Source organism: Nocardiopsis sp. NPDC007018, assembly GCF_040635075.1.
Lineage (GTDB): Bacteria > Actinomycetota > Actinomycetes > Streptosporangiales > Streptosporangiaceae > Nocardiopsis.
Window position 1 is genome coordinate 1 of record NZ_JBEYHA010000018.1, and the last position, 55,969, is coordinate 55,969.

At 72.4% G+C, this 55,969-nt stretch carries 52 protein-coding genes and 1 pseudogene (1 of these 53 cut by a window edge); 20 read left to right on the forward strand and 33 right to left on the reverse strand.

Annotation, left to right across the window (positions count from 1 at the left end; genetic code table 11):
- Nucleotides 1-263 precede the first annotated feature (263 nt).
- Both ABZ635_RS12445 and metH read right to left on the reverse strand, forming a co-directional pair.
- Nucleotides 264-983, reverse strand: a complete 720-nt coding sequence (locus ABZ635_RS12445; RefSeq protein ID WP_357763170.1) for an HAD family phosphatase — start codon at nt 981-983, stop codon at nt 264-266.
- 84 nt (nt 984-1,067) lie between these two features.
- The gene (gene metH, locus ABZ635_RS12450; protein WP_357763172.1) at nt 1,068-4,541 is read right to left on the reverse strand and encodes a methionine synthase; all 3,474 of its coding nucleotides are present in this window, start codon (nt 4,539-4,541) and stop codon (nt 1,068-1,070) included.
- Nucleotides 4,542-4,845: 304 nt separating this feature from the next.
- Between metH and ABZ635_RS12455 the strand changes: the two genes are divergently transcribed.
- Entirely contained in the window at nt 4,846-5,685 is an 840-nt protein-coding gene (locus ABZ635_RS12455; protein WP_357763175.1) for a PAC2 family protein, read from the forward strand.
- 224 nt (nt 5,686-5,909) lie between these two features.
- The gene (locus tag ABZ635_RS12460) at nt 5,910-7,103 is read left to right on the forward strand and encodes a glycosyltransferase family 4 protein (RefSeq protein WP_357763178.1); all 1,194 of its coding nucleotides are present in this window, start codon (nt 5,910-5,912) and stop codon (nt 7,101-7,103) included.
- Between the two features lie 55 nt (nt 7,104-7,158).
- On the opposite strand, the gene ABZ635_RS12465 is transcribed toward ABZ635_RS12460, so the two are convergent.
- The gene (locus tag ABZ635_RS12465) at nt 7,159-7,584 is read right to left on the reverse strand and encodes an ABATE domain-containing protein (protein ID WP_357763181.1); all 426 of its coding nucleotides are present in this window, start codon (nt 7,582-7,584) and stop codon (nt 7,159-7,161) included.
- Between the two features lie 116 nt (nt 7,585-7,700).
- Nucleotides 7,701-8,927 (reverse strand): hypothetical protein, encoded by a 1,227-nt coding sequence (locus tag ABZ635_RS12470; RefSeq protein ID WP_357763184.1) that lies wholly within the window; start codon nt 8,925-8,927, stop codon nt 7,701-7,703.
- A 116-nt stretch (nt 8,928-9,043) separates the two neighbouring features.
- On the opposite strand from ABZ635_RS12470, the gene ABZ635_RS12475 reads away from it, so the two are divergent.
- Nucleotides 9,044-9,592: a nitroreductase family deazaflavin-dependent oxidoreductase gene (locus ABZ635_RS12475; RefSeq protein ID WP_357763187.1), complete on the forward strand. Its 549-nt coding sequence runs from the start codon at nt 9,044-9,046 to the stop codon at nt 9,590-9,592.
- A gap of 116 nt (nt 9,593-9,708) precedes the next feature.
- Here ABZ635_RS12475 and mshC read toward each other — a convergent pair whose 3' ends face one another.
- The 3 genes from mshC to ABZ635_RS12490 all read right to left on the reverse strand — a co-directional run bounded on the left by mshC (nt 9,709) and on the right by ABZ635_RS12490 (nt 11,722).
- Nucleotides 9,709-10,935, reverse strand: a complete 1,227-nt coding sequence (gene mshC, locus ABZ635_RS12480; RefSeq protein ID WP_357763190.1) for a cysteine--1-D-myo-inosityl 2-amino-2-deoxy-alpha-D-glucopyranoside ligase — start codon at nt 10,933-10,935, stop codon at nt 9,709-9,711.
- A gap of 95 nt (nt 10,936-11,030) precedes the next feature.
- The gene (locus tag ABZ635_RS12485) at nt 11,031-11,219 is read right to left on the reverse strand and encodes a hypothetical protein (RefSeq protein ID WP_357763193.1); all 189 of its coding nucleotides are present in this window, start codon (nt 11,217-11,219) and stop codon (nt 11,031-11,033) included.
- Nucleotides 11,220-11,419: 200 nt separating this feature from the next.
- Nucleotides 11,420-11,722, reverse strand: coding sequence for a hypothetical protein (locus ABZ635_RS12490; protein WP_357763196.1), 303 nt, complete (start codon nt 11,720-11,722; stop codon nt 11,420-11,422).
- Nucleotides 11,723-11,964: 242 nt separating this feature from the next.
- On the opposite strand from ABZ635_RS12490, the gene ABZ635_RS12495 reads away from it, so the two are divergent.
- Together ABZ635_RS12495 and ABZ635_RS12500 are read left to right on the forward strand one after the other, a co-directional pair.
- Nucleotides 11,965-12,780, forward strand: a complete 816-nt coding sequence (locus ABZ635_RS12495) for a glycoside hydrolase family 16 protein (RefSeq protein WP_357763199.1) — start codon at nt 11,965-11,967, stop codon at nt 12,778-12,780.
- Between the two features lie 42 nt (nt 12,781-12,822).
- A complete protein-coding gene (locus tag ABZ635_RS12500) occupies nt 12,823-12,960 on the forward strand; it encodes a hypothetical protein (protein ID WP_357763202.1) in 138 nt (45 codons plus the stop codon).
- Between the two features lie 98 nt (nt 12,961-13,058).
- Here ABZ635_RS12500 and ABZ635_RS12505 read toward each other — a convergent pair whose 3' ends face one another.
- A complete protein-coding gene (locus ABZ635_RS12505; protein WP_357763205.1) occupies nt 13,059-13,844 on the reverse strand; it encodes an NRDE family protein in 786 nt (261 codons plus the stop codon).
- 344 nt (nt 13,845-14,188) lie between these two features.
- On the opposite strand from ABZ635_RS12505, the gene ABZ635_RS12510 reads away from it, so the two are divergent.
- The 4 genes and pseudogenes from ABZ635_RS12510 to ABZ635_RS12525 all read left to right on the forward strand — a co-directional run.
- Nucleotides 14,189-16,567, forward strand: coding sequence for an HAD-IC family P-type ATPase (locus tag ABZ635_RS12510; protein ID WP_357763438.1), 2,379 nt, complete (start codon nt 14,189-14,191; stop codon nt 16,565-16,567).
- Nucleotides 16,568-16,695: 128 nt separating this feature from the next.
- Nucleotides 16,696-17,289, forward strand: a complete 594-nt coding sequence (locus tag ABZ635_RS12515; protein WP_357763208.1) for an NUDIX domain-containing protein — start codon at nt 16,696-16,698, stop codon at nt 17,287-17,289.
- Nucleotides 17,290-17,338: 49 nt separating this feature from the next.
- Nucleotides 17,339-17,710 carry a metalloregulator ArsR/SmtB family transcription factor gene (locus tag ABZ635_RS12520; protein WP_357763211.1) on the forward strand — a complete coding sequence of 124 codons (372 nt, stop codon included), beginning with the start codon at nt 17,339-17,341 and terminating at the stop codon, nt 17,708-17,710.
- Nucleotides 17,707-19,614, forward strand: a pseudogene (locus ABZ635_RS12525) (cation-translocating P-type ATPase); the annotation flags it as partial. The gene ABZ635_RS12520 and the pseudogene ABZ635_RS12525, both read left to right, overlap by 4 nt.
- 42 nt (nt 19,615-19,656) lie before the next feature.
- Here ABZ635_RS12525 and ABZ635_RS12530 read toward each other — a convergent pair.
- From ABZ635_RS12530 to ABZ635_RS12540, 3 genes are read right to left on the reverse strand one after another with little or no spacing between them, the layout of a single operon-like run.
- Nucleotides 19,657-19,896, reverse strand: a complete 240-nt coding sequence (locus ABZ635_RS12530) for an SMR family transporter (protein ID WP_357763440.1) — start codon at nt 19,894-19,896, stop codon at nt 19,657-19,659.
- The gene (locus ABZ635_RS12535; RefSeq protein WP_357763213.1) at nt 19,893-20,165 is read right to left on the reverse strand and encodes an SDR family oxidoreductase; all 273 of its coding nucleotides are present in this window, start codon (nt 20,163-20,165) and stop codon (nt 19,893-19,895) included. Before ABZ635_RS12535 ends, ABZ635_RS12530 begins: the two co-directional genes overlap by 4 nt.
- On the reverse strand, nt 20,162-20,353 hold the full coding sequence (locus tag ABZ635_RS12540; protein ID WP_357763216.1) for a hypothetical protein: 192 nt from the start codon (nt 20,351-20,353) through the stop codon (nt 20,162-20,164). Before ABZ635_RS12540 ends, ABZ635_RS12535 begins: the two co-directional genes overlap by 4 nt.
- A gap of 60 nt (nt 20,354-20,413) precedes the next feature.
- Here ABZ635_RS12540 and ABZ635_RS12545 point away from each other — a divergent pair, with 60 nt between their 5' ends.
- Entirely contained in the window at nt 20,414-20,767 is a 354-nt protein-coding gene (locus ABZ635_RS12545; RefSeq protein WP_357763219.1) for a hypothetical protein, read from the forward strand.
- Between the two features lie 101 nt (nt 20,768-20,868).
- Nucleotides 20,869-21,357 carry a nucleoside deaminase gene (locus tag ABZ635_RS12550; protein WP_357763222.1) on the forward strand — a complete coding sequence of 163 codons (489 nt, stop codon included), beginning with the start codon at nt 20,869-20,871 and terminating at the stop codon, nt 21,355-21,357.
- 156 nt (nt 21,358-21,513) lie between these two features.
- Here the strand turns inward: ABZ635_RS12550 and ABZ635_RS12555 are convergent, their stop codons facing one another.
- A complete protein-coding gene (locus ABZ635_RS12555) occupies nt 21,514-21,840 on the reverse strand; it encodes a nuclear transport factor 2 family protein (RefSeq protein ID WP_357763225.1) in 327 nt (108 codons plus the stop codon).
- A 204-nt stretch (nt 21,841-22,044) separates the two neighbouring features.
- On the opposite strand from ABZ635_RS12555, the gene ABZ635_RS12560 reads away from it, so the two are divergent.
- Nucleotides 22,045-22,767 carry a potassium channel family protein gene (locus ABZ635_RS12560; protein ID WP_357763228.1) on the forward strand — a complete coding sequence of 241 codons (723 nt, stop codon included), beginning with the start codon at nt 22,045-22,047 and terminating at the stop codon, nt 22,765-22,767.
- A gap of 29 nt (nt 22,768-22,796) precedes the next feature.
- Here the strand turns inward: ABZ635_RS12560 and ABZ635_RS12565 are convergent, their stop codons facing one another.
- Nucleotides 22,797-23,393, reverse strand: coding sequence for an FxsA family protein (locus tag ABZ635_RS12565; RefSeq protein ID WP_357763231.1), 597 nt, complete (start codon nt 23,391-23,393; stop codon nt 22,797-22,799).
- Nucleotides 23,394-23,514: 121 nt separating this feature from the next.
- A complete protein-coding gene (gene lnt, locus ABZ635_RS12570; protein WP_357763234.1) occupies nt 23,515-25,164 on the reverse strand; it encodes an apolipoprotein N-acyltransferase in 1,650 nt (549 codons plus the stop codon).
- Nucleotides 25,165-25,803: 639 nt separating this feature from the next.
- On the opposite strand from lnt, the gene ugpC reads away from it, so the two are divergent.
- Nucleotides 25,804-27,024, forward strand: a complete 1,221-nt coding sequence (gene ugpC, locus ABZ635_RS12575) for a sn-glycerol-3-phosphate ABC transporter ATP-binding protein UgpC (RefSeq protein WP_357763237.1) — start codon at nt 25,804-25,806, stop codon at nt 27,022-27,024.
- Between the two features lie 133 nt (nt 27,025-27,157).
- On the opposite strand, the gene ABZ635_RS12580 is transcribed toward ugpC, so the two are convergent.
- Nucleotides 27,158-27,655 (reverse strand): TspO/MBR family protein, encoded by a 498-nt coding sequence (locus ABZ635_RS12580; protein WP_357763239.1) that lies wholly within the window; start codon nt 27,653-27,655, stop codon nt 27,158-27,160.
- 194 nt (nt 27,656-27,849) lie between these two features.
- On the opposite strand from ABZ635_RS12580, the gene ABZ635_RS12585 reads away from it, so the two are divergent.
- Together ABZ635_RS12585 and ABZ635_RS12590 are read left to right on the forward strand one after the other, a co-directional pair.
- Complete coding sequence (locus ABZ635_RS12585) at nt 27,850-30,012, forward strand: prolyl oligopeptidase family serine peptidase (protein WP_357763242.1); 2,163 nt, start codon at nt 27,850-27,852, stop codon at nt 30,010-30,012.
- Nucleotides 30,013-30,321: 309 nt separating this feature from the next.
- On the forward strand, nt 30,322-31,536 hold the full coding sequence (locus ABZ635_RS12590) for a cupin domain-containing protein (RefSeq protein WP_357763245.1): 1,215 nt from the start codon (nt 30,322-30,324) through the stop codon (nt 31,534-31,536).
- Between the two features lie 73 nt (nt 31,537-31,609).
- Here the strand turns inward: ABZ635_RS12590 and ABZ635_RS12595 are convergent, their stop codons facing one another.
- Nucleotides 31,610-32,401, reverse strand: a complete 792-nt coding sequence (locus tag ABZ635_RS12595; protein ID WP_357763443.1) for a TetR/AcrR family transcriptional regulator — start codon at nt 32,399-32,401, stop codon at nt 31,610-31,612.
- A 129-nt stretch (nt 32,402-32,530) separates the two neighbouring features.
- Here ABZ635_RS12595 and ABZ635_RS12600 point away from each other — a divergent pair, with 129 nt between their 5' ends.
- The 3 genes from ABZ635_RS12600 to ABZ635_RS12610 all read left to right on the forward strand — a co-directional run bounded on the left by ABZ635_RS12600 (nt 32,531) and on the right by ABZ635_RS12610 (nt 35,411).
- Complete coding sequence (locus ABZ635_RS12600) at nt 32,531-33,514, forward strand: ATP-binding cassette domain-containing protein (RefSeq protein WP_357763247.1); 984 nt, start codon at nt 32,531-32,533, stop codon at nt 33,512-33,514.
- Nucleotides 33,511-34,371, forward strand: coding sequence for an ABC transporter permease (locus ABZ635_RS12605; RefSeq protein WP_357763250.1), 861 nt, complete (start codon nt 33,511-33,513; stop codon nt 34,369-34,371). Before ABZ635_RS12600 ends, ABZ635_RS12605 begins: the two co-directional genes overlap by 4 nt.
- A 179-nt stretch (nt 34,372-34,550) precedes the next feature.
- Nucleotides 34,551-35,411, forward strand: coding sequence for a (2Fe-2S)-binding protein (locus tag ABZ635_RS12610; RefSeq protein ID WP_357763253.1), 861 nt, complete (start codon nt 34,551-34,553; stop codon nt 35,409-35,411).
- Between the two features lie 25 nt (nt 35,412-35,436).
- On the opposite strand, the gene ABZ635_RS12615 is transcribed toward ABZ635_RS12610, so the two are convergent.
- From ABZ635_RS12615 to ABZ635_RS12665, 11 genes are all read right to left on the reverse strand, one after another.
- Nucleotides 35,437-36,534 carry a DUF4352 domain-containing protein gene (locus ABZ635_RS12615; protein ID WP_357763256.1) on the reverse strand — a complete coding sequence of 366 codons (1,098 nt, stop codon included), beginning with the start codon at nt 36,532-36,534 and terminating at the stop codon, nt 35,437-35,439.
- Between the two features lie 119 nt (nt 36,535-36,653).
- A complete protein-coding gene (locus ABZ635_RS12620) occupies nt 36,654-37,934 on the reverse strand; it encodes an MFS transporter (protein ID WP_357763259.1) in 1,281 nt (426 codons plus the stop codon).
- An 85-nt stretch (nt 37,935-38,019) separates the two neighbouring features.
- Nucleotides 38,020-38,271 (reverse strand): hypothetical protein, encoded by a 252-nt coding sequence (locus ABZ635_RS12625; protein ID WP_357763262.1) that lies wholly within the window; start codon nt 38,269-38,271, stop codon nt 38,020-38,022.
- 154 nt (nt 38,272-38,425) lie between these two features.
- A complete protein-coding gene (gene panD / locus ABZ635_RS12630) occupies nt 38,426-38,830 on the reverse strand; it encodes an aspartate 1-decarboxylase (RefSeq protein WP_357763263.1) in 405 nt (134 codons plus the stop codon).
- A 127-nt stretch (nt 38,831-38,957) separates the two neighbouring features.
- Nucleotides 38,958-41,795, reverse strand: coding sequence for a DEAD/DEAH box helicase (locus ABZ635_RS12635; protein ID WP_357763266.1), 2,838 nt, complete (start codon nt 41,793-41,795; stop codon nt 38,958-38,960).
- A gap of 12 nt (nt 41,796-41,807) precedes the next feature.
- The gene (locus ABZ635_RS12640; protein ID WP_357763269.1) at nt 41,808-42,704 is read right to left on the reverse strand and encodes a YegS/Rv2252/BmrU family lipid kinase; all 897 of its coding nucleotides are present in this window, start codon (nt 42,702-42,704) and stop codon (nt 41,808-41,810) included.
- Nucleotides 42,705-42,799: 95 nt separating this feature from the next.
- Complete coding sequence (locus ABZ635_RS12645) at nt 42,800-43,225, reverse strand: DUF397 domain-containing protein (RefSeq protein WP_357763273.1); 426 nt, start codon at nt 43,223-43,225, stop codon at nt 42,800-42,802.
- Nucleotides 43,226-43,372: 147 nt separating this feature from the next.
- Nucleotides 43,373-44,224 carry a twin-arginine translocase subunit TatC gene (tatC, locus tag ABZ635_RS12650; protein ID WP_357763445.1) on the reverse strand — a complete coding sequence of 284 codons (852 nt, stop codon included), beginning with the start codon at nt 44,222-44,224 and terminating at the stop codon, nt 43,373-43,375.
- Between the two features lie 149 nt (nt 44,225-44,373).
- Nucleotides 44,374-44,700: a Sec-independent protein translocase subunit TatA gene (gene tatA / locus ABZ635_RS12655; protein ID WP_357763275.1), complete on the reverse strand. Its 327-nt coding sequence runs from the start codon at nt 44,698-44,700 to the stop codon at nt 44,374-44,376.
- A gap of 66 nt (nt 44,701-44,766) precedes the next feature.
- The gene (locus ABZ635_RS12660; RefSeq protein ID WP_357763278.1) at nt 44,767-44,952 is read right to left on the reverse strand and encodes a hypothetical protein; all 186 of its coding nucleotides are present in this window, start codon (nt 44,950-44,952) and stop codon (nt 44,767-44,769) included.
- Nucleotides 44,953-45,012: 60 nt separating this feature from the next.
- Nucleotides 45,013-47,064, reverse strand: a complete 2,052-nt coding sequence (locus ABZ635_RS12665; protein ID WP_357763281.1) for a WYL domain-containing protein — start codon at nt 47,062-47,064, stop codon at nt 45,013-45,015.
- A 106-nt stretch (nt 47,065-47,170) separates the two neighbouring features.
- On the opposite strand from ABZ635_RS12665, the gene ABZ635_RS12670 reads away from it, so the two are divergent.
- Complete coding sequence (locus ABZ635_RS12670; protein WP_357763284.1) at nt 47,171-48,265, forward strand: DUF3866 family protein; 1,095 nt, start codon at nt 47,171-47,173, stop codon at nt 48,263-48,265.
- Here ABZ635_RS12670 and ABZ635_RS12675 read toward each other — a convergent pair.
- The 6 genes from ABZ635_RS12675 to ABZ635_RS12700 all read right to left on the reverse strand — a co-directional run bounded on the left by ABZ635_RS12675 (nt 48,252) and on the right by ABZ635_RS12700 (nt 54,306).
- Nucleotides 48,252-49,325: a formyltransferase family protein gene (locus ABZ635_RS12675; RefSeq protein ID WP_357763286.1), complete on the reverse strand. Its 1,074-nt coding sequence runs from the start codon at nt 49,323-49,325 to the stop codon at nt 48,252-48,254. The genes ABZ635_RS12670 and ABZ635_RS12675 overlap by 14 nt on opposite strands.
- Nucleotides 49,326-49,523: 198 nt before the next feature.
- A complete protein-coding gene (locus ABZ635_RS12680) occupies nt 49,524-50,627 on the reverse strand; it encodes an FKBP-type peptidyl-prolyl cis-trans isomerase (protein WP_357763289.1) in 1,104 nt (367 codons plus the stop codon).
- Between the two features lie 210 nt (nt 50,628-50,837).
- Nucleotides 50,838-52,196, reverse strand: coding sequence for a Pup--protein ligase (pafA, locus tag ABZ635_RS12685; RefSeq protein ID WP_357763292.1), 1,359 nt, complete (start codon nt 52,194-52,196; stop codon nt 50,838-50,840).
- A gap of 110 nt (nt 52,197-52,306) precedes the next feature.
- Nucleotides 52,307-53,032 carry a proteasome subunit alpha gene (prcA, locus tag ABZ635_RS12690; RefSeq protein ID WP_357763295.1) on the reverse strand — a complete coding sequence of 242 codons (726 nt, stop codon included), beginning with the start codon at nt 53,030-53,032 and terminating at the stop codon, nt 52,307-52,309.
- Between the two features lie 55 nt (nt 53,033-53,087).
- Entirely contained in the window at nt 53,088-53,939 is an 852-nt protein-coding gene (prcB, locus tag ABZ635_RS12695) for a proteasome subunit beta (RefSeq protein WP_357763298.1), read from the reverse strand.
- Nucleotides 53,940-54,105: 166 nt separating this feature from the next.
- Entirely contained in the window at nt 54,106-54,306 is a 201-nt protein-coding gene (locus ABZ635_RS12700) for a ubiquitin-like protein Pup (protein ID WP_357763301.1), read from the reverse strand.
- A gap of 676 nt (nt 54,307-54,982) precedes the next feature.
- Between ABZ635_RS12700 and ABZ635_RS12705 the strand changes: the two genes are divergently transcribed.
- A protein-coding gene (locus ABZ635_RS12705) for a S1 family peptidase (RefSeq protein ID WP_357763304.1) crosses the window boundary here: on the forward strand, nt 54,983-55,969 show its 5' portion. It continues 165 nt past the right edge of the window; the window shows 987 of its 1,152 coding nt (coding positions 1-987); the start codon lies at nt 54,983-54,985; the stop codon falls past the right edge of the window.

Consider the following 55,969-nt stretch of genomic DNA (forward strand, 5'->3'; position numbering starts at 1 on the left):
GACCGCCGTGGTCTGGCACAACGACCGCACCGGCCAGCCGGTCCTACGCTCATTGACCGCTTACGATCACTGACCCCTTGGAATCACTCATCTAGGGCGCGTGCCCGGGCCGAGCGCGCGCGAGGGGGGCCGACCCGTCCGTGTCTCCCACGCTACCCACGGGCGGGCGCGGCACCAAGGGACCGGCCCGCTGCGGCCCCGCCCCGGCGGGCGCGGCGTGGAGCGCGCGGTGGCGCGCCCGGCCCCGGCGCGCGGCCGCTCCCTCAGGCCCGGACGCGGGCCACCAGCGACTCCAGCCACTCCAGGTCCACCCCGACCAGGCTGTCGCGGAAGACCACGCCCTCGCGGGGCTCGATCTCCACGTGGTTGGGCACGGCGACCGTGACGCACCCGGCGTCGGCGGCCGAGGCCACTCCAACCGCCGAGTCCTCCACGGCCACGCAGCGCCCCGGGTCCACGCCCAGGCGACTCGCGGCCTTCAGGTACGGGTCGGGGTGGGGCTTGTTGGCGTCCACCTCGTCCCCGGCGACCGAGTCCACGAATCGCTCCAGACCGATGCCGCGGATGGCGGTCTCCACCAGGGAGCGTTCGGTGGAGGTGACCAGCACCGCCGGGACCCCTGCCTCGGCCAGCATCGTCACGAGCTCCTTGGCGCCTGGCCGTAGATCGGCGCCGCGCTCCAACTTGGCGTGGAAGCGCTCGTAGAGCGTGTCGGCCACCTGGCGCGGGGTGAGGTGAACGGCGCCGGTCCGCTCGATGATGTAGCGGCCCACCGGTTCGGCGGCGTTGCCCACGTTGGCCTCGTGGTCGGCCTCGGTCCACTCACCGCCCAGTTCGGCGACGAGTTCGGCCTCGGCCTCCCCCCACAGGTGCTCGCTCTCGATGAGGGTGCCGTCCATGTCCAGCAGCACCGCCTGGAGTCGGCGCTCCACCGCCACGGCGGACTCGGTCAGTTCGGTACTCACAGTGCTCAATTCGCTCATCTCGACTCGTGGCGCGGTGGCCGGTGGTGCCGACCCCCGGCGCGGGCCCCGCCGGTGTCCCGACGGGGCCCGCGTCCTGGCAGGTCAGACGTTGAAGTATGTCGCCTCCGGGTGATGGATGACGATCGCGTCGGTGGCCTGTTCGGGAACAAGCTGGAACTCCTCGGACAACGACACCCCCACCCGCTCGGGTTCCAGCAGCCGCATGATCTTGGCGCGGTCCTCCAGGTCCGGGCAGGCCCCGTACCCGAGTGAGAACCGGGCGCCCCGGTACCCGAGCTTGAAGAACGCGTCCAGCTCGGCGGGGTCCTCCCCCGCGAAGCCGAGCTCCGCGCGCACCCGGGTGTGCCAGTACTCGGCCAGGGCCTCGGTGAGCTGCACCGACAGGCCGTGCAGCTCCAGGTAGTCGCGGTAGGCGTTCTTCTCGAACAGGGCGGCGGTGGCCCGGCTGATCGCCGCGCCCACCGTCACCACCTGGAAGGTGACCACGTCCAGGTCCCCCGACTCCTTGGGACGGAAGAAGTCCGACAGGCACAGGTGGCGGTCGCGGCGCTGGCGCGGGAACGTGAAGCGGGTGCGCTCGGTCGTCCCGTCCTCGTCGAGCACGACCAGGTCGTCGCCCTCGCTGTAACAGGGGTAGTGGCCGTGCACCACGGCGGCCTCGAGCAGGCCCTCGGTCTGGATGCGGTCCAGCCACATCCGCATGCGCGGGCGGCCCTCGGTCTCCACCAGCTCCTCGTAGGAGGGCCCCTCACCGCCGCGCGAGGCCTTCAGCCCCCACTGCCCCATGAACGTCGCGCGCTCGTCGAGGAAGGCCGCGTAGTCCGCCAGCGGGATGCCCTTGCTGATGCGGTCGCCCCAGAAGGGCGGTACGGGCACCCGGTTGGTGGTGGAGACGTCGCTGCGGGCGGGCATCTCCTCCGGCTCGGTGACCTTCAGCGTGGCGCCGCGCCGTACCCGGCGCTGACGCAGTTCGGGGAGCTTGGCCCCCTCCTCACCGCGCTTGACCGCCATGAAGGTGTCCATCAGCCGCAGGCCCTCGAAGGCGTCCTTGGCGTAGCGCACCTCGCCGCCGAACATCTCGGCCAGGTCCTGTTCCACGTAGGAACGGGTGAGCGCGGCACCGCCCAGGAGCACCGGGAAGCGCTCGGAGAGCCCCCGGGAGTTCATCTCCTGCAGGTTCTCCTTCATGATCACCGTGGACTTGACGAGGAGGCCGGACATGCCGATCACGTCGGCCTTCCTCTCCTCGGCCGCCTCCAGGATCGCCGAGACCGGCTGCTTGATGCCGAGGTTGACCACCTCGTAGCCGTTGTTGGAGAGGATGATGTCCACGAGGTTCTTACCGATGTCGTGGACGTCGCCCTTGACGGTGGCGAGCACGATGCGGCCCTTGCCGTCGTCGTCGCTCTTCTCCATGTGCGGTTCGAGGTAGGCGACCGCGTTCTTCATGACCTCGGCGGACTTGAGGACGAAGGGCAGCTGCATCTGCCCGGAACCGAACAGCTCGCCGACGGTCTTCATGCCCTTGAGCAGGGTGTCGTTGACGATGGCCAGGGCGGGCCGTTCGGCCAGCGCCTCGTCGAGGTCGGCCTCGATACCGGCGAGTTCACCGTCGATGATCCGCCGTTCCAGGCGCTCCCACAGCGGCAGGGCGGCCAGTTCCTCCGCGCGCGAGGCCTTCATGGCCTTGGCGTCGACGCCCTGGAACATGTCGATGAACTCCGACAGCGGGTCGTAGTCGCCCTCGCGGCGGTCGTACACCAGGTCGAGCGCCACCCTGCGCTGGTCCTCGGGGATCTGGTTGATCGGCACGATCTTGGAGGCGTGCACGATGGCCGAGTCCAGGCCGGCCCGCACGGCCTCGTGCAGGAACACCGAGTTGAGCACGATGCGGGCGGCCGGGTTGACGCCGAAGGACAGGTTGGACAGCCCCAGCGTGGTCTGCACGTCGGGGTAGCGGTTCTTGAGTTCGCGGATGGCGTCGAGGGTCTCGATGCCGTCGCGACGCGTCTCCTCCTGCCCGGTGGTGATGGGGAAGGTGAGACAGTCGATGACGATGTCGCTGGTGCGCAGCCCCCAGTCCCCGGTGATCTCGTCGATCAGGCGGCTGGCCACCCGCACCTTCCACTCGGCGGTCCGGGCCTGGCCCTCCTCGTCGATGCACAGGCCGACCACGGCGGCTCCGTGCTCCTGGACCAGCCCCATGATGCGGGTGAACCGGGAGTCGGGGCCGTCGCCGTCCTCGTAGTTGACCGAGTTGACCACCGCGCGGCCGCCCAGGACCTCCAGCCCCGCCTCCAGGACGGCGGGCTCCGTGGAGTCGAGCATGAGGGGCAGGGTGGAGGCGGTGGCCAGCCGGGAGGCCAGGGCGTGCATGTCCCTGACGCCGTCGCGGCCCACGTAGTCGATGTTGAGGTCGAGTACGTGGGCGCCGTCGCGGATCTGGTCACGGGCGATCTCGACGCAGGCGTCCCAGTCCTCGGCCAGCATGGCCTCGCGGAACTTCTTGGAGCCGTTGGCGTTGGTGCGCTCGCCGACCGCGAGGTAACTGGAGTCCTGACGGAAGGGGACGCTCTGGTACAGGGAGGACGCGGCGGCCTCGACCAGCGGTTTGCGGTTCCTCAGCCCGCGGCCCTGGACCCGCTCGGCGACCTGGCGCAGGTGTTCGGGGGTGGTGCCGCAGCAGCCCCCCACCAGGTTCAGTCCGAACTCGGAGGTGAAGGCGTCGTGGGCGTCGGTCAGCTCCTCGGGGGAGAGGTTGTAGACGGCGCCGTGGGGGCCCAGTTCGGGCAGGCCCGCGTTGGGCATGCAGGAGATGGGGATGGGCGAGTGGTGCGACAGGTAGCGCAGGTGCTCGCTCATCTCGGCGGGGCCGGTGGAGCAGTTGAGGCCGATCACGTCGATGCCCAGCGGGGCCAGCGAGGTCAGGGCCGCGCCGATCTCCGAACCCATCAGCATGGTGCCGTTGGTCTCGATGCTCACCTGGGCGATGACGGGCACGTCCCGGCCCAGGGCCGCGCGGGCGCGCTTGGCGCCGACCACGGCGGCCTTGACCTGGAGCAGGTCCTGGCAGGTCTCGATCAGGATGGCGTCCGAGCCGCCGTCGATCAGGCCGCGCGCGGACTGCTCGTAGTAGTCGCGCAGGAACGTGTAGGGCGCGTGCCCCAGGGTCGGCAGGCGGGTGCCGGGCCCGACCGACCCGAGGACGTAGCGGGGCTGGTCGGGCGTGCTGTAGGCGTCGGCCGCCTCGCGGGCGATACGCGCACCGGCCTCGGCGATCTCGTAGGTGCGGTCCTCGATGCCGTATTCGTAGAGGCCTCCGTAGTTGGCGGAGAACGTGTTGGTCTCCACACAGTCGGAGCCCACCTCGAAGAAGGCGGCGTGGGTGTCCCGGACGATGTCGGGCCGGGTCAGGTTGAGGATGTCGTTGAGGCCCTCGTGGCCCTCGAACTGGTCGAGGTCGAGATCGTGCGCCTGCAACATGGTGCCCATCGCCCCGTCCGCGACGACTACTCGCTGGGACAGTGCTTCACGGAATGTCCGTCGATCTCTCATGTTCAGCAACTCTAGTCTCGGGGCGCGGCGGGGCCCAGCTCGGTCCCGGTGACACTGGGCACGGAGACGTGTGGCGCTGGGGCGACCCGCGGGCGCGGGCAGGAGCGGGGTCGGCGTTTCCGGGGACGGCGGTGTCCTTGGTCAGTCGCTGGTCGCGAGGCTACCCCATCGGCGTTTCGCCACGTGAGACAGGCGTCCCACTGTGGTGGACGGGGCGGGAGTCGGCGGTCCCGCGTCAACGGTTTCCCGCCCGCCGTGCCACCCCGTAGGGTGGTGTGCGTCCGCGTCCAGGAAGGGGCCGTCCATGATCCAGCTCGACCGCGAGCTCGTCGAGCCGGTGATGGTGGCGGCGTTCGAGGGGTGGAACGACGCGGGTGAGGCCGCGAGCCTCGCGGTGGCGCACCTGAACGAACAGTGGGACTCCACCGAACTGTGCGCGCTGGCACCGGACGACTACTACGACTTCCAGGTCACCCGGCCCAGGATGACGGTGACCGAGGGCCGACTGACCGAGATGGAGTGGCCCACCACCCGTGTCCGGGTGGTCCGCCCCCCGGGCTCGCGCCGCGACGTCGTCCTGGTCAGCGGCCCCGAGCCCAACATGCGCTGGCGCTCCTTCACGGCCGACCTGCTCGCCGTGGCGCGTGAGCTGGGTGTCAGGCGCGCCGTGATCCTGGGTTCGCTGCTGGCCGACGCCCCGCACACCAGGCCGATCCCGGTGACCGGGATGAGCTCCCCACCGGAGCTCGGGACCCGGCACGGGTTGGAGTTGGCCAACTACTCGGGGCCGACCGGGATCGTGGGGGCGGTGCACGAGGCGTTCAGCTCCGTGGGTGTGGAGACGGTGTCGCTCTGGGCGGCCATCCCGCACTACGTGGCGCAGCCGCCCTGCCCGAAGGCCGCCCTGGCCCTGCTCGGCTGGGTCCAGGACTTCGCGGAGACCGAGGTGCCGCTGGGAGCGCTGCCGGAGGAGTCGGTGTCCTGGGAGGCGGGTGTCAACGACCTCACCTCCGAGGACGAGGACATCGCCGCCTACGTGCGCGGGCTGGAGGAGGCCAAGGACACCGTGGAGCTTCCCGAGGCCACCGGTGACGCCATCGCCCAGGAGTTCGAGCGCTACCTGCGCCGCCGCGACGACGGGTGAAGTGACCCGGTCCGGTCCCGATGTTCCGGTTTTCCGTTACCTCGCCTTTAGGCCGATGTGGCTACGTTGCGATGGATGGCTCGCGGATCGGGGTGACACAGGGCCGGGGTCCGGGGCGCGCGGTACGGGGGTACGCGTGCTCCGGGGCCGGGTGGGGCCGCCGTCCTCCGATGCCTGGGACAAGTGCCCGTCCCGACCGCGCGGGACGGGATCTGGGGCTGCTTGTGAGGATCGCCTTCGTCATCGCCAACGGCTATGCCATGGGGGGCACGGTACGGACGGTGCACAACCTGGCGCGGGGCCTGTCGGAACGCCACGAGGTGGAGATCGTGAGCCTGGTGCGCAAGAGGCGCCAGCCGTTCTTCGTCCCCGCCGACAACGTGCGCCTGGTACCGCTGAGCGACGACACCGACGAATCGCGGGTCAGAGTCCCGAGAAAGCGGGTCATGGACCACTGGCACCGACGGGCGCGGCTGATCGTGCCCGAGGCCGAGCGGCGCCGCAACAAGAACTTCACCCCGGAGGCCGTCACCGGGTTGCGCGAGTACCTGCGCACCACCCGCGCCGACGTGGTGATCGGGACGCGCCCCGGGATCAACCTGCTCCTGGCCGCGTGGGCGCCGCGACGCGTACTGACCATCGGTCAGGAACACCTCAACCTGGACGAGCACAAGCCGGAGGTGCGCGCGGCCATCACGCGCGCGTACCCGAAACTGGGCGGTCTGGGCGTGCTCACTGAAACCGACCGGATCGCCTACGAGGGCCTTCTCGGCTCCCCCGAGGGGTGGCTGACGGCGCTGCCCAACGCGCTGGAGCCGGGCGAGCCTGCCCGGTCCACGCTGGACGAACCGGTGATCGCCGCCGCCGGGCGCTTCTCCCCGGTCAAGCAGTATCCGATGCTCGTGGAGGCGTTCTCGCACGTGGTGGCGGAGCACCCGGAATGGCGGCTGCACATCCACGGCGGCGGCGACCGGGACGAGGAGCTGCGTGCGACCGTGCGGCGCCTGGGCCTGGAGGACCACGTGGGCCTCATGGGCCGGACCACCGACATGCTCGGGGAGCTCTCCAAGGCCTCGTTGCTGGCGGTGAGTTCACGGGTGGAGGGATTCGGGATGACCATCATCGAGGCCTTCTCGGTGGGGGTCCCCGTGGTGAGCTTCGACTGCCCGCACGGCCCCAGGGAGATCATCGACCACGGCCGCAACGGGCTCCTGGTACCACCGCAGGACGTCGGGGCCCTGGGCGCCGCGCTCAACCGCCTGGTGGCGGACCGGGAGGAGCGCCACCGCATGGGCGCCGGGGCGCTGGACTCGGCCTCCGGCTACCGTCTGGAGGACGTCACCGCGCGGTGGGAGGGGTTCCTGGCGCGGCGTCAGGCCGAACGCCGCCGCGGGCCGCTGGCCGCGCTCCTTGGCTGAGCGCCCCGCGTGACGGGCCCGCGCGTGACCCAGGAGGGGCACGCGCGGGCGGGTGTCACAGGCGCAGGCGGCGCCACTCCCCCGTGGCCACGACGGCCGCCCAGGCTCCGGCGACGCGGGCGAGCCCACGACGGACCTCGTCGACGACGGCCGGGGCGAGCGGGGACTCGGCCTGCTCGGCCGGTTCGAGTCGCACGGTGACGCGCAGGCCGTCCAGGACCTTCTGGGCACGGGCCAGGGTCTCGGGGTCGGGGTCGGTGCCGCGGTCGAGCAGCGCGCGGATTCCGTCGCGCAGGGTGATGGCCTCGTCGAGGTCGGCCAGGGTGATGGGGATGGCGCCCTCGGTGACGAGTCGGTGCTCCCGCAGGAACCGGGCCAGGTCGGCTCGGTCGGTGAGGCGGCCGCCGGTCGAGACGAAGTCGGCGATGAGCTCCGCGGCGGCGCTGGGCCGGGTGGGGGTACTGGTCGTGGTCGTGGTCATGGGCGCCATCCCATCACGGGGCGCCCTCGGGTGGTGGCGATTCGGGGAGGTCGTGGCCACAGGTGGTCACCACGAAACCCAGCAAACCGGACATTGCTCGACAAGCGCACCATGGGTCACTTCGTGGCCAGTGACCGCAGCTCCTCGCGCTCCTGCGGCAGCCCCAGACTCGACAGGACGAAGGAGAGGTTGGCCACGCGCGAACCCCACAGCCGGTCGCCGTCGACGACCGCGCTCAGGTAGGCGCGCTGGACCTCGGTGGGGGCCACCACCCGGGGCGCGGGCCGCCCCGGCACCACTCCCAGGGCCAGGCCGAGGAGCCCGCGCAGATCCGCCTCCGCGGTGAACGGGCTGGCGGTCGCGGCGAGCGCTCGGAAGACGGGCAGGAGGTCGGCGGCGTCCCCGGGCTGGGAGCGCTCCACCAACGCGGCGACCAGCGAGAAGCGGACGTGACCGGGAAAGAAGCCCGGACGGTCCCGGAACCAGGCGTCGGCGGCGCAGGGGTCGGCCAGGGCGTCCCGCAGCGCGCCCGTGGCGACGGGGTCGCCCGCCAGGTCCCCCGAGAGCGCGGCGCAGGCGCGGATGGCCGGGTCGGGGTGGGAGAGGAACTCCGAGGTGTCACCACCGCCCTCCACCAGGGCCAGGACGATCGCGGCTCCCTCGTCCCGGTTCTCGGCGAGGTCGGCGGCTCCAGAGAGGTCCACCTCCGGTTCCCCGCCCAGGCGGCACAGTGCCCCGCTGGCCGCCACCGCGTGCTGGCGCACCCGCCCATCCGGGTGCGTGAGCAGCGGCCGGACGGCCTCCAGCAGAGCGGGCGCGGCCAGGTGCAGGTCGTACAGGGCCCGGCGGAAGACGGTGTCCAGGAGCGGGTCCTCCCAGATGTCCTCGGCCCCCTCGGCGTCGCTGTCGGCCATCCGGGACAGGAGCGCGTCGACCCCGTCGCGACGGTCCCCCGGGTCGGCCAGCAGCTCCAACCGTGTCATCGAACGGTCGGCCGTGAGTTCGGCGGCCGCACGGGCCACGTCGGCCAGGAAGTCGAGCAGGCGGAGGCGCAGCGGTGCGGCCGGCAGGTCCGGGGCCCCACCGAACGGGTCGCACACCGGGGCCTGGGCCCGGGGGTCCGTCAGCAGGCCCGCGACGAACAGCGCGACCGGCGGGGTGGCCGGGTAGATCGTGCCCTGGTGCAGGATCGCGCTGTTCAGGTAGCCCAGGGCCCGCTCCCGCTCCTCCTCCCGCTCGGACAGCAGCCCGGCGAGGAACTCCGGCGCCTCGGAGGCCGGGCCGTAGGCGTGGAAGGTCCGCGACCAGTCGGTCGAGTGGAGGATGTCAGCTCTGGTGTCCATGGCGGCATGATGGCAGCGGGCACCGACCGTTGGCGCGGTGTCGGGCGTGGCGTCCCCCGCACGGGCCCGGGTGCCTCACTACACTCGGGCGCTGGAACCCAGGTCAGGAGGCCCTCATGACGTTCGCCCAACCCCCGCGCGACCCGCTCGGGCGCGCTCTGTACCGCGCCCCGATCTGGATCTACCGGCTGGGGTTGGGTGCGCTGCTGGGCGGGCGCTTCGTCCTGCTCACCCACCGTGGCCGCACCACCGGAGAGGCACGGCAGGCGGTGCTGGAGGTGGTGGGCCGCAACCACGCCACCGGGGCGGTGCTCGTCGCCTCGGGGTACGGGGACCGGTCCCAGTGGTTCCGCAACATCCGCGCGGAGCCCCGAGTCCTGTTCCAGGAGGGCGGGGTGCGACGGCGGGCCGTGGCCGAACCACTGCCGCCCGGGGAGTCGGGGCGGGCGCTGGCCCACTACGCGCGACGGCACCCGGTGGCGGCGGCCGAGCTGATGCGGGGGCTGGGCCACGACGTGGAGGAGGGCCCCCGGGCCTACGAGCGGATCGGGGCCGATCCCGCCAACGGCGTCCCCGTCGTACGGCTCCTTCCGGACTCCGGGGCCACGACGTTTCCCGACTTCACTGCCCCGACCGGCCCCGGGGTGCCGCGCCCCCGGGGCTGAACCCCGGCGCCCGCGACCCGGGCGCGGCGACGCTCCGGGGGGTCCGGCATCGCCCCGGGGCGTCGTGGTGTCCGGACGCGGCGGACTAGGTGTACTGGCCTGAGAGGTCAGTACACCTAGAGCCTGACCCCGAGGAGGGTGTCCACGGTGGTGCGCACCAGGCCGGGGGCCGAGGTGTCGGACCCTCCGCTCCCGGTGAGGGCCGCGGTCGCCCAGGCGTCCACCGCGGCGAGCGCGGACGGGGAGTCCAGGTCCTCGGCGAGCGCGGCGCGCACGGCGGCCAGGACCGGGGCGGCGTCCGGTCCGGCGCCCAGTGCGGTCGCCGCGCGCCAGCGCTCGGCGCGCTCGGTCGCGGCGGGCAGTTCGGAGTCGGTCCACTCCCACGGGGTGCGGTAGTGGTGGGTGAGCATGGCCAGGCGGATGACGGCCGGGTCCACCCCCTGTTGGCGCAGCTTGGACACGAAGACCAGGTTGCCCAGCGACTTCGACATCTTCTCGCCGTTCAGACCGACCATGCCCACGTGCAGGTGCTGGTGGGCATTGGGGCGGCCGGTGGCGCAGCGGGTCTCGGCCGCGCCCATCTCGTGGTGCGGGAAGATGAGGTCGCTGCCGCCGCCGTTGATGTCGAACGAGGGACCGAGCCGGTCCAAGGCGATGGCGCTGCACTCGATGTGCCAGCCGGGGCGCCCCCGACCCAGGGGGCTGTCCCAGGCGGGTTCGCCGGGGCGCTCGGCGCGCCACAGCAACCAGTCGAGGGGGTCCTTCTTGCCCGCGCGCGAGGGGTCCCCGCCCCGCTGGCCGAAGAGCTCCAGCATCTGCGCACGGCCGAGGTTGCTGATCTCGCCGAACTCCGGGGCGGACGCGACGGAGAAGTAGAGGTCGCCGTCGACCTCGTAGGCGGCACCGGTCTCGCGGATGCGCACGGCGAGTTCGCTGATGAGGTCGACGGACTCCACGACGCCCACGTACGAGGCGGGCGGGATGATCGCCAGGGCGGCCATGTCGTCGCGGAAGACGTCGATCTCCCGGTGGGCGAGGTCGCGCCAGTCGACGCCCGTGGCCTCGGCCCGCTCCAGCAGGGGGTCGTCGATGTCGGTGGTGTTCTGGACGTAGTCGACGTCGTGCCCGGCGTCCCGCCACACCCGGTTGACCAGGTCGAAGGTCAGGTAGGTGAAGGCGTGCCCCAGATGGGCGGCGTCGTAGGGGGTGATGCCGCAGGCGTACATGCCCGCGGTCGAGCCCGGCGTGGTCGTCCCTATCCGGCCGGTGGCGGTGTCGTGGATACGGAGAGGGCCGCCGGTACCCGGCAGGGGGACGATGTCAGGCGCAGACCATGAACGCATACCGGGAAGCCTATCCGCACGTGCACGCGACAAACGCACAGATAGCGGGCGGGGCGTGAGGTGATGATTTCCCCAGGGTGGGGCGGGAATACCGGTCAGCGTTCCTGGGGAGCGGCGAAGATCCCGACGCGGCCGATGAGCAGGACGCTGAACACCGCGGCGCCCCCACACAGGGCCGCGAACAGGGCGTTGCCCAGCCGCCAGTGCAGGAGGGCTCCGCTGAGGGAGACGACGTAGAGCAGCCAGTACGCTCCGGTTTCGAGGTGGTAGCCGCTTCGGCCCATGGTGGTGCCCCCTGCTGTGTACGCGTACGCTCCACGCGCCTTCGACGACGAATGCGCCGTCTCCCAGAGAGACGCCGCGGTCACGCAGGGGGTTTACGCGGTCCGGGGGTGACAGCGGACGCGCCGCCGTGTGCCCTCCGCCTCGCCCCTCCCACCCTAGGCGGGAGGGGCGGGACCGGGGGCGCGCGACGCACCCGTGTTCACGGGTGGGCGGTCAACTGCAGGTCGAGCAGGTCCAGGTCGGCGGCGCCGGGGAAGGCCGGGTCGTCCATGACCGCTCGCAGTCGGCGGCGGACCGGGCGGGCCTCGGTGCGGCGGGTGACCGGCTCGGCGACCAGGCGTCCCCGCTGCGAGACGACACCGGTCGGGGTGCGCAGCGACCAGCCCGTGCGGTCGGCGCGGAGCAGCAGCCCGACGGTGCCGTCCTCCCTCACCCGGACCCACTGCCCCACCAGGTCGGCGGGGTCGGACGGGGGCGCGGGGACGGCGTGGGCGCTCAGCATGTGGATTCCTCGGTGGATCGTCGAACTACTTTCCCTGAGGAAACGTTCCACCACCGCTCCTATGACGCGCTTTCGGAAAACTTCCGAGAAAACCCGGGGCACCCGGCCTTGTGCGCCTGACTTACTGAACGTACAGTAACTGATCAACACCACAGGTCACCAAGCGACCACCCCGGGTCGCGGCGTACGCGTCCGGACCCGCACTCCACCGCCCCTGTGGGGGCTTCCCCCCGGAGCAGCCCATGCACCGCGCCCTGTTCATGGCGGTCGTCACCGCCGCGGCCCTGATCTCCCCCGTCACCGCCTCCGCGTCCACCACCGAGACCGACACGCGCGCCGCCACCCTCGTGTGGTCGGACGAGTTCGACGGCCCCGCGGGGAGCGCTCCCAACCCCGCCCACTGGAACCACGAGACCGGCGACCACGGCTGGGGCAACAACGAGCTCCAGAACTACACCGACAGCCGGGCCAACTCCGCCCTGGACGGCAACGGCCACCTCGTCATCACCGCCCGCCAGGAGGCGCACGGCGGCTACACCTCCGCGCGCATCACCACCCAGAACAAGGTCCACCCCCAGTACGGGAGGGTCGAGGCACGCATCCAGATCCCCCGGGGCCAGGGCATCTGGCCCGCCTTCTGGATGCTGGGCGCCGACTTCCCGAACACGCCGTGGCCGCACTCGGGCGAGATCGACGTCATGGAGAACATCGGACGCGAACCCCACCTGGTCCACGGGAGCCTCCACGGCCCCGGATACTCCGGAGGCAGCCCGCTCACGGGCTCCTACATGCACCCGCAGGGGTGGTCGTTCGCCGACACCTTCCACACGTTCGCGGTGGACTGGAGACCGGGCTCGGTCACCTGGTCGGTGAACGGCGTCGCCTACCAGACGTACACGGCGGCGGACACCCGGGGGAACCCGTGGGTGTTCGACCAGCCGTTCTTCATGATCCTCAACGTGGCCGTGGGCGGGGACTGGCCCGGGTACCCCGACGGCACGACCCAGCTCCCCCAGGAGATGCGCGTGGACTACGTCCGCGTGTACTCGCTCGACTAGGCGCGGTCGCCGACCGCGCCGGGACACGGCATGATGGAGGCCATGGACGAGAACGAGACCGACCTGGGCCCCTTCGCTCCCGGCGACGCGGAACGCTTCCGCCTCAACTCCCTCATCGCCCTGAGCGCCTTCGTCTCGGTGACGCTCCTGGCGTTCCTGACCTTCCTCCTCATGTCCTGACCGGACGACGACAAGGGGCCCGCCGACGACCCCAATCGGGGACGCGCCGCCCCGCCCGATCTTCCGGGGATCGCGGACCGGCCGTGCGGCGGTCCGGCTCAGTCCGGGAGGTCGACCATCGTCCACGACTCCGGGACGGCGGGGGTGTCGGTGAAGGCGTACCGCACCGTCTCCCGGTCCAGGGCCACCAACGTGACCGAACCCGTGGCCCACACCTGGCCGTCGCCCAGGTCCGCGTGGGCGATCAGCCCCGTGGGGTCCCCGCCCGGGGTGGTGCCCGCGGACCGGGGCTGGTCGTGGGCGGCCCGGGTGATGAGGGCGATCCACTCCCCCCAGATCTCCCCCGGGGTGCGCGCCTGGGCGAGGACGGGGTCGGGGCGGGTCCGCGCGAACTCCGGGGTGTGGCGGGCCGCGCGGGGGTCGGCCGGGTCGAGGCCCGTGTTGACCAGCGTGGTCACTCCCCGGGGCAGGGCCCGCGTGTCCAGGCAGCGCCCGTCCCAGCTGTGCAGGGTCGCCACGTGGGGGTCGGCGTCGAGCAGGTGGAAGGGGGCGTACCGGGTGGGGTCCTCCCCCGAGAGCGGGTCGCGGTTCTGGGAGAGCGCCCTGAGCGGGAGGTCGCCGCGGCTGGCGGGGTAGGTGCCCTCCCACGGCATCGTGCCGTCCCACGGCCAGCCGTTGAGCAGTGCCGCCATCCGCCTCTTGTGGGCGTCCACGGCCAGCCAGGTGCCGCCGGCGAGCTGGTCGCGTCCGCCGACCAGGTGGGGGCGGTCGGCCCAGTGCGGAGCCGGCCAGGCCCAGGGACGTGAACGCATCTCGTCCCTGAGCGCGGCGACGACCAGCGGAGTCCTGGCCTCCGGGTCGAAGCCGACGATCACCGTGCACATCTTGGTTCTCTCCCCTGTTCGGGTCCCTTCCCAGGACTCTACGTCGGAAGGGCTCCGCGTGCCCGCCCCCGGGAGCGGCCCGGGGGTGGGGCTGGCCCCCGGGCGAGGAGTCGTCCCCGCCCCACGGCGCGGACCGGGCGTGCTCCTCTACTCTGGGGGCTCCCTAGTCTTGTGTGCGTTGACGCCGGGGCCCGGTTGAGCGTGGGTTTCACCGCTCCGGTCCCCTTCGCCCTCCTTTTCCCTACTGGAGTCCTCCCGTGCCCGACGAAGCCGACCGGCCACCGCCCCCGAACCAGGCCGCCCCGGCCCGGACCGCCCTTGCGGGGCCGCCGCCGGAACGGGGGCTGTCGCGGGACGAGGTCGCCGAACGCGTCGCCGCGGGCCGCACCAACGACGTCCCCGTCCGGGCGAGCCGGAGCGTCGGCCAGGTCATCCGGGGCAACGTCTTCACCCGCATCAACGCGATGATCGCGGTGCTGTTCGCGATCATCGCGGTCATCGGGCCCGTACAGGACGGCCTGTTCGCCCTGGTCATCGTGATCAACACGCTGATCGGCATCGTGCAGGAGCTGCGGGCCAAACGCACCTTGGACCAGCTGGCGATCGTCAACGCCGCGCGCCCCCGAGTGGTGCGCGAGGGCGAGACGGTACGGGTGGCCACCCAGGAGATCGTCCTCGACGAGGTGCTGGAGGTGGGGGCCGGCGACCAGGTGGTGGTGGACGGCGTCGTGACCTGGGCTGGAGGACTGGAGGTCGACGAGTCCCTCCTGACCGGCGAAGCCGACCCCGTGGTCAAACGGACCGGTGACGCGGTGATGTCGGGCAGCTTCGTGGTGGCCGGGACCGGGCGCTTCCGTGCGACGAAGGTGGGGCGGCACGCGTACGCCGCGCGGCTGGCGGAGGAGGCCAGCCGCTTCTCGCTGGTGCGTTCGGAGCTGCGCTCGGGCATCAACACGATCCTCACCTGGATCACCTACGCCCTGTTTCCCATCGGTGCCCTGCTCGTGTACAGCCAGCTGTTCCTGAACGGGCACGTCGCGTTGGAACACCCGGTCTCCGCCGGTATCTCGGGACCGCTGGCCGACGCCCTCAGGGGCATGGTGGCGGCACTGGTGTCGATGATCCCCGAGGGGTTGATCCTGCTGACGAGCATCGCGTTCGCGGTGGGGGTGATCCGGCTGGGCCGCCACCGGTGCCTGGTCCAGGAGCTGCCCGCGATCGAGGGCCTGGCCCGCGTGGACGTGGTGTGCACGGACAAGACCGGCACGTTGACCGAGGTCGGGATGCGGCTGGCGGAGATCCGTGACCTGGGCGGCTCCGACTCGGAGTCCCCCACCCTGGTGCTGGCCGCCCTCGCGGCGAGCGACCCCGATCCGAACCCGAGCATGGCGGCGATCGCCGAGGGCTGCGCGGCCAGCGGTCAGGCGGCCCCGGACTGGACCGTGACCGCGCTGGCCCCGTTCTCCTCCGCCCGCAAGTGGAGCGGCGCGAGCCTGGTCTCCCCCGTGGGTGAACGGCACTGGGTGCTGGGCGCGGCCGACGTCCTGGCCGACCCCGGGTCGCCGGCCGCGGCCGAGGCGGCCCGGCTGGGCGCCCAGGGCCTGCGGGTGCTGCTGCTGGCGCGCGCGTCGGCGCGGGTGGACGACGAGTCGGCTCCGGGAACCGTGGAGCCGGTGTCGCTGGTCGTGCTCGACCAGCGGGTGCGCGAGGACGCCGCGCCGACCCTGGACTACTTCTCCGCACAGGGCGTGGACGTCAAGATCGTCTCCGGCGACCACGCGGCCTCGGTGGGCGCGGTCGGCCGCGTGGTGGGGCTGCGCGGGGCCGACCGCCCGGTGGACGCCCGGGAACTGCCCGAGGAGTTCGGGGAGATGGCGCGGGAGGTGGAGGGCCACTCGGCGTTCGGGCGGGTCACCCCCGAACGCAAACGCGACATGGTGCGCGGCCTGCGGGAACGCGGACACACGGTGGCGATGACCGGTGACGGCGTGAACGACGTGCTCGCGCTCAAGGAGGCCGACATCGGCGTGGCGATGGGTTCGGGCAGCCCGGCGTCGCGTTCGGTGGCCCAGCTGGTCCTGCTGGACAACCGCTTCGCGGTGCTGCCCCGGGTGGTGGCGGAGGGCCGCCGGGTGATCGGCAACATCGAACGGGTGGCCAGCCTCTTCCTCACGAAGACCGTGTACACGATGACGCTGGCGATCATCGTGGGGCTGCTGGCGGTGGCCTATCCGTTCTTCCCCCGGCACGCGACCCTGATCAACGCGGTGACCTTCGGCATCCCGTCGTTCTTCCTGGCCCTGGCGCCCAACACCGACATCGCCCGGCCGGGGTTCGTCCTGCGCACGCTGCGGTTGGCCGTCCCCTCGGGCCTGGTGGCCGGGCTGGCGGCGGTGACCACCTACCTGCTGGTCTTGGGCGGGCGCACGGTCCCCGATCCGGCGGACCGCACGGCGGTGGTCATCACGCTGTGCGCCACCACGCTGTGGGTGCTGTTGCTGGTGGCCAAGCCGTACGTGTGGTGGAAGGTCGTGCTGGTGGGTTCCATGGTGGGGCTCCTGACGCTGGCGATGGTGACGCCGTGGGGGCGCTGGTTCTTCGACCTCGACGTGAGCGATCCGGCCAAGGTGGTGACCGGGTTGGCCGTCGCGGGGGTGGCGATCGCGGTGATCACGGTGATCCGCGTGGTGGACGACCGGATGACGGCCAGAGCCGGGGCGTAGGCGGGGTCCGGGGGCCGTGGACGCGGTTCGGGGTACCACCTGGCGCCCGGTCAGCGTGGGAACTGTTCAGCCGCGGTGCCGAGCCGAGATCCTGGGAGCGCCACGTGTCCGGATCGACAGGAGCCACATTGAGCATCCCGAACACGCACATCCGCGCCGTGCTGGACGGCTATCTCGAGCGCTTCCCCAAGGAGGCGGAGGCGGCCGGCCCCCTGGTGCGGGCCCTGGACGGCGGACACGAGCTGTCCTCGCCCAAGGAGTTCCGGGTGGGGCACGCCACCGCCGGAGCCGTGGTGCTCGACCCCTGTTGGCGGGTGCTGATGGTGCGCGGGGGAGACCGGGGCGCCTGGCTGCTGCCGGGCGGGCACCTGTCCGGAGGTGACGGCGCTCTGGACGAGGCCGCCCTGGCGCGTCTGACGGAGGCGACGGGCCTCGCACCGGAGCGGGTGGAGGCGGGGGCTCCGGGTGGGTCCGGGCGCCCGCTCCCGTTGGACCTGGACGTCCACGGTGTCCCGGAGGACCCGGACCGGGGTGAGCCCGAGCACACGCACTTCGCCTTCCTGTACCTGTACCGGGCGACGGCGGCGACGGTTCCCGCGCGGGGAGGCGACTCCGGCGCGCTGGCGTGGCGCCCCCACACGGACGTGCCCTCGGCGCGGTTGGCGGCCAAGATCTCCCAGACGCTGGCGGCCTCCAGAGCGGGCTCCACCACCCGGGGCTGAACGGGCACCCCGCCACGATAAGATCGCCACAACTGAATATGATCGTCTTATGACGATGAATAATGACGTGGAGGGGGCCCGCCCCGACTCCGGGCTGGACGCGGCCGAGGCCCTCTTCCACAGTCTCTCCGACGGAACACGGCTGGCGATCGTGCGGCGCCTGGCCCGGGGCGAGGCCCGCGTGACCGACCTGGTGGAGCAGCTGGGCCTGGCCCAGTCCACCGTCTCCAAGCACGTGTCGTGCCTGCGCGAGTGCGGTCTGGTCGACGGCCGCCCCCAAGGCCGCCAGGTCTTCTACTCGCTCGCTCGCCCCGAGCTGATGGAACTCCTCGCGGCGGCAGAGACGCTCCTGGCCGCGACCGGGAACGCCGTCGCGCTGTGCCCCGCCTACGGAACCGACGCGCGCGGCGGTGACCGGTGAGCGACTCCTGCTGCGGCGGCGCGCCCACCGCGATCGCGCCCGACGTACCCGAGGAGCCCGCGCGGCTCCGGCGGATCGCCGAGCTGCGTTTCGCCGCCGTCGCCGCCCCCCTGCTGCTCGCCGGGTACGCGGCCGGCTGGGCCGGTGCTCCGGAACCGGTGGTACTGCTCTCGCAGGCGGCGGCCCTGGCGGTCGCGGGCTGGACGTTCGTCCCCGCCACCCTGCGCCGCCTGTACGGCCCGGGCCCGTTCCGCGACCGGCTCGGCGTGGGCACCCTGATGACGCTCGCGGCGGTCGGGGCGGTCGCCCTCGGCCAGGTCGGCGAGGCCGCGATGCTGGCCGTGCTCTTCACCGTCGCCGAGGGCCTGGAGGGGTACGCGGTCGCCCGCACCCGGCACGGACTGCGCGCCCTGCTGGACCTGGTGCCCACACGGGCCACCGTGCTACGCGACGGGGTCGAGCACACCGTCGCCCCCGCCGAACTCCGTCCCGGGCAGACCCTCGTGCTGCGTCCGGGGGAACGCCTGGCCACCGACGGTGTGGTCGCCTCCGGGTGGACCAGCCTGGACACCTCGGCCGTGACCGGGGAGTCGGTCCCGGTCGAGGCGGGCCCGGGGAGCGCCGTGTACGCGGGATCGGTCAACGGCACCGGTCCCCTGGAGGTCACGGTCACCGCCGGTGCCGAGGACAACTCCCTGGCGCGCGTGGTGCGGATCGTGGAGACCGAGCAGGCCCGCAGGGGGCGGGGCCAGCGGTTGGCCGACCGGGTCGCCCGCCCCCTGGTTCCCGGGGTGTTGCTCGCGGCCGCGCTGGTGGCGGTGGTCGGCTCGCTCCTGGGCGACCCGTTGACCTGGATCGAACGCGCCCTGGTCGTCATGGTCGCGGCCTCCCCCTGCGCGCTGGCGATCTCCGTTCCGGTGACGGTGGTCGCCGCGGTGGGAGCCGCCACCCGCCAGGGCGCCCTGGTCAAGGGAGGCGCCGCACTGGAGGCGATGGGCGGAGTGGGGGTGGTCGCCCTCGACAAGACCGGAACCCTCACCCGCAACTCCCCGGCCGTGGTGGCGGTCTCCCCCGCTCCGGGCCACTCCAGGGAAGAGGTCCTGACACTGGCGTCGGCGCTGGAGGCGCGCAGCGAGCACCCGCTGGCCCGGGCCGTGCTGGCCGCACGGCCCGCACCGCCGCGGGCCGTCGGCGTTCGCACGGTGCCCGGTCACGGGCTCACCGGCCGGGTGGAGGGTGGGCGCGTCCGCCTGGGTCGCCCGGGGTGGATCGACCCGGGCCCCCTCACCGATGAGGTCGAACGGCTGCTGGGACGGGGCGCCACCGTGGTCCTGCTGGAGGTCGACGGTGCGCCGGCCGGGGCGCTCGCGGTGCGCGACGAGCCGCGTCCGGAGGCAGCGGAGGTGGTCGCCGGGCTGCGCCGGTCCGGGTTCCGGGTGGCGATGCTCTCCGGGGACCACCCGGCCACGGCCCGGGCCGGGGCCGCCGAGGTGGGGATCGACCCGAAGCTGGTGTTCGCGGGGCTGCTGCCCGAGGACAAGGCGCGGATGGTCGGCGAACTGCGCTCCGGCGGCCCCGTGGCGATGGTCGGGGACGGTGTGAACGACGCCCCGGCCCTGGCCGCCGCCGACCTGGGTGTGGCCATGGGCGCGATGGGCACCGACGTGGCCGTGGAGACCGCCGACGTCGCGCTGATGGGCGCGGACCTGCGCCGTCTTCCGGAGGTGCTGGCCCACGCCCGTCGCGCCAGGACGATCATGTGGCAGAGCGTGGGCCTGTCGCTGGCGATCATCGGGGCACTGATGCCGCTGGCGCTGTTCGGTGTGCTGGGCCTGGCCGCGGTGGTCCTGGTGCACGAGGTGGCGGAGGTGGTGGTCATCGCCAACGGCCTGCGCGCGGGGCGGCATCGAACGGCGGGGGGAGCCGGGGCAGGGGCTCCGCGTCCGTCAACCGCCCACGAGGTGGAGTCCCGCCACGCCGACGGCCCCGACGCCCACCCACACGGCGTAGGCGCCGCCGACCGGCAGCTCGCGCAGGGCCAGGGACAGCAACCCGAGGCTGACCAGGGCCACCGCGATTCCGAAGGCCACCCACCCGGGGTGGGGACGGGCGAGGGCCAGGGCCCAGACGACCTCGAGGAGGGCGGCCGCGAGCAGGACGGCCCTGGCCGCGCCTCGGGAATTCACGCGGTGACACCGCCGTCCACCGTGACGGACGTGCCGGTGATGTAGGCGCCCGCCGGTCCGGCGAGGTGCGCGATCGTGGCGGCGATGTCCTCGGGGGTGGCGTAGCGGCCGAGCGCGGTCAGGGCGCGTTCGGTGTCGGCCCCGGGGCCGTCGGCGGCGTTCATCTCGGTGTCGGTCGAGCCCGGGTGGACGAGGGCCGCGGTGATACCCCGAGGGCCGAGGTCCCGGGCGATCCCCTTGGTGAACCCCACCAGGGCGGACTTGCTCATCGAGTACAGGCTGGTTCCGGGTCGGGCACGCGTTCGGCGAGGCTGCTGCCGACGCTGATGATCCGCCCGCCGGGCCCCATGTGGCGCAGGGCCGCCCGGACGGCGACGAACACCGCCCTGACGTGGACCGCCATGCTGGTCTCGTACTGCTCCAGGGTGAGTTCGTCGATCTCGCCGAAGACGAACATCCCGGCGTTGTTGACCAGGACGTCCAGACCGCCGAGCTCACCCGCGAAGCGATCGAGGCGATGCTGCGTCGGAACGCGGACGCCTACGCCGACACCGGGACCCCGCTCGGGTGCATGATCGTGCTGGCAGCGACCAATCTGGGCCGGGGACACGAGCACGTCGGGCACCTCCTCGCCGACCTGCGCGCCCAGGACCTCGCGAAGGTCACCGAACGGATCGAACGGGGGCTCGCCGAGGGCGACGTCCCCGAGGGCGTCGACGCACCCGCACTGGCCTCCTACCTCGTCACGGTGTCGCAGGGGATGGCCCTACGGGCGCGGGACGGGTGCACCGCGCGGGAGGCGCACACCGTGGTCGACGCCGCCATGACCGCCTACGACGCGATCACGGCGGGGGCCGGGCCCGCGATCTGAGACCGGGCCGTCAGCCGGGCCGGACGCCGCGCACGGCGTCCACGGGTCCCGGGCGCGCCCCGCGATACGGTGGCGCCGAACCCGAGACGAAGGAGCCCGTCATGGTGAACGACGCCGACCTGCGCCACCTGCGGCGCGCGGTGGACCTGGCCGCCGAGGCGCTGGAGAAGGGTGACGAGCCCTTCGGATCGGTGCTGGTGGGGGCCGACGGCACGGTGCTGTTCGAGGACCACAACCACGTCGCCGGGGGCGACTCCACCCGGCACCCGGAGTTCGCGATCGCCCGCTGGGCCGCCGAGCACCTGCCCGCCTCCGAGCGCGCCACGGCGACCGTCTACACCTCCGGCGAGCACTGCCCGATGTGCTCGGCCGCCCACGCCTGGGTCGGCCTGGGGCGGATCGTGTACGCGAGTTCGTCCGAACAGCTGGGCTCCTGGGTGGCGGAGTGGGGCCTACCGGCCGGTCCGGTGCGCGCGCTGTCGGTGAACGAGGTGGCTCCCGGGATCGCGACGGCGGGACCCGTGGGGATGTTCACCGAGGAGATCCGGGCCCTGCACGCCCGCCTGCACGGCCGTGGCACCGGCGACTGAACCGGAACCGATCACGTGGCGGGCCGGGGCGCGCGTCACGGTTTTGATCGAAGATGATCGAAGCGATCAGAACCGGCGGGACGCGCCGCCGGGTCGTCCGATACCCGCACCGTGCGACCCGGGCCGACCTCGGTCCCCCACCCCCGCGCCCCGTGCTCAGCCCTCCCGGATCGTCATCCGGGCGATCCGGTCGCCCACGACGGTGAAGGCGAAGGAGCTGAGCCCGTTGGCGTGCTGGGATCGCCAGTCCCCGACCACGGTGACCCCGTCCTCGGTCGGTTCGGACGAGCGCACGTCCAGCACGCCCCTGGCACCGATGAACTCCACGTCGCTCCACGCCCGGATCGCCGCACGTCCCCGGAACTCGCGCCCCCAGTCGTCCACGACCCCGTCGGGGGTGAAGGCGTCCAGGAAGGCCTGTTCGTCGTGCGCGTTGACCGCGTCCACGAACGACGCGACGGGCTCGGGAACGTTCGCGCTCATGGCGCTCCTCCGTGCTCGGGGACCCCGGTGGTCCACTCCCTTCCGGATGTTCCCAGCACCGGGGTCTCCCGGAAGCCGACGGCGCCCCAAGGTCGGGCAAACCCTTCCCGTGCCTCACCCAGCGCCGCACACCGCCGCGTTAACCTCCCCGCGACCGGTGGCGTCGTCCGGGGCGCGGCCGGTGACGGACGGCGGAGGGCTCCCATGCATGGTCGACCGGGGCGGTCACGCCCCCTGGTGGCGTTCCTGGCGGCCTCGGCGCTACTGCACTTCGCCTATCCGCTAACGCTGCTCGGGCCACTGTGGGAGATGCTGTACGTCCTGCTGTACCCGGCCGTGGTCGTCCTCGGCGTGCGCGTGGTCCGCCCCGGGGGTCGTCGCCTGCTTCCCTCGGTCGTGCTCTCGGTGGTGTTCCTGGCCGCCGGGTTCTGGGCCGCGCTGCACCCGGAGGTCCCCGCCGCCCGGCTGGGGCTCTTCTGCGCGGTGGTCCTGTTCCAGGGCTACCTGATCTACCGGCTGCTGGAGTTCGTGTTCACGTACCGGCAGCGGCACCGGGCCTGGGGCGGGCCCGAGCTCATCATGGCGGCGATCAGTGCCTACCTGCTGGCGGGCGGGGTGTTCGCGGCGCTGTTCGGCATCGTGGAGGCGCTGTGGCCGGGTGGCTTCGTGGACTCCCTGCACCCGAACGCGCCGGTGGACTGGCAGGACCTCACCTACCTGAGCTTCGTCACCCTGGTGACGCTCGGGTACGGGGACCTGGTTCCGGTGGCCCCGTGGGCGCGGTCGCTGGCCACCGCCGAGGCGGTGGCGGGAACCCTCTTCCTGACCACGGTGATCGCCCGCATCGTGGGCGCCTACGTGTCCGCGGCCCCATCCGGCGGCCCCGCCCCGGACCCGGGTGCGGACCCCCCGCCCGGGCGCCCCTGACGGCGACGGGGGCCGTCTCGGCGGCCGTCTCAGGACCGGTCGTCGTCCTCGGGCTCGAAGTGGCCCTGGATCACGCGGCCGCGGTTGGCCGCGGGACGTTCGGTGGAGTCCCCGCTGTCGGCGGCTCCGGGGCGGGGGTCGAACGGGTTGCGGGGCGTGCCGGGACCGCCCGGGCCACCAGGCCCGAAGGGCGCCTGGTTCGGGATGGTGGCGCCGCGGGCGGCGAACTCCTCGTTGACGCGCTCCTGCATCTTCCTCATCCGGCGCGCCGCCCAGCCTGCGAACACCCACCGCAGGGCGGGCCGGGTGACCGGGGTGGCCAGCAGCAGTCCGACGGCGGCGGTGAGGAAGCCCGGGATGACCAGCAGGATGCCGCCCGCCATGAGCATCAGCGGGTCGAGCAGGCCCTTGCGGGGCTGTTCGCCGGTGCGCATGGCCTCGTCGGCCTCCTGGACGACCTCGCGGAAGGCCCGGCCGGTGTGCCGCAGCACGGCGAAGCCCAGGACCGTCAGCGAGACCAGGGCGGCCAGTGTCCACGGCACACCGATCTGCCCGCCGACCCAGATCATCAGGCCGACCTCAAGGAAGGGCAGGGCCATCAGGGCCAGCACGATCAGCAACGGCATCGTGAATCATCCTCAGTGTCGTGGGACCGGGATCGTCCCCCTCTTGCTGGAGAACGCGCCCCCGGTGTGAATGGTTCCCGCTCCGGGCGCCTCCCACGCCCGGGGAGGGCCGCGGGAGGGGTCAGGCGCGGGTCCGCGCGCGGCGGGAGGCGATCACCGAGGCGACCACCGCGCCCAGGCCGAGCGCGGCCAGCAGGGCCTCGGGGACGGCCCCGAGCCGGGTGGCGACCGTGAGTCCGTCCATCGCCGTGATGTCGGTGACGTGGAGGTCGCGTACGGCCTCGGGCGACTCGTAGACGACGCGGCCGTCCGGCTCGACGACGGCGCTGACCCCGCTGGTGGAGACCACCACTGCCGGTCGGCCGTGTTCGACCGCGCGCAGCTGGGTCATCGCCAGCTGCTGGTGGGACTGGCCGGTGAAGTTGTAGTTGGCGTTGTTGGTGGGGATGACGATGATGCGCCCGCCCGCGGCCACGGAGTCGCGCACCGCCGGGTCGAAGGCCACGTCGAAGCAGATGCCCACGGCCAGGGTGGTGCCGCCGATGTCCAGGGCTCCGGGCTCGGTGCCGGGTACGGCGTCCGAGCTGACCTGGCCCAGCCGGGAGACGAACCTCGTGAAGAAGTCCCGGTAGGGGACGTACTCGCCGAAGGGGACGAGGTAGCGCTTGTCGTAGAAGTCACCGGGCCCGGTCTCGGGGTCCCACACCAGGCTCCGCACGTGGCGCGTGCCGTCGTCGTTGAACCGGCTCATCCCCCACAGCAGGGGCGCGCCCATGTCCCGGGCCGCGGACTCCATGGTCCGCTCGGCCTCGGGGTCGCGGTAGGGGTCGATGTCGCTGGCGTTCTCGGGCAGGAGCACCAGGTCGGGTTGGGGGTAGTCGCCCTGCCGCACCTGGTCGGCCATCTCGTGGACGCCGTCCGCGTGGTTCTGGAGCACCTCGGCCCGTTCGCCGAGGACGGAGACCTCGCCCACGTTGGGCACGTTGCCCTGGACCATGCCCACGGTGACGGTCTCCGCCGGGGCGGGGCGGCCGATCGCGGGGGCCGCGAGACCGCCCAGGACGATCGCCGCTCCGGCGACCAGTCCTGCGGCGGGCAGGAGTACGCGGGCGCCTCCCCGGGCGGACACGGCGCGCAGGACCGTCCACACCAGCAGGGCGCCGGTGAGCGCGACCGCGAACGAGACCAGGGCCGAGGAGCCCAGGGCGGCGTACCCGACGAAGGGGGTGTCCGGCTGCGCGTAGGCGAGCTTGCCCCAGGAGAAGCCGCCGAGCGGCCACCGGGCGCGCACGGCCTCCTGGGCCACCCACACACCGGCGGTCCACAGCGGCCAGTACGGCAGGCGCGCGACCAGGGCCAGGCCCATGGCCATGGGCAGGAAGTAGGCGGTCTCCAGGGCCGCGGTGGCCAGCCACACGTCGACGCCGAAGATGCTCTGCCAGTGGACCAGCGGGACCATGAGGGTGGCGCCGGAGAGGCCGCCCAACCAGGCGGCGCGGCGCGGGCGGGCGCCGCCAACGGCGAGGAGCAGGAGCGCGGCGCTGAACGGGCCCAGCCACCAGAGGCCGTGGGGCGGCAGGGCCAGGAGCTGGGCCAGGCCCGCCCCGACCGCCGCCAGGGTTCGCCAGAGGAGGTCGAGGCGACCCCAGCGGTGCCCCGGGGCCAGGGGGGACCACGTCGTGGCCCGCGCCCTCGACTCCGGCGCCGTGGTGTTCGGCGAGGGTCTTGCGGGGTTCGGAGCGGTCTCCGACCCCCTCTGCTCGGCAACCACGTGGGGTGCTCGCTTTCCGCTGGATACTGAGGGTCTCCTGCGGTCAGCATATTGGGGGGACGCGGAAAAGGCCCGAGCCACCCTTCGGACCGGCTCCGTCCCGTCGGCGGCGAGCTCGGAAGACCGTTGTCTACTGGATGTTCGGGCCTTTTCCGGGTCCAACCCCCCGCCCGGTCGCGGTACACCGCCCCTCACCCGATCCCAGCTGCACCTGGCGCGTGATGCAGCGTCCGATCGGACGAGTGGGGGCCGCACAACCGGTCCGTCCAGTGCTGGACTGGTCGTTAGGTTACCCAGACTCCCCGACCCCTTGTCTCAATCCGGAAGCCGTGTCGTGGCCACCGGCCCAAGTGGTGGAAGGGGAGAACAGTGGTGAACCGAGCGACAGGCTAACGCACCTGAGCCGTCCACGCCAGCTGGCAGCGGGTGGTTTGCGGATGACCGCAATCGGATCGAAACCTCACTCGCCCTGGACATTTTGATCGCGATGATGTCTGATGTGATCAAGAAACACACCCGTTTCGATCAATTCCGAACATCGGGCGTCACTGGAGAGTTCCCTCAGGGGTCGCGGCCCCGCCCTCCGGCGACCACCATCGGATACGCCACACCACCGAGCCAACGCGGGAGCTGACCACCATGGCGGAGATCGTCCTCGAGGGCGTCGACAAGATCTACGGCGGCGACGTCAAGGCCGTCGACGACCTCAACCTCCGGATCAACGACGGCGAGTTCATGGTGCTCGTCGGCCCCTCCGGCTGCGGCAAGTCCACCGCCCTGCGCATGATCGCGGGCCTGGAGGAGATCTCAGCGGGCACGCTGGTCATCGGCGACGAGATCGTCAACGACCGCCCGCCGAAGGACCGCGACATCGCCATGGTCTTCCAGAACTACGCGCTCTACCCGCACATGACCGTCGAGCAGAACCTCGCCTTCGGCCTGAAACTGCGCAAGGTCCCCAAGGCGGAGATCGCCCGCCGTGTCGGCGAGGCCGCCGACATGCTCGGCCTGGACCCCTACCTCAAGCGCAAGCCCGGCGCGCTCTCCGGCGGACAGCGCCAGCGCGTGGCCATGGGCCGCGCCATCGTCCGCGAGCCGCAGGCCTTCCTCATGGACGAGCCGCTGTCCAACCTGGACGCCAAGCTGCGCGTGCAGATGCGCGCCTCCCTGAACCAGCTCCACGAGCGTCTGGGCGTCACCACCGTCTACGTCACCCACGACCAGATCGAGGCGATGACCCTCGGCGACCGGGTCGCGGTCCTGCGGGACGGACGCCTCCAGCAGGTGGACACCCCCAAGCGCCTGTTCGACTCCCCCGTGAACCTGTTCGTGGCCGGTTTCATCGGCTCCCCGGCGATGAACTTCGTCGACGCCGAGCTCGTGCGCGACGGTGACGGCGCGATCCTGAAGTTCGCCGAGCACCAGCTGCCGGTTCCGGCCTCGGTCATCAAGGAGCGCCCGCACCTGGACGGGTACGTGGGCCGTTCGGTGATCCTGGGCATCCGCCCCTCCGACTTCAGTGACGCCGAGTTCGACGGCAACGGCGACCCGCGCATCGAGGTCACCGCCGACGTCACCGAGGAGTTGGGCACCGAGATCAACGTGATCTTCGGCATCGACGCCCCGCCGGTGCGCCACGAGGACGCCGCCGCCCTGGCCAAGGACGCCGCGGGTGACGACGAGGAGAGCGCCGAGGCCGCGCTGCCGCTGGGTGACAACCGCTCCCAGTTCACCGCGCGCGTGAGCCCGCGCAGCAGCGTGCGCCCGGGCAGCACGATCAATCTCGCGGTGGACGTCAGCCAGCTGCACTTCTTCGACCAGGAGAGCGGCCTGGCCATCGGTCACCCGGACAACGTCTGACCCAGACCCTCCCCGGTCCGGTCCGCGCCCCGCGCGGACCGGACGCACGGGCGGCGCCCCGTCCCCCCCCGGGGCGCCGCCCCTCATCGTCTCCCAGGGGTGTTCCGGGCACCACCGGGTACCGGCACGTCCGTCAGTTGACCGCCCAGACGGCGGCGTTGAGCGCCGCGGCGAAGGCCACCCACACCAGGTAGGGAACCAGGAGCAGGGCCGCCGTCCCGCTGTGGGGTCGGGCCAGGAGGAGCGTGGCCGCCACCGCCACGACCAGCAGCAGGATGTCCGCCAGCGCCGTCCCGTAGAGCCCGGCGCCGAAGAACAGCGGGGTCCAGGCCGCGTTGAGCAGCAGCTGTAGGACGTACACGCCCAGGAAGACCGCCGCTCCCCGGACCCCGGCCGCGCGCCAAACGAGCCAGCCCGCGACCGCGACGAGCACGTACAGGACGGTCCACACCGGTCCGAACAGCCAGGAGGGCGGAGCCCACACGGGCAGTTCGAGGTTCGCGTAGACGGCCCCCGCGTCCTGGGCCGCGGTTCCTCCGACCAGCGCCGTCACCAGGACGGCCGCGGCGAAGCACAGCGCCGCTCCCAGCGAACGGCGGGGGTCACGGGTCCTGCGGGTGGTGGTTCCCACGGGTCGCTCTCCTCACGTCGGTGCCCCTACCCCACCGGCCGGGGCTCCCCCGCTTCCTACCCGTTCGCCCCGCGCGGCACCGCCGTCGAGTCGCGGCTGGCCCCGCTCCCAAACCTTCCTCCCGGGCCACACTCACGGCCGGTGGGGCCAGGTATCTCTTCCTTGACCGTCCTGTCGGCCGCTTGAACCATGTGATGGTGCGTAACCGAGCCCCCGGAACCGCCCCGGCCCCAGGCCCCGTGTCGGTGGTCGACACCCTGCACGGCCGCCCCGTCCCCGACCCCTACCGTTGGCTGGAGACCCCCGACTCCCCGGCGACCGAACGCTGGCTGGCGGACCGCGCGCGGGAGTACGAGCGCGAGGCGGCGTCCTGGCCCCTGCGCGACCACCTCGCCGGGTTGATCCGAGAGCTGGTCGCCACCGACCTGTGGTCGCCGCCGACGCACCGCGCCGACGCGGTGTTCGCCACCGTACGCCACGCCGGGAGCGAGCACCCCCGACTCGTGGTGTGGCCAGCGCGGGCGCACGACAGCCCGCCCGCCAGCGGCGCGCGGGCACCTCGAACGGTCCACGATCCCTGCTCGGACGACCCCGACGGAGGGACCACCCTGGACGCCTGGGAGCCGGCTCCGGACGGCACCCTGGTCGCGGTGCAGACCTCGTCGGGAGGGGTGGAGCGCGGTGCCCTACGCGTGCTGCGGGCCGCCGACGGGACCCAGGTCGGACCGACCGTCCACGGGGTGCGCTACTCGCACGTGGCCTGGCTCCCGGGTGTCCCCGAGGCGTTCTACTACGTGCGCCGCGACGGTGTCAGGGGGATGCGCGGCGTGTGGCTGCGCCGGGTCGCGGACGGCGCCGAGACCTTCGTCCACCCGTGTTCGGGGCCGGGCACGGTGCCGGGCGTTCGCGTCCTGGGCGACCGGTGGCTCCTGGTCAGCGAGGGGCACGGCACCGGGCACCGCACCGACCTGTGGCTGGCCGACCTGGCCGCGCGGCGGCCGGAGCGCCCGGATCTGCGGCCCCTCCAGGTGGGCCACGAGGCGGAGACGGAGGTGCGGGCGGGCCCGGACGGCCTGCTGTACCTGCGCACGTCCCTCGACGCGCCCCGCCGACGCGTGTGCGCCGTGGACCCCGCCGCGCCCCGGGGGCGGATCACCCCCGAGTACTGGCGCGAGGTCGTTTCCCAGGACCCCGGCACGACCCTGGACGCGTTCTGTCCGCACCGCGCCCCCGGTGGCACCGCGCTGCTGGTGGTCCGGACCCGGTTGGGCATCAGCGAGGCCTCCGTGCACGACGCCGTCACCGGAGCCCGTTCCCACGCCGTGCGGCTCCCGGGCCAGGGGATGGTCTCGGGTCCCGTCGCGGCGCCTGACGGCACGGTCTTCCTGGAGTACGCGGACGTGGCCGCCCAGCGGAGGGTGCTGCGCCTGCCGCCGGGCGGCACCGACCCCGAACCCTGGCCCGGCCCGGCCCGCGCCGAGGCCCCCCGGGCGCGCGCGGTCCGCTCCGGCGCGCCCGGCGGCCCGGGTTCCGCCCCCTCGGTGGTGCGCACCGTGGTGTGGTCCCGTTCCTCGGACGGCACCCGGGTACCGGTCACGGTCTTCGACGTCTCCGGGCGACCCGGTCCGGGCCCGACCCTGCTGCACGCCTACGGCGGCTTCGGGCGCCCGCGCCAGTTCGGGTTCAGTGCGACCGTGCTCGCCTGGCTGCTGTTGGGCGGCCGCTACGCCGTCGCCCATGTCAGGGGCGGGGGCGACGCCGGGCGACGCTGGCACCTGGAGGGCTCCGGCCGTCACAAGACCCGCGCGGTACGCGACCTGGTCGCCGCCGCCGACACCCTGGTCGCCACCGGGTGGTGCGCCCGGTCCGAACTCTGCCTGTCCGGGGGCTCGGCGGGCGGGCTGCTCGTTTTGGCCGCCGCCACCGCCCGCCCCGACCTGTGCGCGGCGGTGATCGCGTCGGCGCCGCTCGCGGACATGGTGCGCTTCGAGCACCTGGGGTTGGGCCGTATGTGGACCCGCGAGTTCGGTACCACCGCCGACCCCGACGACTTCGCCGCCCTGGTCTCGTACTCGCCCTACCACCGCGTCCTGGAGGCCTCCCCCCGCGCGGGCGGCACCCGGTACCCCAGCGTCCTGCTGACCGGCTTCGACGGGGACACGCGGACCGACGCCGCGCACCCGCGCAAGATGTGCGCGGCGCTGCTGGCGGCCGGGCCGGAGGACGACCACCCCCGCGCCCTCCTGCGCTACGAGCGCGACGTCGGGCACGGCCCGCGCGCCGTGAGCAGGGCCGTGGGGCTGGCCGCGGACGCGCACGCGTTCGCGGCCCACAGAACGGGGCTCACCGGGCGCTGACGGCGTCCGGCCCGGCCCTGGCCAAGAGGATCGACGGCACACAGAAAGCGAGGTGCGGTATGGACCCCATCGAGGTTGAGGTCGAGGAGCTGGCGGAGGTGACCTCCCGCGACACCACCGCGGGCGGCGACAACGACGGCACCGACTCCAGCTCCGACTTCATCTGATCCCCGCTCGCCCGGTCCGGCCGCCACGCGCGGGCCGGGCGGGCCCGGCCGGGTACCGCCCCGGTCCCGCTCCCCTTTTTCCGTTCCCGTCCGCGCCCGCACGCACGCACCGTAACGTCCGACCCCCGGAAAGGGGAGAGCCGTGTCCGATCCCGGCAGCCTGTTCACCCGAACCCTGTGCGACGTCGTGGGCCGCGACGCACTCACCACCCGACTGTCGGAGGAGTTCGTCTTCGCCGACCTGGGCGCGGACGCCGTGCGCTCGCTCCTGACCTTCGAGGACCTCAACCGGCTGCTGGCCGACTGCGCCCCGGAACCGCCCCGGCTGCGGCTGCACCGGGACGGGTCCCCGGTTCCGCTCGACCGCTACACCGACCGCACCCGGGTCTCGCGCGCCGACCGCCGGACCATCCGCCCCGAGTCGCTCTACCGGGAACTGCGTTCGGGGGCCAGTCTGGTGCTGGACGGCGTCGACCGGATGCACCCGCCGGTCGGAGCGGCCGCCGACGACCTCATGCGTCTGACCCGGGAGCGCGCGCAGGCCAACCTGTACCTGATCTGGGGAGAGTCGCGGGGGTTCGACACCCACTGGGACGACCACGACACGGTGATCGTGCAGCTGGAGGGTGAGAAGCACTGGCAGGTGCACGGCCCCGGCTCGCGCCCGTTCCCGATGAAGAACGACACCGACCACGCGCACACCCCGCCCCGTGACGCGGACGGCGAGCCGCACCTGGTGTGGGAGGGGGTGCTGCGGCCCGGTCAGGTGATTCACGTGCCGCGCGGCTGGTGGCACACGGTGACCGGCACCGGCGAGGTCAGCATGCACCTGACCTTCGGTTTCACGCGCGCCACCGGTATCGACTGGGCGGACGCGCTGGTACGCGAGCTGTTCGAGGAGGAGGCGTTCCGGCGGGACCTGCCCCGCTTCGCCGATCCGGACACGCGCCGCAAGCACCGGCACGAGCTGGTGGCACGCGTCACGGAGCTGGCGGAGCGTCTGGACCTGGACACCTTCCTCGCCGAGCGTGACGCCCGCTTCCCGCGCCGCACCTCGTTCTCCCTGCCGTGGCCGGTGGAGGACGGCGCGCCTCCGGGGCACGCCCGGGTCGAGTTCGTCCCGATCCTGCCGCCCCCGGTGGTGCGCGAGGGTGAGGGTCCCGGCGCCCGGGTGGCCGTGACCGTGGCCGGCAAGCGGTACCGGTTGCCGGTCCTGGCGGAACCGGTGCTGGAGGCGTTGGCACGGCACCGGGAGCTGTCCGTGACGGCGTTGGCGGACCTCGCCGGTGTGGAGGCCGAGGCGTGTGGGCGGGTGGTGGCCGCGCTCGCCCGCCACCACCTGGTGCTGGTGCGCTGAGTTCCGGGGACGGGAGCGTTGTCGACGCGCGGCCGGGGTTCGGGCCCCGCCCGCGGTTCCGGTCCCCGTCCCCTCAGTCCCCCGCCCGGTCCCGCCCGGTGGAGCGCACGTAGGCGTCGACCCCGTCGAGGATGCGCTGGATCGCGAAGCCCAGACCGCCCATCGCCCCGTCCTCTTCCCGGTAGCCGGGCGGTTCCTCGGCGAAGGTTCCCTGGTCCAGGGTCCACAGGAGGGTCGGGTACTCCTCGGGGTCCAGGACCCCGCGCAGGCCCCGGACCCACTCGTCTCCCTCGTTGTCCAGGGGTACGCCGCGCTCGCGCGCGGCGCGGGCGATGTCCTGTTCCATACGGAACAGGTCCCTGAGGGAGTAGGTCAGCAACAGCAGGATCTGGAGCGACTCGGGGGCGTCGAGGCCGGAGGCGGCGATCTCACGCAGTCCGGCCTCCATCCACCGCAGGCCGTTGGGGCCGCTCGGCGGGCCCGACTGCGGGACGTAGGCGGCCCAGGGGTGCCTGCGGTACTGGGCGAGGGCTCCGTGGCACCACTCCTCCGTACCGGCCCGCCAGTCGCCGTCGTCACGGGGCCCGGCGGGGTGCTGGGACATCGCGGCGTCCTGCATGAAGACGAGCAGGTCCTCCTTGCTGTCCACGTGCCGGTAGAGCGACATGGTGGTGAAGCCGAGCTCCCGGGCCACGCGCTGCATGGAGACCGCGTCCAGGCCCTCGGCGTCGGCCACCGCCACGGCGGCCTCCACGACCGCCGCGCGGCTGAGTTTCGGTTTGGGTCCGCGTCGTGGCGTCTCCCGCCGCCCCCACAGGAGTTCGATCTCGCGGGTGGTCCCCGCCGGCCGCTCGTCGCTCGTCATACCCCGCCCGTCGTCGCCTCCCACACGGGTCCGCCGCCGGGCCCCGTCGCCGTGGTTGACACCCATCCTAGAACTGTGTACTACTTACACTAATACGTTTATGACATACACAGTTTCTGAGGAGTCACCATGGTAGCGACCCCTCCCCCGGCCGTCGAGGCCAGGGGACTCCACAAGCGCTACGGCGACACCCGCGCCCTGGACGGACTCGACCTCACCGTGGAACCGGGCACCGTCCTCGGCCTGCTCGGTCCCAACGGAGCCGGGAAGACCACGACGGTGCGCGCCCTGGCCACCCTGGTCCGCCCGGACTCCGGAACCGCCGCCGTCTGCGGTCACAGCGTGCTCACCGAGCCCGCGCTGGTCCGCTCCGTCATCGGACTCACCGGCCAGTACGCCTCCGTCGACGAGATCCTGACCGCGAGGGAGAACCTCGTGATGTTCTCCCTCCTGTACGGGTTCGACCGCACCGGAGCACGCGACCGCGCCGAGGAGCTGTTGGAACGCTTCGACCTCGTCGAGGCCGCCGACCGCCCCGCCAGCGGGTACTCCGGCGGGATGCGGCGCCGCCTCGACCTGGCGGTCAGCCTCATCCAGGAGCCGCGTGTCCTGTTCCTCGACGAACCCACCACCGGCCTGGACCCGCGCAGCCGCATGCGGGTGTGGGACGCCGTGCGCGACCTCGTCCGCGGCGGCGCCACCGTGCTGCTCACCACCCAGTACCTGGAGGAGGCCGACCAGCTCGCCGACAGGGTCGCGGTCATCGACCGCGGCCGGGTGATCGCCGAGGGCACCCCCGACGCCCTCAAGGGCCAGGTCGGCGGGGACCGCCTCGACGTACTCGTCCACGACCCCGCCGACCTGTCCGCCGTCGCCGACCTCCTCGGCGACGCCCTGTCCGCGCCCGCCAGCGTGCACCGCGACGAACGACGGGTCAGCGTGCCCGCCGAGAACCGCATGGCCGCCCTCACCGGGGCCGTGCGCGCCCTCGACGGCTCCGGCCTGGGCGTCACCGACCTCGGAGTGCGCCGACCGAGCCTCGACGAGGTCTTCCTGGGCCTGACCGGGACCGCGACGACGACCACGACAACCACCGAAGAGGTCTCCCGATGACCGCCACCCGCCCCACCCCGACCCAGCCCGCCCGTACCGGAGCCCCCGCTCGGGGAGTCGCCCCCGGTTCGGGGGCCGGGACCTGGTCCGACGTCCTGGTCCTGAGCCGACGCAACCTGCGGCACATGCTCCGCGACCCCTTCGAGCTGGCCATCGCGATCAGCATGCCCCTGCTGATGGTCCTGCTCTTCGGCTACGTGTTCGGCGACGTGATGTCGGGCAGCGGCGCCGACCACTACCGCGCCTTCCTGGTACCCGCCATGCTGGCCATGGTGATGGTCTACGGCATCGCCGGGACGTCGGCCGGGATCGCCCGGGACTCCTCGCGCGACGTCATGAGCCGCTTCCGCTCCATGCCGATGACACCGATGGCTATCCTGGGCGCGCGCACGCTGACCGACATGCTGCGCGCCGTCCTGGAGATCACGCTGCTGCTGGGCTGCGGCGCGCTGATGGGCTGGCGCTTCGAGGACGGCCCGGTCCGGGCGCTGGCCGCCGTGGGCCTGCTGCTGCTCTTCCGCTTCGCCCTCGTGTGGGTCGGTGTCCTGGCGGGCCTGTACGCCACCAACCCGGACGCCGCGAGCATGCTCGTCTACCCGCTCGCGTTCCCGCTCACCATGCTGTCCACGAGCTTCCTGCCCTCGTCCGCGATGCCCTCGTGGCTGAGCCCGATCGCCGAGTGGAACCCGCTGTCAGCGGTGGTCACCGCCACCCGTGAGCTGTTCGGCAACGAGGTGCTGCCCTCCGACACCTGGCCCGCGCAGAACGCCCTGCTGCTGGGGGTGATCGTGCCCGCGGCGCTGCTGGCCGTGAGCGTACCGCTGGCGTTGCGCCGCTTCCGCGGCCTGGCCGACTGACCGGCCGACCTTCGGGAGGAACGGGGCCATGTTTGGGCAAACCTCCAGGCGGACACATTGCGGGGGTCCGGATAGTTAGGGTAGCCTCACTTCACGGGCACACGTGAACCGGGCCCTCCGAGGGTCGCCGCCGTACGACCCGGACCCACCGGTTCCGTTCCGCGACGAAGGGTTGCCAGGTGAGTCCAGATCCGCTCGACGCCCTGCGCGGCGCCAGCGCGCGGTTGAAGTTCGCGCCGCTGCCGACGTTCACCACCTCCGACGCCCTCCACGGGCGCCCGGCGGACGGTACCCAGTTCCACTCGGTCGCCTCCATGACCGGGGACGGCTGGCTCCCGGTCCTGTTCGACAAGCTCAGGACCGAGCACGGCCCCGGTCACCGGCTGCCCGCCGCCACCAACTTCCTGCGCGTGACCCTGCGTGAGCCCGTCTTCCTGGTCGCCTCCTGCCTGTACCTGACCGGACGCGGGCCGCTCCTCACACCCGGCTCCCTGTACCTGCCCTGGGACACGGGCTCGAGCCGGTTCGGCACACCGGCGGTGGCCGACACGCGTACCGTGGTCCTGCCCGACGACCCCGCCGTCGGCCACCCCGACACCGTGCTGGCCCGCGACGAGGACCACCAGCTGCGGCTGGTCGCCGAAGCCCTGTTCGCCACCGTCGGCCCCCTGGTCGACTCCCTGCACGCCCACTCGCGGGCCGGTCGCCGCACCCTGTGGGGCTGGGTCCTGGACACCCTGCACTTCTACATGCTCAACCCCGCCCGCTACCTCGGCCGCGACGCCGAACAGGCCTGGGATCTGGCCACCCGGCTCGGTGACGCGGTGGTCGAGGCGGGGGCCGTCACCCGCAGGCGCCCGCGCCTGTTCCCCTTCGCGCCCGACCACCCCCGCGGTACCTGGGCGGTCCGGGGCACCTGCTGCTTCGACTACAAGGGCGACCCCGAACACGGCTTCTGCACCACCTGCCCGCTCAAGTGCGACAGCGAACGCCGGGAGGACCTGTCGGAGTGGCTGCGCGACCCCGCGCTCGCCCCCTGACGGGGCCCCGCCCCGCCGACGCGGTTCAGGTCACGGGAGCCTCGACCGGGCCCGTGAAGTAGGGCTCGAAAAGCACCCGCTCGGCCTCGATCTCACCGGGGACGGTGATCGTCCCGGTCGCGCTCTGCCCGGGTTCCAGGGTCTGCACCCCGAGCTCGTTGGCGTCCATCGCGATCGCGTCGCCCGGAGTGTGCTCGACCCCCTCGGCGTCGACCAGGACGAAGTAGAGCGGGTTGACGTCCAGCGCCTCGGAACCCGAGTTGGTGACGGTCACCTCGACGCTGGTGAAGTCGCCCTCCACATACAGCGAGCTCGGTTCGAACTCGGTGGCGGAGGCGGTGAGCCCCGCCTCCGAGGGAGCGCCCTCCTCCGACGCTCCGCCCCCGGGCTCCTCGACGCCCGGGCCCTCTCCGCCGGACACCCTCTGGTCCGCCAGGACCAGGGCCACCGCCGCACAACCGCCCAGGGCGAGCAGGAGGACGAGCAGGACACCGCAGCCGATCCCGACGATCTTGCCCCACGGCGTGGGCCGGGAGGGCGGAGGCCCGTAGCCGCCCTGTCCGGGCGGCCCGTACCCGCCGGGTGGGCCGTAACCGACCGGCTCGTTCGGGTATCCGCCGTACCCGGGCGGATACCCCGCGTTCTCGGCACCGGCCTCGCCCGGACCGCTGGGCCCCTGCGAGTACTCCCCCGGTCCGGTCGGCCAGGAGCCGCCCTGTCCGGGGGGCTGCCCCGGCGGCGGACCGTGCGGGGCGCCCCCGCCCGGCGGGGGTGCCATCGGCGGCCCCGGAGCGGGTCCGGGGGGAGGCCAGCCGGACGAGGGCCAGCCGTACGGCTGTTCGCTCCGTGGCGGACCCCCGTGCGGCGGCGGGCCTCCGTGGAGCGCCCCGCCCGGGTACGGTCCGCCGGGAGGCGGCGCGTACGAGGGCTGGTCCGGCGCGGGGGTGCCGTAGCCGTGCTCCGCGCCCGAGGGGGTCCCGTGCGGGGGCTCCCCCGGCGGCTGCGGACCGCCCTCGGCCGGGTCCCCGGGGTCTCCCGGCCGCCACTCCTCCGGCGGGTGGTGGTTGACGGGGTCCCGGTCCGGCCGCTCCCCGGCGCCCTCGTCGGGCTCGCGATCACTCACCCACACCACCCCTTCGTCCGCCAGCGCGGCCCGCCGCGAATGGCGGTCCCCTCCAGAACCGCACCGTAACCGCGCGGAGGGCGCCCGAAGCCGAGCGCAACGGGCCTTTGCGATAAAGGTCAGGAAGTGTTTGCCCGCGTGCGCAGGGCCAGCGCGAACACCGGCACGGTGAACAGGGCGGCGAACAGGCTCAGGCCACCGAAACCGACCGTCGCGAGCACCATGCCGGACACCCCCGCGGCCGAGGCGGCGCCCAGGTTCATCGCCAGGTCGCCGACCCCCTGCGCGCGGGGGCGCACCCCGGCCGGCAGCGACTCCGCGAGCAGGGTGCTGGCGGAGACCAGGCCGAAGGACCAGCCGAGGCCGAGCAGCACCAGCCCGACCGTCACCTGGAGGGCGTGGTGCCCGGCCGTACCGGAGACGGCCGCCGCGACCAGCAGGAGCACCTGCCCGACGATCAGCGTGGGCACCCGGCCGACGCGGTCGGCCAGCCACCCCACGAGCGGCGACAGCCCGTACATTCCGGCGATGTGCAGGGAGATGGTCAGTCCGATCACGGTGAGCGCGGCCCCGTGGTGCGACAGGTGGACCGGCGTCATCGTCATGATCGCGACCATCACCGTGTGGCTGGCCACGACCCCGACCACCGCCAGCAGCGCTGCCGGGGTCCGACCGATCGCCCGCAGCGCGTCGGCCAGACCGACCCGCCCCTCGGGTTCGCGGCCCCGTTCCCGTTCGGCCCGCGCGGCCTCGGCGGTAGCGGTGAGCAGCGGGTCCGGGCGCAGCAGGACGGCGATCAGCACGGCGCCGCCCAGGAAGCCGGCGGTGGTGAGCAGTACCGGGCCCAGGAGGTCCGGCAACCCCAGACGGGCGGCCAGGCCTCCGGTCGGACCGACGAGGTTGGGGCCGACCACCGAACCCGCCGTGGTCGCCCACACCACCAGGGACAGGTCGCGGCCACGGGTGCGTTCGGTGGCCAGGTCCGCGGCCGCGTGCCGGGCCTGGAGGTTCGTGGCGGTCCCGGCACCGACCAGCAGCATGCCCAGGAGGAAGAGGGGAAAGGACTCCGCGAGTGCGGCGGCGATGACCACGGTCCCGCCCAGCGCTCCGAAGAACCAGCCCAGGGCCAGACCGGGACGCCGCCCGCTCCGGGACGCCAACGAGGCCAGGGGGAGCGCGAACACGGCCGCACCCAGGGTGATCATGGTCGTGGCCATCCCCGACCACGCGTCGGAACCGCTGAGGTCGAGGGCGATGAGCGCCCCGACAGCCAGCATGGCACCCATGCCGACACTCCCGACGACCTGGGCGAACACCAGGACCAGGACCGTGCGGCGCTGGAGGCGGGAGCGTCCCGTCTCGGTGAGGGGACGATCGTTCTGACTGGTTTCTGGGGACAAGGGGCGTTTTCTCCGATTCGTCCGGCTCGCGGATGCATCGTAGCCCCGTGCCCGGGACCGGGCCAGGTCCTGGGGTCGTCGAACCTCACGCTCCCGCGCGGCCGCGCCCGTAGCGCCACCTCAGGAAGTCGTGCTCGCGTTCGACGTAGCGCATCTCGGCGTAGAGCAGGTCGGGGTCGTCTGCGTGCACCACCACACCCCCGACGGGGATCACCGGCCAGGCGGCGAAGGCCCAGAAGCACCGGGTGTAGCACCCCCAGAGCACGACCCACGCGCCCTGCTTCTGCCACTCGATGTGCGCGGCGACCAGCCGCCGTTCCTCGTCCCGTTCGTCCATGGCGCCACTGGACATACCCGGGACCCGGAGGTCCGATCAGGCCGGAACCGGCCATCCGGCGGGGTTTTCGGCCCGCCGCACCGGTTCGTCACCCGCAGGGGGCCGACGCGGGCGCCCGTGCCGGGGCACGGGCGCGCCGACGCGGTGATCCGCCTCAGCGCCCCGCGACCTGGTCGCTGCCGGGGACCGGCTCGGCCGGGTCGTTGCCCAGGGCGACGATCCGGTTCCGCTCGTCCACGTGCACGACGTGCTGGACGTGGTCGGCGCGCTCGCGCTCGTCCACCTGCGCGTAGCCGATGATGATCACCAGGTCGCCGGGACTGACCAGTCGCGCGGCGGCACCGTTGATCCCGATCACCCCGCTGCCCCGCTCACCCACCAGGGCGTAGGTGACCAGGCGGGCGCCGTTGTCGATGTCGACGATGTGGACCTGCTCGCCGTCGACGATGTCGGCGGCGTCCATCAGGTCGGCGTCGATGGTGACCGATCCGACGTAGTGCAGGTCGGCCTGGGTGACCGTCGCCCGGTGGATCTTGCCGTTCATGAGGGTACGCAGCATGGCTGAAGCCTCGATTCAGGAGGTGTGGCGGACTACAGGCCCCCGTAGGGGTCCCGTGCACCTCCCATGATGGCGCCCCGTATGGCCCGTTTCGACCACCGGGGCACCACCGTGCCCGGTTCCGCCCCTAGGTCAGGGAGGAATAGGCCACCACACCGCGTCGGACGAGATCGGCCGCCTTGCGGGCGGTCCCGCGCACATGCGGGTCGACCGCGGCCCCCGCGATCTGGCTGAGCATGTCCGTGAGCATCTTCGCCGTGCGGACGAAGTCACCCGCGGTCATGTCCGACTGGCGCAGGATCGCGTCCAGCCGGTCGCCGCGCGCCCACCGGTGCGCGGTCCACACGAATCCCAGGTCGGGCTGGCGCAGGAACGACACCCGGTGGCGCGACTCGACCTCGTTGAGCTCGCCCCACAGCCGCGTCATCTCCGCCAGGGCCTCCTCCACCTTCCCCTCGGGCAGGCGCGGGTAGGCGTCGTCGCCGCGTCGCGCCTCGTAGACCAGCGCGGCGGCGCAGGAGGCCAACTCCACCGGGTTGAGGTCCTCCCACACCCCCCGGCGCAGGCACTCGGCGACCAGCAGGTCGAGCTCGGAGTAGATCTTGGCCAGCTTGCCGCCGTCCTCGGAGACGTCGTCGCCGGTCAGGTACTCCAGGTCCTCCAGCACCCCGCACACCCGGTCGAAGGTGCGGGAGATGACGTGCGAACGCCCCTCCACCCGACGCCGCAGCGCGTCGGTCTCCTTCTGGAGACGGAAGTACCGCTCCGCCCAACGGGCGTGGTCCTCGCGGTCGGAGCAGCCGTGGCAGGGGTGTTCCCTGAGGGCGGCGCGCAACCGGCGGACCTCAGAGTCCTCCTGTGCGCCCCGGTTTCCGCCCCGCTCGTAGGAGGGGTCGGTGCCCTCCTGCCTGAGCTTGTTGCGCAGGGTGGAGGCCAGGTCCTGGCGCGAACGCGGCGAGCGCGCGGAGAACGACTTGGGGATGCGCATCCGCCCCGAGGGGTGCACCGGCACCGGGAAGTCACTGGAATTGACCCGTTTGACCTGCTTGTCCACCGTGAGCACCAGGGGGGCGGGCAGGTCGTGCTTGAGTCCGGGGTCCAGGACCACGGCGTGCCCGGAGTAGCGACCGGCCGGAATACGGATGATGTCGCCCGGCCGGAGCCGCTCCAGGCTCTCCAACGCCTCGTCGCGCCGCTGCGCCGAACGGTTCCTGGCCAGCATCGCCTCACGGTCGCTCAGCGCCCTGCGCAGACCGGCGTACTCCATGAAGTCACCGAGGTGGCACTCGGCCGCCCTCGCGTACCCCTCCAGCGCCTCCTCGTGCTTACGGAGCTGCTTGACCAGACCCACCACCGCTCGGTCGGCCTGGAACTGCGCGAAGGAGGCCTCCAGCATGTTCCGGCTGCGCTGGCGGCCGACCTGGCCGACCAGGTTGACGGCCATGTTGTACGAGGGCTGGAAACTGGAGTTGAGCGGATAGGTGCGGGTACCGGCCAGGCTCGCCACCGACTCGGGGTCGGTCCCGGCCTGCCACACGACGACGGCGTGCCCCTCCACGTCGATGCCGCGCCGACCGGCGCGCCCGGTGAGCTGTGTGTACTCACCCGGAGTGAGCGAGGCGTGGGTCTCGCCGTTCCACTTGTCGAGCTTCTCGATCACGACCGTGCGCGCGGGCATGTTGATACCCAGGGCCAGCGTCTCCGTGGCGAAGACGGCCCGGATGAGCCCCTTGGAGAACAGGTGCTCGACGATCTCCTTGAAGGTGGGCAGCATCCCCGCGTGGTGGGCGGAGATGCCCGCCTCCAGCGCGCGCAGCCAGGAGTCGAAGCCCAGCACGGTCAGGTCGGCGCGCGGGATGTCCGCACAGCGCGACTCCGCGTACTCGCGGATGTAGGCGGCCTCCTCGGGAGTGGTGAGCTCCAGCCCGGAGGCCACGCACTGGCGGACGGCGTCGTCGCACCCGGCCCGGCTGAAGATGAAGGTGATCGCCGGGAGCAGACCCTCCGCGTCCAGCTCCTCGATGATCATCGGCCGCGAGGGCGGGGCGAAGCGCGTGCGCGGGCGCACGTTGCCCCGTGCCCGTGTCTGCGGGTGGCGACGGCGGTTGGCGAGCTGGGTGGTGCGGGCGTCGTCCTCCGCCGTACGGGTGAGCTGCGGGTTGATGAGCAGCTTGCGCCCGCCCACCTGGATCTCCCGCGGCCGCTGGTGCTGCGCCCGTCGGCGTTCGCGCCTGCGCCGGCCCCGGCCGCCGCCCTCCCCGTCGTCGCCCTCCTCCTCCGGACGCTCCTCCACGAACAGGTCGTGGATGCGCCGGCCCACCATGACGTGCTGCCACAGCGGGACCGGGCGCTTCTCGTCGACGATCACCGTGGTGTCGCCGCGCACCTGCTGGAGCCACTCGCCGAACTCCTCGGCGTTGCTGACGGTCGCGGAGAGGGCGACCATCCGCACCGACTCCGGGAGGTGGATGATCACCTCCTCCCAGACCGCGCCGCGGAACCGGTCGGCGAGGTAGTGCACCTCGTCCATGACCACGTAGGCCAGACCGCCCAGGGTGGACGAGCCCTCGTAGAGCATGTTGCGCAGCACCTCGGTGGTCATGACGACCACGGGTGCCTCACCGTTGACGCTGTTGTCACCGGTGAGGAGGCCGACCTGGTCGGCGCCGTAGCGCTTGACCAGGTCGTTGTACTTCTGGTTGGACAGGGCCTTGATCGGCGTGGTGTAGAAGCACTTGGTGCCCTCGTCGAGGGCCTGGTGCACGGCGAACTCGCCGACCACGGTCTTACCGGAACCGGTCGGAGCGGCGACCAGCACCCCGTGTCCGCTCTCCAGGGCCTTGCAGGCCCGGATCTGGAAGGGGTCGAACTCGAACCCGTACAGGCCCTGGAAGGCCTCGATCGCGGCGCTGGAGGCGCTCTGGCGCCTGCGGAAGGCGGCGTAACGCTCGGAGTGACTACTCATAGGACGTCCAGCCTATGAGGTCAGCTCCAACATCTCGACCGACTTCGGCACCACCTCGCACACCAGGGTCGGCGCCCCCGTGGGCTCCCCGTCCGCGTACGCGGTACCGGCCTCGCCGCGGATGGTGACCCGGCGTCCCCGCGCGAAGACCACCTCGTCCAATTCCAGGTGGCTGCCGTTGAAGACCCGGGGGAACAGGCGGAGGAAGCGGCCGAGCGGCCCCTGCCGCACGAAGACCACGTCGAGTAGCCCGTCGTCGGGGACGGCCTCGGCGCACACGTGCATCCCGCCGCCGTAGGCGCTGGTGTTACCGACCGCAACAAGCATCCCGGGCTCGGCGATCCGCCGGTCGTCGACGTCGATCCGGAAGTCGATGGGCCGGAAGGAACGGAGCTCGGCGACGAACCCGACGAGATAGCCGAACCGGCCCATCCCGAACCGGAAGTTGTTCACCCGTTCGTTGACCCGGGCGTCGAAACCGCAGGCCAGCACACTCATGTAGTACCGCTGGCGGCCGTCGGCGGTGGTCAGGCGGACGACGTCGCTGGCCCGTGTGCGCCCGGCCAGGATCGCCTCGGCCATTCTGTCGGGCGAACCCTTGGGGACGCCGAAGGCGCGGGCGACGTCGTTGCCGCTGCCCGCCGGGATGACGGCGAGGGGCACACCCGTGCCCACCACGCCCTGGAGAACCTGGTGTACCAGGCCGTCACCGCCCACCGCCACCAGGGCGTCGGGGCGGTCGGCCGCGGCCAACCTGGCCAGCCTGCGGCTGTCCGCGGCCGACCGTCCGGTGTAGACGTGAACGCGCGCGCCCCGCGCGCGCAGGGCCTCCTTGAGCCGCACGGCGATGACGGCGGCGCGGCCGCGGCCGGAGGCCGGGTTGGCCACAAGAGCGATATGAGGGGACATGGTCCGGTCCTCTGCTACCCACATCTGGGGACAAAAGGGTGTACGGGTCGGGTGAGGAACCCGCACACCCGCGCGCCCGGGTGTGGGTGAACCGCTCAGTCGTCCTCGGTCGTGGACTCCCGCTCGGATTCCTCACGTTGGCGGCGATGGTACTCCTCCATCGCCTCCGGTGTGTTCAGAGGGGAGGGAACCCACGTCGCCTCGACCTCGGTCTCGCCGCGCTGGATCGCGATCTCCTCCTCGGTGAGGTACTCCTCGGGGATGTCGAACTCACCGTCGCGGGCGCCCAGGACGAAGGCCTCCCACTCCTGGGGGGTGAAGAACAGGGTGCCCTTCTCCGGGGACTTGCCGTCGCGCACCGCACGGAAACCGTCGTCGAACTCGGCGACCTCCACGACCGCCTCGGACTCCTCCTTGGACAGGGAGGAGCGCAGCCACACCGCGTGGGTGGTGTCGTGCCACTTCTCGTTTCCCATGGCCTCGGGCGGCAGTTCCCTCTTGGTCTCTGTCTGCTCGCTCATCAGCACTTCCTAGTCCGGGAACCCGTTCGGGGCGGGCTCCGTGGTGTCTCAGCGGTGAGAGGGGGCGGCACCGGGCGGCGGTCGGGCGGACCGGCCCGCAGGTGGCCCACGGTCTCCCCCGCCGACCCTAACGCGTCGGCGGTTCGCTCAGGAACGCCGGCCCGAACCACCGTCGGAGTCGGTGTCCTCCAGGGGGAGGGGCGTGTGATCCAGTTCGGAGGGCTGGTCGTCGAGCTCGGAGATCTCGTCGTCGTCCAGCGTGCTCGTGGGGTCGCGGCGCTTCTTGCGGCGATCGTTGAAGAAGCAGAACACCTCGGCGATCTCGAACAGGATCACGAGGGGCACGGCCAGGGCGAGCATCGAGATCGGCTCGGCCGGGGTGATGACGGCGGCCACCAGGAAGGCGGAGAAGATGATCACCCGGCGCCACTTGGCGATGGCCTCGTGGGAGAGGATGCCCACGATGTTGAGCAGGACCACCAGCAGCGGCATGACGAAGCCCAGGCCGAACATGCTCATCATGATGAGCATGTAGCTGAGGTACTCGCCGATGGTCAGATAGGGGTCCGCGTCGTCGGGCAGGAACCCGAAGAGCATCTGGAGCGCCAGCGCGGTGATCGAGTACGCCAGGGCCGCTCCGGCGACGAAGAGGACGCCGGCCAGCGGGGCGAAGATGTACGCGTACTTCTTCTCACCGCTGTGCAGCGCCGGGGCGACGAAGGCCCACAGCTGGTAGAGCCAGAGCGGGGCGGTGACCAGGGCTCCGACGAAGATCCAGACCTTGAAGGCCACGAAGAAGGCGTCGAAGGGGCCCGTGACGATGAGGGAACAGCCGCCGCCGTCGACCACCTGGGAGGCGGGCAGCGAACAGTAGGGCTTGGTCAGGAAGTCCCAGATCTGGTCGTAGAAGACGAAGCCGACCACGGCTCCCAGGCACAGGATGAGGAGCACCTTGGCCAACCTGTTGCGCAGTTCGCGCAGGTGGTCCATGAGGGGCATCCGGGCGTCCGGGTTCGCCGAGCGGCTTCGGGGCCTCATCTCGCGGTCACTCTCTTCTCCTTGGGCCCGCTGCGGGGCGGGCGCTCCCCGCTGGCGACAGCCGACCGGCGCGGCACCTCGCCGGTGCCACGCCGGTCCGCCGGGACGGTCTAGTTGTTGTAGGTCTGGTTGGTCGGCTCACCGGACTCGTTGACGATGCGCTGACCGGGGGGCAGCTGCGGGTAGCCCTGCTGCTGCGCCTGCTGGTTCTGCGACGACGTGTTCTGCGGAGCCTGCTGCTGGGCCTGCTGACCCTGCTGGCCCTGCTGGCCCTCGCTCTCGTTGGCGTCGTCGTCGACCAGGCCCTTGCTCTCGGCCTTGAGGATGCGCGCGCTGCGCCCCAGGGAACGGGCCAGGTCCGGAAGCTTCTTGGCTCCGAACAGCAGGATGGCCAGGATCACCAGGATGGCGATGGTAGGTCCGTTGAACGGTCCCATGGTTCTACCTCTCTGTGGGGCGCGACCAGGCGCCTCTGATGGTACGCGCGTTCGTCCGCGGGGCCGTCATGTCCCAGCACCGCCACGGCGGACGCGCTCACGCAGGTCAGCGCGGCTCGCCTGGTACCCGCCCGCCGCCCGTGTCACCTCGGCGGACAGCGCGGAGGCCGCTCGGCGCACCCTCAGCGCGAGGGCGCCGGCGGCGAGGACTCCTGCGCAGAACACACCGCAGAGGACAGCGAAGGCGATCACGGATTCACCATACTCCTTCCTCCGTGACCCGCACCCCACCCCCCGGTGAACAGGTCGGCGTCACTCGGGCGACGAAGTGGTCTCGACCAATCCGACCGGGTTTCGAGCGGTGCGGTAGTGGCCCAGGGCGCGTTCGGCCTCGGTGCGTACGTCCTTGGCCAGGACCGTCGGAGACACCACCCGCCCCTCCCGCCCCAGGGAGAGCGCCAACCGGGTCACCCACGCCGGGGCCGGGGTACGCAGGGTCGCCCGGGCACCGCCTCCGGGCAGTTCGGTCACCGACTCGCACACGTAGTCCTCGGTGACCCAGCGCGCGGACGGCTCCAGTGCCAGCGTCACCAGCGCGTCGCGCTCGGAGCGCTGGAGGACCCCGGCGGACAGGTCGCGGCGCGAGACACCCTCGGGCACCTGGGCGGCGAAGGGCAGCACGGCCAGTTCCAGGACCCGGTCCAGACGGAACAGCCGCACGTCCTCGCGCAGGTGGCAGTAGCCCTCCAGGAAGGTCTGGCCGTCCTGGACCACCAGGCCCATGGGGTCCACGTCGCGTTCGGTGACCTGGTCCAGGTACCCCGACAGGTAGCGCAGGTGCAGGCGCTGTCCGCCGTTGAGGGCCTCCGCGCAGGTGCGCTGGGTCCGGGCCACCTGGTCGTCCACCTCGACCCGCACCTGTACGGCGTCGGCCAGGTCGCTCACGGCCGACCCCGCGGCCGTGCGCAGCTTCTCCCCCACGCGCCGCAGCGCCCCGCCCTCGACCCCCTGGGCCTCGGGGAGCGCCTCCAGCAGGGACAGGCCCACCACCAGGCTCGCGGCCTCGTCGGCGGTCAGCCGCAGCGGCTGGGCCAGGGTGTCGGCGTTGGCGATGATGATCTCGCCGGTCTCACGAGCCGCGTCCAGGTCCACGTCGATCAGGTCGCCGGGGGTGTACCCGGGCAGGCCGCACATCCAGAGCAGGCTCAGGTCCGAGACCACCTGCTTCTCGCTGAGCCCGAAGTGCCGGGCGACCTCGGGCACCCGTACGTCGCGCCCGAGCGCGTAGGGGACCAGCATGAGGAGCCTGCGCAGCTGGTCGGCCGAGCGCGGACCCCGCGCCGGAGCGTCCGCGCCCGGCGCGTCCTCGACGTCTCCGGCCTCCTCCGCCGCGACCGATCCCTCGACCACTCCCGCCAGGTGGTCCGCCATCGCGGCACGCACCTGTTCGGGCTCGACCACCACCGCGCGAGACCCGTGCGACGCCACCCTCCGCACCAGCGCCGACGTGCTGGTGAAGGGCAGGGTGAGGGTGTCCCAACCGTCTCCGGTGCTGTCCCGCTCACCCGGGACCACGCGCAACGCGAGCCTGCGCAGGTCGTGGGCAGAGTCGGTGCGCACCCGCAGGACGGCGGTGCGCTCGGGGACGGCGCTCTGCCGGGAGACCACCGACCGCAGGTCCACCCCCTCGGGGACGACCACGTCCGGGCCGGTCCGCAGCACGGTGACCCCGCCCCGCATCCGGCCCAGCCGGAACACCCGGCGGGCGTCGCGCAGCCGGTCGTGGCCGACCAGGTACCAGTGCCCGCGCAGGTTGACGATGCCCCACGGCTCGACCTCGCGCCGCTGGACCGCGCTCTCACCGGGCTTGCGGTAGTCGAACGCGATGGGACGGCGGTCCCGGATCGCCTGCCACACCGGCCCGAAGGCGGGCTCGTCGGTGCGCATCGCCGGGGTCAGTCCCGGAGCGGCCTCGGTGTCGACCGGCACCCCGGCCGAGCGCAGCTTGAACAGGGCGTTGGCGGCCGCCTCCCCGAGGGAGGCGTGCCTCCAGGCCCGGGCCGCCAGGCCCAGCACGACCGCCTCGTCCGGCAGGAGTTCGATCTCGGGCAGCTCGTAGTCGGAGCGGGAGATCCGGTAGCCCTCCTCCCCGCTGAAGGCGTCCCCGGTACCGACCTGGACGGGGATACCGCTGTCGCGCAGCTCCCGCTTGTCCCGCTCGAACATGCGCTTGAAGGCCGACTCGGTCTCGGCCTCGGCGTAGCCCTGGACCGTCGCCCGGATCTCCTGGGCGGTCAGGTGGCGTCGGGTGGACAGCAGGCAGATGACCAGGTTCAGCTGCCGTTCGGTCTTCCTGCGCGACATCGTCCGTACTCCTCTTGCCCGCTGTTGCCCGCTGTGGTGGACCGGGCGGGGCCGCGAGGGCGCGTCCTCCCACCTTCGGTTCAGGTCCGACGGTACCGTGCCCAGCATGATCCGGTGGCGCCGCGGCGAAGTCGTAGAGATCCTGCCCTCCTGGCCCGGTGTCCGCGTGTGCGCGGTCTCCGTGCCCGCTCGCGGAGCACCGCCCGAGCAGGCCGTGACCTGCTCCGCCCTGGCGTACACGGACCTCGTGGGAGCACCTGAGGTGGGCGACGCGGTCCTGCTCAACACCGGCGCCCTGGACCTGGGACTGGGCACGGGAGGGTACGCCCTCGTGGTCGCGGTGCCCGACCGGTTGCCCTCCGACCGGGAGGGGCCCGGGCACCTGGTGAAGGCACGGTACACACCGCTCCAGGCGACCGTGCTCGGCGCGGACGAGCAGGGGTCGCCCCACCACGCGGCGCTGCGCGCGGCCGAGGGGGTCGACGGTATGCCGGTGGTCGTGGCCGACCTGCACTCCGCGCTGCCCGCCGTCCTGGCGGGGGTACGCGTCGAGCGGCCCGGGACGCGGGTGGTCAACGTCATGCTGGACGGCGGCGCGCTGCCCGCCGCGTTCTCCCGGGTCGTGGGGGCTTTGCGTGAGGACGGCCTGCTCAGCGGGTGTGTGACCACGGGACAGTCCTTCGGCGGCGACCTGGAGGCGGTCACCGTCCACTCCGGGCTGTTGGCCGCCCGGCACGTCCTGGACGCGGAGATCGCGGTGGTGTGCCAGGGGCCGGGCAACCTGGGCACCGGCACCCCGTGGGGCTTCTCCGGTGTCTCCTGCGGTGAGGCGGTCAACGCCGCGGCCGTCCTGGACGGGCGGCCGGTGGCGAGCCTGAGGGTCAGCGAGGCCGACTCCCGGGAACGGCACCGCGGGGTGTCCCACCACAGTCTGACCGCCTACGGACGGGTGGCGCTGGCCCCGGCGGACGTGGTGGTACCCCGGCTTCCGGGCTTCTTCGGGGAACGCGTCCGCGACCAGGCCTGGCCTCTCGGAGAGCGGCACACCCTGGTGGAGGTGTCGGTGTCCGGCCTGGAGGACGAGGTGCGCGCGCTCCCGGTCAAGGTGTCCACGATGGGGCGCGGGCTGGACGAGGACCGGTCGGCGTTCCTGAGCGCGGCCGCCGCCGGGCGCCACGCCGCGACGCTCATCGACGGTTGAGACCGCGCGGCGCGTCCGGGCCGACCGGGTGGTCGGCGTCGTGGTCCCCGGTGTACTGGGCCGCGAGGAGGGGGCGTTCGGCCCCCGGGAGCGGCGTGCGGCGGGTGATGGCCATCATGTGTTCGCTGGGCACGTCGAAGAAGCGACCGGGGCGGAACATGGCCAGGGAGGCCGGATCGGCGCGCACCCCCTCGTCCACCCGGATGACGTCGGGCACGAAGACGCTTCCGTCCCCGCAGGTCACCCCCCACTGACGACCGGGACCGGCGGACACGACCTGTCCCGGGTGCCCGCCCTCGACCTCGTGGGAGAGGCGCCCGCCGCACAGGGTGATGCGCGCGCCGCCGAACATCGCGAACGCGCCGGGGTAGGGGGAGGCCAGGGCGCGCACCATGCGGTCCACGTCCCGGCCCGCCGCCGCGAGGTCCAGGTGGCCGTCGCTGGGACGGCGCCGGGGCCACTCCGAGCCGTGGCCCCTCTGCGGCTGTCGCGGAGCGCGCCCCTCCAGGAGGGCCCCGAGGTGGCGCACGAGCAGCTCCGCCTGGAGTGTCGCGGCACGCTCGTACAGGTCGGTGGCGGTGGCGTCCTCGGCCACGTCGAACCGGATACGGTCGACGATGTCGCCGCTGAAGGCGTCCCGGTCCAGGTGGAGGAGGGTGACAGCGCTGGAGCGCATGTCGCGCAGGATGGTCCAGGGGATCGGCGCGCGCCCCCGGCCGACCGGCAGCGGTGAGGGATGCAGACCCACCCCGCCCAGCGGAAGGGAGGCCAGCACCTCCTCGTGGACCAGCTGGGACCAGCCCGCCACCACCATCAGGTCGACGCGGTGGGCGACCAGGGCGTCACGGACCTCGTCGGTGTTGATGTCGGCGGCCCTCAGGTGGGGCAGCCCGTGGCGGCGGGTGACCTCCTCGAAGTCCGCGTACCCGCAGCGGTGCGCCAGCTCCGCCGGGTAGGAGACCACCAGGTCCGGCGGGCGCCCCTGGGCGCAGAGCTCCTCCAGCGCCGGGACCCCCAGGCGTAGTCCCGACACGTAGCAGTACCGCCGCTGGTCCGGCATGGTTCCCCCTCGACCCGCCCCGCCGTGCGCAACCGACTCTACGCACGCCGACCGCGCCTTCCCGGCAGCACGGACCCGTTCTGCGTGTCACCGGACCGGTCCGACGCCGCCCTCCTCGCGCGGATCGGCGGCCGTGGACACGCCGCCGCCCCCGCGGCTCCGGGAGCGCGGGGGCGGCGGTGCGAGCTGATCCGGGGGCTACTCCTCGGACTCCTCGGGTTCCTCGGCGACCTCGTCGCCGCCGGCCCCCTCCTCGGACTCCTCGGTCTCCTCCGGCTCGGGCGGCGGCGGGTTGTCGTAGGCGCCCAGCACGTCGACCACGAACACCAGGGTCCCCGCGGGGGCGCCCATCGCCTCCTCGGAGGTCGCGCCGTAGGCCATGTCCCCGGGAACGACCAGCATCAGGCGGCTGCCGACCCGCTGGCCGACGATGCCCTCGTCCCAGCCCTTGATGACCGCTCCGGCACCGATCGTGGTGTCGAAGGGGATGCCGCCCTGGGTCCAGGAGGAGTCGAAGACCTCGTGGTCGCCGTTCTCCTCGGGCTCCCAGCGCATGCCCGTGTACTGGACGATGATCTGCTGGCCCTCCTCGACCTCGGCGCCCTCGCCCTCGATGAGGGGGACGACGTCGAGCTCGTCCGGGGCGTCCGCGCCGGGGATCTCGATCTCGGGCTGGCGGTGACCGTCCTGCGTCACCGTGGGCAGGTCGCCGCCGCCGTCCTCGGTCTGCTCACCGGGCACGACCGCGCCCTTGCTGAACCGGTCGACCATGTCGATGACCAGGACACTGGCGCCCTCGGGGGCGGTCTGACCCATGGCCTCGGCCTGGGCCATCTCCTCGGCGGACAGCGCCGGGAAGACGTAGACGGCGCGGCTGCCGATGGGCTGGCTGACCAGCGTCTCGGTGATGTACTCGGGCATCTGGTCCATGCGGATCAGGTCCGGAGCGCCGTTCTCGTAGCTGGACTGCCCCTCGACCGGCTCGCCCTCACCGGGTGCCGTCCACTGGTACTGGACGACGTTGGCGATGACCAGGTCGTCCGCACCGACCAGGGCGTCCTCGCCGGACCCCTTGCTCACGACACCGGAGATCTCCTCGTCCGGGGGCTCGATGTCGGGGAAGGTGATCTCCGGTTCCTCGCCGACGTCACCGGTGACCTGCGGCAGGCGGGAGTCGAGCGTGTCGTCGTTCATGCGGAGGAAGGCGGGGGTACGCCAGTCCTCCGGGATCGATGAGCAGCTGGAGACCGCCAGGGCGATGGCGGTCAGTGGCACCGCGAGGGCGGCAGCACGTCGGTGCATGGGTCACAACCTCTGATTTCCGGCTCAGGACAGGGTCACACTACCGAACAGTCGGAGTTCGGCCAGCCCCTGGGAGCATCCGGTTCCGGATTTCGGTTGACGCGAACGCGGTGTGGACCGGCACCGTAAGCGGGACCCCTGGTCGCGGTGGGGCCACGGCCCCGGGGGGACCGTCACCGGCCATCCCCGGGGCCGCGGCCGCCGACCGGCTCACATCCCGGCGATCAGCTTCTCGACCCGCTCGTCCACGGACTTGAAGGGGTCCTTGCACAGCACGGTGCGCTGCGCCTGGTCGTTGAGCTTGAGGTGCACCCAGTCCACGGTGAAGTCGCGACGCTGTTCCTGGGCCCGCCGGATGAACTCGCCGCGTAGCCGCGCGCGGGTGGTCTGCGGAGGCACCGACTTCGACTCGAAGATCTTCAGGTCGCCCACCACCCGGTCCATCTGTCCGCGCTTTTGCATCAGGTAGAACAGGCCGCGTTCACGGTGGATGTCGTGATAGGTGAGGTCGAGCTGGGCCACCCGGGGGGAGGAGAGGGTGAGGTCGTGCTTGTCCCGGTAGCGTTCCAGGAGCATGTACTTGGCCACCCAGTCGATCTCGCGCTGGACCGTCTCCAGGTTCTGGGTCTCCACCGCCTCCAGGGTGCGCTGCCACAGGTCCAGCACGCGCTTGCCCACGGCGTCGGTCCCGTGCCGGTCCACGTAGCCCTGTACCTTCTCCAGGTACTCGCGCTGGATCTCCAGGGCGCTGGCCTCGCGCCCGTTGGCCAGGCGCACCTTGCGGCGGCCGGTCATGTCGTGGCTGACCTCGCGGATCGCCCGGATCGGGTTCTCCAGGGTGTAGTCGCGCATGACCACCCCGGCCTCGATCATCCGCAGGACGAGGTCGGTGGAGCCCAGCTTGAGCAGGGTGGTGGTCTCGCTCATGTTGGAGTCGCCCACGATCACGTGCAGACGCCGGAACCGCTCGGCGTCCGCGTGGGGCTCGTCCCGGGTGTTGATGATGGGGCGGGAGCGCGTGGTCGCGGAGGAGACGCCCTCCCATATGTGCTCGGCCCGCTGGCTCACGCAGAACAGCGCGCCCCGGGGCGTCTGGAGCACCTTGCCCGCACCGCAGACGATCTGCCGGGTGACCAGGAAGGGGATGAGCACGTCGGCCAGACGGCCGAACTCTCCGTGCCGACCGACCAGGTAGTTCTCGTGGCAGCCGTAGGAGTTGCCCGCCGAGTCGGTGTTGTTCTTGAACAGGTAGATGTCCCCGGCGATGCCCTCCTCGTGGAGGCGCTGCTCGGCGTCGACCTGCAAGCCCTCCAGGATGCGCTCGCCCGCCTTGTCGTGCGCCACGAGGTCCACGAGACTGTCGCACTCGGGGGTGGCGTACTCGGGGTGGCTGCCCACGTCCAGGTACAGGCGGGCCCCGTTGCGCAGGAACACGTTGCTGCTGCGCCCCCACGAGACCACCCTGCGGAAGAGGTACCGGGCGACCTCGTCCGGTGACAGGCGGCGCTGCCCCCGGAAGGTGCACGTGACCCCGTACTCGTTCTCCAGCCCGAAGATCCGTCGTTCCACGCGGCCTCACCAACTTCCCGTCACCGTGGTGTGGACGACGGGGCCGCGTCGCCCACCACCAGCCCGGCCGGTGCGGCGCCCGGACGGCGCCGCACCGTAGTGCTGTCAGATCACTCGTCGGTCCCGTCCCCGGCGGCGCCGCGCTTGCCCTCCTCGATGAGGGCGGTCAGGCGGTCGCCGTGGATACGGCGGAACTTGCGGTGCTCCCGGGAGCGCTCCAGCACGGCGACCTCCAGGTTGGCGGCCTCCAGCTCACGCTCCTCCCCGTTGTCGTGGGCCAGGGCGCGGGTGGCCGCGTTCAGCGCCGCGCTGAGCGGGGCGTCGGCGGCGAACCTGTCCTTGAGCTGGCTGGACACGTGCTCGGAGGAGCCGCCCACCGCGACGAAGCCCTGCTCGTCGACGATGGAGCCGTCGAAGGTGATGCGGTAGATCTCGTCCTCGGCCGCCGTGTCGCCGACCTCGGCGACCACGATCTCCACCTCCCAGGGCTTGAGGCTCTCGCTGAAGACGGTGCCCAGGGTCTGGGCGTAGATGTTGGCGAGCTGGCGGCCGCTGACGTCGCGGCGGTCGAACTGGTACCCGCGCACGTCCGCGAAGCGCACGCCCATCAGGCGCAGGTTCTCGAACTCTGGGTAGCGGCCGACGGCGGCGAAGCCGATCCGGTCGTACAGCTCGCTGATCTTGTGCAGGGTGCGGGACATGTTGTCCGCCACCAGCAGGATTCCGCCCTCGTACTGCAGGACGACGGCGCTGCGGCCGCGCGCGATGCCCTTGCGCGCGTAGTCCGCCTTGTCCTTCATCTGCTGTTCGGGGGCGACGTAGAACGGCATCGACACCGCGGATCGTTCCTTACCTAGTCGGGAGAGGTCTGGGGTGGAGGCTCGGGTCGCCTCAGCTCAGCCGTGCCTTGGGACCGTCGGGCTCGGCGGCACGGCCCTCGACGACCTCCGTCGCCAGCCGGGCGACCTCGTCGGAGCCGACACGCCGGTGTCCGTCCTCGGTGATGACGTCGACGAGGGGGAAGATCCTGCGGTGCAGGTCGGGTCCGCCGGTGGCGGAGTCGTCGTCGGCGGCGTCGTAGAGCGCCTCCAGCGCCACCTTGACCGCCGTGGTCTCGTCCATGTCGTCCCGGTAGAGCTTCTTGACGGAGCCCTTGGCGTAGACCGATCCGGAGCCGACCGAGTAGTAGCGGTGTTCCTCGTAGCGACCGCCCACGGCGTCGTAACTGAACACCCGTCCCTGCCGAGTGTTCTCGTCGAACCCGACCAGGAGCGGAACCACGACGAAGCCCTGCATGGCCATGCCGAGGTTGCCGCGTACCATCTGGGCGAGCTTGTTCGCCTTGCCCTCCAGGGAGAGGGAGCGGCCCTCCAGCTTCTCGTAGTGTTCGAGTTCCACCTGGTACAGCTTGGCGAGCTCGATGCCGATGCCCGCCGAACCGGCGATGGCCACCGCGGAGAACTCGTCCGTCCGGTAGAGCTTGTCCATGTCACGGTTGGCGATGACGTTGCCCTGCGTGGCGCGCCGGTCGCCCGCGAGCAGGACACCGCCGGGGAAGGTCAGCGCGACGATGGTCGTCGCGTCCGGGGTGAGGTGCTCGGCCGTGCCGTGGGCCCCGGCCGAACCGGCGTGGTGGCCGGGCAGCAGCTCGGGCTTGACCTCCCGAAGAAACTCGGTGAAGGACGAGGTCCCCGCACTCATGAAAGCGGCCGACATCCGTCCGCCCTCGAAACCTTCGAACACGCGACTCCCTCCGCTCGCGCCCCACCCCGTCTCGGGGGCGGGTGGGGCGCCTGTCGTCTGTCTGTCGTTCCTGGCGGCCGGGCTGGTACCGGCCGGTGGGACCGACACTAGTCCCGCGCGCCCCGGGGCCGTCGCCGCCCGAGTGCGCTGTCAGCGAACCCCGGGGTCACTGACCGCCCTTCTGCACGAACTGGCGCACGAAGTCCTCGGCGTTGCTCTCCAGCACGTCGTCGATCTCGTCCAGGATGTCGTCGACGTCCTCGTCGAGCTGCTCGTTGCGCTCCTGCGCCTCCGGTGCCGCCTCGGTCTCCTCGACCTCCTCGTCACGCCGGGTGGAGTGCTTCTGGCCGCCGTTGTCATTCGCCATCTGTCATTACCTCCCGTTCGGGGCCCTCGCCCTTATCTTGGCCCAACGGCCCCCGACTCAACCGTCTTCCACAGGCCCGATACCCGCTAGTTACCTCGGATCGTCCCGTCGGATCGGTGCGGCGCGGGCACGAGGAGCGCCCGCGCTCCGGGCGTGTCCACGCGAAGGGGGACGAAGTCCCGCGAAGCACCGGGTGACGCTGCGTCGCACCCTCCCCCACCCCTTCCGTTCGCCATGCGCACACACATTCGAGTGCCAAACGACCTTCGCGCCACTCCCCCATCCTGACCACGGGGTGTACGCGTACGTCACCCCGCCGTCACTGTTGGCACCCGGTTCCCGTGTCCGCATCCGGCCAGGCGAACTCCTTGATGTACTCGCGAGTATGTGATCCGCGCACGGTGCGTCATCGAAGACGGTGGTCAGAGCGGTCCCACGCCAACACGCGACCCCATGCCCTCCGATGACCGGATCACCCGTGGACTCCCGCCCGGGCGAGGAAATCCCTGACCGGGCTTCCGCCGCCGAAGGCGTTCACCTATGGTGTGGGTCCGTTCACCGAGCGTCTCGGTGCACGGTGGAGACCCTCGGCAGATCCGAGGCTCCCCGGGGCCGGTCCCCTCGGGGAACCGCCCCCGCCCCCACCCTCACCCCCACCCCAAGGAGTACACGCACCATGCGACCCTCCCCCGTCGTCTCAGCGATCGGCACGGGAGCGCTGGCCTTCGGGCTCGCGTTCTCGGTCGCGCCCGGCGCCTCAGCCGTGACCGCGCCCACCGAGCCCTCGCCCCAGGGCGAGGCGACCACCATGCAGGAAGCCCTGGAAAGGGATCTCGGCCTCACCCCGCTCGAGGCCGAGGACCTTCTCGACGCACAGACGGAGGCCACACAGATCGACACCGCGGCCGCCGAGGCCGCCGGAGACGCCTACGCCGGCTCGGTCTTCGACACCGACACCCTGGAGCTGACCGTCCTGTTGACGGACGGCGCCGCGGTGACGGCCGTCGAGGAGACCGGCGCCCGGACCTCGCTGGTCTCCCTCGGCACCGAGGGCCTGGCCGCGATCATGGACGAGCTCGACGCCGCGGGCGGCCAGCCCGGCGTCGTCGGCTGGTACCCCGACAGCGCCGAGGACGCCGTGGTCATCGAGGCCACCGAGGCCTCGCACGCCGAACGGCTCGTCGAGTCCGCGGGCGTGGACCCCTCCGCCGTCCGTGTGGAGAGCGCCGATGAGACCCCCGAGCTGTACGCCGACATCGTCGGCGGCGACGCCTACCACATGGGCGGCGGGCGGTGCTCGGTCGGCTTCGCCGTCACCGACTCCTCCGGCAGTGACGGCTTCGTGACGGCCGGACACTGCGGAACGGTCGGCACCACCGCCTCCAGCGCGGACGGCGGCGGCTCCGGTGTGTTCGAGCAGTCGGTCTTCCCGGGCGACGACGCGGCCTTCGTCCGCGCCACGTCCAACTGGACCGTGACCAACCTGGTGAACACGTACGGAACGGGCAGTGACCAGACCGTCGGCGGCTCCAGCCAGGCGCCGGTCGGTTCCGCCGTGTGCCGGTCGGGCTCCACCACGGGCTGGCACTGCGGGAGCATCGAGGCCCGCGGCCAGTCGGTGAGCTACCCCGAGGGCACCGTCACCGACATGACGCGTACCAAC

Excerpts from the sequence above, each read along its gene's own strand:
- ABZ635_RS12445 (WP_357763170.1), bottom strand. The coding sequence starts at position 983 with ATGAGCGAATTGAGCACTGTGAGTACCGAACTGACCGAGTCCGCCGTG.
- metH (WP_357763172.1), bottom strand. The coding sequence starts at position 4,541 with ATGAGAGATCGACGGACATTCCGTGAAGCACTGTCCCAGCGAGTAGTC.
- ABZ635_RS12455 (WP_357763175.1), top strand. The coding sequence starts at position 4,846 with ATGATCCAGCTCGACCGCGAGCTCGTCGAGCCGGTGATGGTGGCGGCG.
- ABZ635_RS12465 (WP_357763181.1), bottom strand. The coding sequence starts at position 7,584 with ATGACCACGACCACGACCAGTACCCCCACCCGGCCCAGCGCCGCCGCG.
- ABZ635_RS12470 (WP_357763184.1), bottom strand. The coding sequence starts at position 8,927 with ATGGACACCAGAGCTGACATCCTCCACTCGACCGACTGGTCGCGGACC.
- ABZ635_RS12475 (WP_357763187.1), top strand. The coding sequence starts at position 9,044 with ATGACGTTCGCCCAACCCCCGCGCGACCCGCTCGGGCGCGCTCTGTAC.
- mshC (WP_357763190.1), bottom strand. The coding sequence starts at position 10,935 with ATGCGTTCATGGTCTGCGCCTGACATCGTCCCCCTGCCGGGTACCGGC.
- ABZ635_RS12485 (WP_357763193.1), bottom strand. The coding sequence starts at position 11,219 with ATGGGCCGAAGCGGCTACCACCTCGAAACCGGAGCGTACTGGCTGCTC.
- ABZ635_RS12490 (WP_357763196.1), bottom strand. The coding sequence starts at position 11,722 with ATGCTGAGCGCCCACGCCGTCCCCGCGCCCCCGTCCGACCCCGCCGAC.
- ABZ635_RS12495 (WP_357763199.1), top strand. The coding sequence starts at position 11,965 with ATGCACCGCGCCCTGTTCATGGCGGTCGTCACCGCCGCGGCCCTGATC.
- ABZ635_RS12500 (WP_357763202.1), top strand. The coding sequence starts at position 12,823 with ATGGACGAGAACGAGACCGACCTGGGCCCCTTCGCTCCCGGCGACGCG.
- ABZ635_RS12505 (WP_357763205.1), bottom strand. The coding sequence starts at position 13,844 with ATGTGCACGGTGATCGTCGGCTTCGACCCGGAGGCCAGGACTCCGCTG.
- ABZ635_RS12520 (WP_357763211.1), top strand. The coding sequence starts at position 17,339 with ATGACGATGAATAATGACGTGGAGGGGGCCCGCCCCGACTCCGGGCTG.
- ABZ635_RS12535 (WP_357763213.1), bottom strand. The coding sequence starts at position 20,165 with ATGAGCAAGTCCGCCCTGGTGGGGTTCACCAAGGGGATCGCCCGGGAC.
- ABZ635_RS12540 (WP_357763216.1), bottom strand. The coding sequence starts at position 20,353 with ATGTTCGTCTTCGGCGAGATCGACGAACTCACCCTGGAGCAGTACGAG.
- ABZ635_RS12545 (WP_357763219.1), top strand. The coding sequence starts at position 20,414 with ATGCTGCGTCGGAACGCGGACGCCTACGCCGACACCGGGACCCCGCTC.
- ABZ635_RS12550 (WP_357763222.1), top strand. The coding sequence starts at position 20,869 with ATGGTGAACGACGCCGACCTGCGCCACCTGCGGCGCGCGGTGGACCTG.
- ABZ635_RS12555 (WP_357763225.1), bottom strand. The coding sequence starts at position 21,840 with ATGAGCGCGAACGTTCCCGAGCCCGTCGCGTCGTTCGTGGACGCGGTC.
- ABZ635_RS12560 (WP_357763228.1), top strand. The coding sequence starts at position 22,045 with ATGCATGGTCGACCGGGGCGGTCACGCCCCCTGGTGGCGTTCCTGGCG.
- ABZ635_RS12565 (WP_357763231.1), bottom strand. The coding sequence starts at position 23,393 with ATGCCGTTGCTGATCGTGCTGGCCCTGATGGCCCTGCCCTTCCTTGAG.
- ugpC (WP_357763237.1), top strand. The coding sequence starts at position 25,804 with ATGGCGGAGATCGTCCTCGAGGGCGTCGACAAGATCTACGGCGGCGAC.
- ABZ635_RS12585 (WP_357763242.1), top strand. The coding sequence starts at position 27,850 with ATGGTGCGTAACCGAGCCCCCGGAACCGCCCCGGCCCCAGGCCCCGTG.
- ABZ635_RS12595 (WP_357763443.1), bottom strand. The coding sequence starts at position 32,401 with ATGACGAGCGACGAGCGGCCGGCGGGGACCACCCGCGAGATCGAACTC.
- ABZ635_RS12600 (WP_357763247.1), top strand. The coding sequence starts at position 32,531 with ATGGTAGCGACCCCTCCCCCGGCCGTCGAGGCCAGGGGACTCCACAAG.
- ABZ635_RS12605 (WP_357763250.1), top strand. The coding sequence starts at position 33,511 with ATGACCGCCACCCGCCCCACCCCGACCCAGCCCGCCCGTACCGGAGCC.
- ABZ635_RS12625 (WP_357763262.1), bottom strand. The coding sequence starts at position 38,271 with ATGGACGAACGGGACGAGGAACGGCGGCTGGTCGCCGCGCACATCGAG.
- panD (WP_357763263.1), bottom strand. The coding sequence starts at position 38,830 with ATGCTGCGTACCCTCATGAACGGCAAGATCCACCGGGCGACGGTCACC.
- ABZ635_RS12635 (WP_357763266.1), bottom strand. The coding sequence starts at position 41,795 with ATGAGTAGTCACTCCGAGCGTTACGCCGCCTTCCGCAGGCGCCAGAGC.
- ABZ635_RS12640 (WP_357763269.1), bottom strand. The coding sequence starts at position 42,704 with ATGTCCCCTCATATCGCTCTTGTGGCCAACCCGGCCTCCGGCCGCGGC.
- ABZ635_RS12645 (WP_357763273.1), bottom strand. The coding sequence starts at position 43,225 with ATGAGCGAGCAGACAGAGACCAAGAGGGAACTGCCGCCCGAGGCCATG.
- tatC (WP_357763445.1), bottom strand. The coding sequence starts at position 44,224 with ATGCCCCTCATGGACCACCTGCGCGAACTGCGCAACAGGTTGGCCAAG.
- tatA (WP_357763275.1), bottom strand. The coding sequence starts at position 44,700 with ATGGGACCGTTCAACGGACCTACCATCGCCATCCTGGTGATCCTGGCC.
- ABZ635_RS12665 (WP_357763281.1), bottom strand. The coding sequence starts at position 47,064 with ATGTCGCGCAGGAAGACCGAACGGCAGCTGAACCTGGTCATCTGCCTG.
- ABZ635_RS12670 (WP_357763284.1), top strand. The coding sequence starts at position 47,171 with ATGATCCGGTGGCGCCGCGGCGAAGTCGTAGAGATCCTGCCCTCCTGG.
- ABZ635_RS12675 (WP_357763286.1), bottom strand. The coding sequence starts at position 49,325 with ATGCCGGACCAGCGGCGGTACTGCTACGTGTCGGGACTACGCCTGGGG.
- ABZ635_RS12680 (WP_357763289.1), bottom strand. The coding sequence starts at position 50,627 with ATGCACCGACGTGCTGCCGCCCTCGCGGTGCCACTGACCGCCATCGCC.
- ABZ635_RS12700 (WP_357763301.1), bottom strand. The coding sequence starts at position 54,306 with ATGGCGAATGACAACGGCGGCCAGAAGCACTCCACCCGGCGTGACGAG.